We start from the raw sequence: 55382 nt of genomic DNA, 5'->3' as shown, positions 1-55382 counted from the left end.
ATCCGTGGTGCACACCTGGAAGCGGCCTTCGAGACCTTGCGCACCCGCGTACCGGAAGCCCGCGACGCCAGTGATCAGGTTCTCGCCGAAGCCATCCTCGCACTGTGAAATCACTAAGCGCCTGGCTGCTGGCCGGGGCTGTGTTGCTGCTTGGCAACACGGCTCAGGCCGGCCTGCAATTACGGCTCAAGACCGACGGCCTGAACCCCGCGCAACAGCAGGCCAGTCAGGCGCTGCTCGATGAAGCCATGCAGGCGTTGCCGCCACGCTTCATCGAGCAGCTGGACCGGCACATCGATGTCGGCTGGACCGACAACATGCCGAGCAATGCCTATGGCCAGGCATCACTGGTGTCCGAGCTCGACCTGAATCGCAAGCTGCTCGCCAGCCTCACAGACGGCAGCGCCGCGACCAAAAAAACCTATCGTCCCCACGGCACCGTGCGCCAGGAAATGCTCGCCACGGTGTTGCACGAGCTCACCCACATCTACGACCGCGCACGCCTGTGGCCGGACGCCGAGCGCACACTGATCCAGCGCTGCACACAACGTAACAGCAGCTCCGGGCTGATTGGCATCCCGGATCAGTGCCGCGGACAGAGCGACCGACGCTGGACCCTCAGCGACGACCCTCGCCTGCTCGATCTGGCCGGCTGGCCGCAATACGTCGGTCGGCGCGGTGAGCGCGAACAGCACAACCGGCAGATTGCCCGCAGCCCGGACATCTACGAGACAAGCAGCCCGAAGGAGTTCGTCGCGGTCAACATGGAGTACTTCCTCCTCGACCCAAGCTATGCCTGCCGTCGCCCTGCGCTGTATCGCTACTACAAAGAACACTTCGGCTGGGCGCCCGCCGCCAAAGACACGTGCGCCCAATCGTTCGCCTTCCTCAATGCGGGTAACGATTTCGCCAAACAACCCTTGGGCCAGGTCGATCCGGAACGGGTGTATGCCGTCGACTATCTGCTGGCAGAAGCCAACCAGAACTGGGTCAGCCGCTGGGGTCACAGCATGCTGCGACTGGTGATCTGCGCGCCCGGTCGGCCTCGCGGACCGGATTGCCGCCTCGATCTGGATCAACATCTGGTGCTGTCCTACCGCGCCTTCGTCGGTGACGTACAGTTGTCGAGTTGGGATGGGCTGGTGGGCAAATACCCATCGCGCCTGTTTGTATTGCCGCTGGCCCAGGTGATCGACGAATACACCAAGACCGAACTGCGCAGCCTGGCCTCGGTGCCGCTGAACCTGTCGCGCAGCGAGATCGCAGACGTGGTGGAACACGCCGCCGAGATGCACTGGAGTTACGACGGCAATTACTTCTTCCTGTCCAACAACTGCGCCGTGGAAAGCCTGAAACTGCTGCGCAGTGGCAGCAATAATGCCCAGCTGACAGGGCTCGACAGCATCATGCCCAACGGCTTGCTGGAAGTGCTCAAGGGCCGCGGACTGGCGGATACCAGCGTGCTCGACGACCCTCGCGAAGCGTTACGCCTGGGCTATCGCTTCGACTCCTTCCGCGAGCGTTATCAAGCGATGTTCGAAGTGCTGAAAAAGCATTTGCCGATCAAGCAGGAAAAGGTCGAAGACTGGCTGGCATTGAAAGCTGATGAGCGCCGCAAATGGATAGACCAGGCGGACCTGCGCACCAGCGCGGCATTGCTGTTGCTGGAGCAGGCGAGCTTCCGCCAACAATTAGTGTTGGCCCAGGACGAAGTCAAACAGCGCTACCTGGGCGCTCGGGAATTGAACAACAGCGGCATGGATAAAGCCAACGCGACCTTGCAGCAGATTCTCGCCAACAGCGGCTTCCTCAGCCGTCCGGCCGAACTGCTCGGCACCGGTGGCTATGGTTTGCCGCAGCCGAACGAGTGGACACGCCTGGAGTCGGAAAGCAACCTGCGTCAGAAGCAGCTTCAAGTGCTGACCGGGGACCTCGACAAGGAAGTGCGAGCGCTGCTCGAACCAAGCCGCGCTGCTGAAATGGCCGCCAACGAAGAGAACCTGAAACAGGTTGGCGAACATTTGAGGAAGTTGCACAAGGCTGCGGGCGGGTTGGAGTTGCCCTGAAAGCAAAAAGGGCTTCAGAACGTAGTCCTGAAGCCCTCGGTCTTGCTGTTTAGTCTGTGCCGCGAGGCGCTAATTCCTCTGTATCAGGAACTTTACCTTTAGCTGACCCGCGCTTTACGCACGCCGTCGGACAAGGCCGCACACAGGCTGAGTACGCCCTCTACAGCCTGATCCGGGGTTGAGGCATTGGCGATGTGATCGATCAGCGCCGACCCCACCACCACACCATCGGCCAGACGCGCGATGGACGCTGCCTGTTCCGGTGTACGAATACCGAAGCCGATGCTGATCGGCAGATCGGTATGGCGACGCAGACGGGTGACAGCTTCTTCGACATGTTCCAGAGTCGCCGCGCCCGCACCGGTCACACCCGCCACCGACACGTAGTAAACAAATCCGGAACTGCCGTTCAGAACAGTCGGCAAACGCCCGTCGTCAGTCGTCGGAGTGGTCAGACGGATAAAGTCCAGGCCCGCCGCCTGTGCCGGGTCGCACAATTCAGCGTTATGTTCCGGCGGCATGTCGACCACGATCAGGCCATCGACACCGGCTTCTTTGGCTTCGGCAATGAAACGTGGCACGCCGTACATGTGAATCGGGTTGAAGTAGCCCATCAGCACCAGCGGAGTCTCGCTGTTGCCTTCACGGAACTCGCGAACCATTTGCAGGGTTTTCGCCAGGTTCTGTTTGGCGCCCAAGGCACGGATGTTGGCCAACTGGATTGCCGGGCCGTCGGCCATCGGATCGGTGAAGGGCATGCCCAACTCGATCACGTCAGCGCCAGCACCGGGCAAGCCTTTGAGGATCGCCAGGGACGTGTCATAGCTTGGGTCGCCAGCGGTCACGAAGGTCACCAGGGCGGCGCGGTTCTGTTCCTTGAGTTCGGCAAAACGCGTTTGCAGGCGGCTCATCAGTGTTTCTCCTGCTTGGACTGCACTTGTTGAGAGTTTTCCATGTGGTGCATCACGGTTTGCATGTCTTTGTCGCCACGGCCGGACAGGTTGACCACCATCAGGTGATCTTTCGGCAGGGTCGGTGCGCGCTTGAACACTTCGGCCAGGGCATGGGCGCTTTCCAGTGCAGGAATAATCCCTTCCAGGCGGCAGCATTTATGGAATGCGTCGAGGGCTTCGTCGTCGGTCACCGAGGTGTACTGGACGCGGCCGATGTCATGCAACCAGGCGTGTTCCGGGCCGATGCCTGGATAGTCGAGACCGGCTGAAATCGAGTGCGCGTCAATGATCTGGCCATCATCATCCTGCAACAGGAACGTACGGTTGCCGTGCAGCACGCCTGGTACGCCGCCGTTCAGGCTGGCCGCGTGCTTGCCGGTTTCAATACCGTAACCGGCCGCTTCGACGCCGATGATCTCGACGCTCTTGTCATCGAGGAACGGATGGAACAGGCCCATCGCATTGGAACCACCGCCGATGCACGCCACCAGGCTGTCTGGCAGACGGCCTTCCTGGGCTTGCAACTGCTCACGGGTTTCCTTGCCGATAACGGCCTGGAAGTCGCGAACCATGGCCGGGTACGGGTGCGGACCGGCCACGGTGCCGATCAGGTAAAAGGTGCTGTCGACGTTGGTCACCCAGTCACGCAGGGCTTCGTTCATTGCGTCTTTAAGGGTGCCGGTGCCAGCGACCACCGGGATCACTTCGGCGCCCAGCAGCTTCATGCGAAACACGTTGGCCTGCTGGCGCTCGATGTCGGTGGTGCCCATGTAGATCACGCAATCGAGGCCGAAACGCGCGGCCACGGTGGCGGTCGCCACGCCGTGCATGCCGGCGCCGGTCTCGGCAATGATGCGTTTCTTGCCCATGCGCCGCGCCAGCAGGATCTGGCCGATGCAGTTGTTGATCTTGTGCGCGCCGGTGTGGTTCAGCTCTTCGCGCTTGAGGTAAATCTTCGCGCCGCCGCAGAACTCTGTCAGGCGCTCGGCGAAATACAGTGGGCTTGGACGTCCGACGTAATCACGCTGGAAGTAGGCCAATTCTTCTTTGAATGCCGGATCTTCCTTGGCCGCTTCGTATTCGCGGGCCAGATCGAGGATCAACGGCATCAGGGTTTCGGCGACGTAGCGGCCACCGAACGCGCCAAACAGGCCGTTGGCGTCGGGGCCGTTGCGCAGATTAGTCTGGGTCATGGGTCGCTCCAGTTGTATTCGAGAGGTGACGATGGGGTTCACTCTACCCCTGACATCCCACGCTGAAAACCGATAAGATCGCCGCAACCTGTCAGGAAAACTCACAGATCCCATGAGCCATGACCTCCCCCCGCTGAACGCGCTTCGCGCCTTCGAAGCCACTGCCCGCCTGAACAGCGTCAGTCAGGCTGCCGAACAGCTGCACGTCACCCATGGCGCGGTCAGCCGGCAACTCAAGGTGCTGGAAGAACACCTCGGCGTGAGCCTGTTCATCAAGGATGGACGCGGCCTTAAACTCACAGATGCCGGCGTTCGTTTGCGCGATGCCAGCGGCGAAGCCTTCGAGCGTTTGCGCAGCGTTTGCGCCGAGTTGACCCAAAGCACCGCCGATGCGCCATTCGTGCTCGGCTGCTCGGGCAGTCTTTTGGCGCGCTGGTTCATTCCGCGTTTGGGGCGGCTCAATGCAGACCTGCCGGATCTGCGCTTGCACCTGTCGGCTGGCGAAGGCGATCTCGATCCACGACGGCCCGGTCTGGATGCCCTGCTGGTGTTTGCCGAGCCGCCATGGCCGGCGGATATGCAGGTCTACGAATTGGCCAGCGAACGAATCGGTCCGGTCATGAGCCCGCGATTTGCCGGTTACGAAAGGCTACGAGACGCACCGGCAAGCACACTGTTGAGCGAACCCTTGCTGCACACCACCTCACGTCCGCAAGCCTGGCCGAGCTGGGCACAGCAAAGCGGCCTCGACGACAAGGCACTGAAATACGGCCAGGGCTTCGAGCATTTGTATTATTTGCTGGAAGCGGCAGTGGCCGGGCTGGGCGTGGCCATCGCGCCAGAGCCATTGGTGGCCGAAGACGTGAAGTCCGGTCGCCTGGTTGCGCCATGGGGTTTCCGTGAAACCCCGGCGCAACTGGCGTTGTGGCTCCCCAAGCGCGCCGCGGACGGGCGCGCTCGGCAGTTGGCACAGTGGCTTAAAAACGAACTGCGCCAGACACCTTAATGACCGCGCTTGAACAATAAGTAGGCCGCGAGCAAGCCCAATGCACCAACGGCAACACCGGCTGTAGTCCAAGGGTGCTCCTGGGCGTAGTCACGAGTCGCGATCCCGGTTTCACGGGTTTTGACCTTAACCTCTTCATAGGCATCGGCGAGCAGATGGCGTGAGTGTTTCAACGCGTTCTCGGCGTTGCTTTTCAGCGTCTTGAGGGTTCTACGCGACTCGTCCGAGGCGTCGTCCTTCAGGTTTTCCAACGATTTCAACAGACTCTCGATCTCGGCTTCCATGCTTTGCAATGAGGCGTTGCGTAACGACGTGTTGGCCATGATGGCTCTCCTGCATTGTTGATGAGTGACGTGTGTTGGTTGGGACTTCAGGGGTTCGAGAAAGTGCAGTAAATCTGAACGTCACTGCGGATTGGTCGACAGAAGAAATAAGAAAAATCACTGCTAGGCTGTATTTCACACCTCAAGGAGAACGCCATGACTGACCATCACACCTACAAGAAAGTCGAACTGGTCGGCTCGTCCACCAGCAGCATTGAAGACGCCATCAACAATGCCCTGGCCGAAGCCAACAAAAGCCTCAAGTACATGGAGTGGTTTGAAGTGACCGAAACCCGCGGGCATATCAAGGACGGCAAAGCTGCACACTTCCAGGTGACGCTCAAAGTCGGATTCCGGATTGCCAGCAGCTGAGTTTGAGCCAGTCTTCTGAACTTGCGCGCCGGCCGAATGCCATAGGAAACGGCAAAGCGCTACAGGGTGAGCGCATCCGGTCGGTGGCTGGATGCCCTCCCTCTATTGATCCGACCAGGGAGTGCAACCCATGAAGAAGTTTATTTTGGCGATAGGTTTGTTGAGCCTTGCGGGAACAGCCTTTGCCCAGGTCAAGTCATGCGAAGAGCTGAAAGCCGAAATCGCAGCGAAACTGGACGCCAAGGGTGTTTCCAATTACTCACTGGAGATTGTCGACAAAGGCACCGCTGCCGGTGGGAAAGTCGTCGGAAAATGTGAGAAGGGCTCCAAGGTAATCGTTTACAAGCAAGGCTGACCTCCCTTAAAAATGAAAAAGCCGACGCAATGGCGTCGGCTTTTTTGTGGGTGCCACTTGAGCGTCAGCCCTTCATGACCTGCGCCAGCAGTTCATAGGAGTGCACGCGATCGGCATGTTCGTACAGGTCACAGGTGAAAATCAGTTCATCCGCCTGGGTCTGTTCGATCAGCACCTCAAGCTTGGCGCGGATTTTCTGCGGGCTGCCGACCATGGCCAGCCCCAGGAAATCACCGACCGCTTCTTTCTCATGGGGCAGCCACAGGCCGTCCATGGTCTTCACGGGTGGACGTTGCACCAGGCTCTGGCCACGCATCAACGCGAGAATCCGCTGGTACACCGAAGTGGCCAGGTAATCGGCCTGCTCGTCGGTGTCTGCCGCCACCAGCGGCACACCGAGCATCACGTAAGGCTTATCCAACACCGCTGAAGGCTTGAAGTGGTTGCGATAGACGCGAATCGCTTCATGCATGAAGCGCGGTGCGAAATGTGAAGCGAAGGCGTAGGGCAGACCGCGCTCACCGGCCAGCTGCGCACTGAACAGGCTCGAACCCAGCAACCAGACCGGGACATTGGTGCCGGTACCCGGCATGGCAATGATCCGCTGATCCGGCGTGCGTGGGCCGAGGTAGCGCACCAGTTCGGCCACGTCTTCCGGGAAATCATCGGCGCTGCCGGAGCGCTCACGACGCAAGGCGCGGGCAGTCATTTGATCGGAGCCGGGCGCGCGCCCCAGGCCCAGGTCGATCCGCCCCGGATACAGACTTTCGAGGGTGCCGAACTGCTCGGCGATCACCAGTGGCGCGTGGTTGGGCAGCATCACGCCACCCGAACCGACACGAATGGTCGAAGTACCGCCGGCCAGATAGCCCAGCAGGACCGAGGTCGCCGAACTCGCAATCCCGTCCATATTGTGGTGTTCGGCGACCCAAAAGCGGTTGTAGCCGAATTTTTCGACATGCTGCGCCAGGTCCAGGGAATTGCGCAGAGACTGGGCCGCACTGCCGTTCTCGCGCACGGGCACCAGATCGAGGGTCGAAAACTTGATCTCAGACAGTCGTTTCATAAACCTGCTTCTCCAATGGGTAAGCAGGTTTTTTCATCAACGAAAACCTGCCGAGGCTATAAGCGTGTCCTATGCAATGAGGGCATATACCCGAGTTTCAATAGAAGAGACAAAATTCCTGTGCAATGAGAGGCCTGATCGGATGAGGTGAACTTTGCCTGACGGTCTATCCTCAGAACCCTGGTAACTGAAAACCACTAAGGCGTGACGGTTCGCGCCGGATCTTGAGGAGGCAGACATGGCTATCACAAAGAAAGCATCGGCTCATTGGGAAGGTGATCTGAAGACCGGTATCGGCTCGATTTCCACGGAAACCGGTGTACTCAGAGAAGCGCCCTACGGCTTCAAGGCCCGTTTCGAAGGCGGTAAGGGCACCAATCCAGAGGAGTTGATTGGCGCGGCCCACGCTGGCTGTTTCTCCATGGCGTTTTCAATGATTCTCGGTGAGGCCGGCCTCAAGGCCGACAGCATCGACACCAACGCCGAAGTCACCCTGGACCAGGTGGACGGCGGCTTTGCAATCACCGCGGTAAAACTGATCCTCAAGGCGAAAATCCCCGGGGCGACCCAGGCGCAATTCGAGGAACTGAGCAACAAGGCCAAAGAAGGCTGCCCGGTGTCCAAGGTGCTGAATGCGAAAATCAGCCTGGATGCGACGTTGGTCAGCTAAACCAGGGTTGACGCGATAAAAGATCGCAGGCTGCGCCAGCTCCTACAGGTCACTCGACTCATATAGGGGCTGGCGCAGCTTGCGATTTTTTTGCGTTGAAACAAAACCTGGCTGGCGTAATTGTGGTCGAATAAATGACAGCAGCTTTAGCGCATCACCGTGCGCGCTGCCTCAAGGGAGCTTCAACCATGAAACGTTTTGCCTTGGCGGTTATCTGTTGCACGCTGGCCACATCGGCCCTCGCTCAACAGAAACCCTGTGAGGAACTCAAGGCCGAGATCGAAGCCAAGATCCAGGCCAATAATGTCTCGTCCTACACCCTGGAAATCGTCACCAACGACGAAGTGCACGATCAGAACATGGTGGTCGGCACGTGCGAAAACGGCACGAAGAAAATCATCTACCAAAAAAATGACAGTTGATTCGCCTCACATGACGCAGTTGGTCAGCCGATCTTCGGCGACGATCTCCCGCTTGGCGTTATACAGCCGGGCGCTGGGGGTGAACCCCAGGGAGCGAGCTTCCAGCAGATAACGCTGGCCGGCTTCGAAATGGTCGTAATTGATGGTCAGGTAGCACAACCGCTCGAGCGGAGCGTTCATCAAGCCCAATCCTCCGCTAAATACTTCAAAATCGAAACGCACTCTCAGCTCATGGCTACCCGGGGTGACCTGGAAGTAACGACCATCGCGCAACCGCTGGTTGTCCAGCCGTTCAGCCATCAGTAGTTTCCCGCCGGGGCTCGGCGTAGCGAAGTCGACCCAGGCCATCTGCGGATCGACCGCCGGCAACGGACTCGTGCAGCCGACAAAGGCACCTGCGGCGAGCAACAGCAACAACCTGCGCATGATGAATATCCCAAGGACTGGTCATTCAGCATAGCGCCGATCAGGTGCGTTGGCAGCCCGCTGGCTTACCCTGCCCAATCACTTTTCGCTGCTGGTCATAGAGCTTTGCCCACGGCCGAAAGCCGATATTCCCCGCTTGCAGCTGATACCGCTGCCCGGCGTTGAAGTCCTTGAATTTCACATTCAACTGACAGTCGCGCCACAACGGCTCGGCGTCGGGGCCAATGTTGGTCGGCTGGACCGCGAACAAGTAGCGAACCTTCAGCTCATGGCTGCCGGGCTGCACCTGGAAGTAGCGCTTGTCGATGGAAGCCTTGTTATCGACTTCCAGCGCTTGCAACGCGGTGTCTTCCTGCCCTGAATCCAGATCGATCCAGGCCTGCGAAGGATCAGGAGTAGGCAATCCGGCACAACCGGCCAGCATCAGCAGGCCTCCCGTCAGCATCAATTTGCGCATAGCGGAGCTCCAATAGGCGGGATAGTCTTGCGGGCAGACTTTCCAGGGATTTTTTTATTTTGATCAGGCCGCGTCCAAGCCTTGGGTTACTTGATCGCGTTTTACGCATTTTGTTTCCGGGTGTGATTCTTTTGCTGCTCAACGGCTGCGCGAGCGTCAGCTATTACGGCCAATTGGCCAGTGGTCAGCTGCATCTGCTGTGGGCACGGGAGCCGGTTGCCAGCGTGATTGCCGACCCCGACCGCGATCGGCAATTGCGTGCGCACCTGGCCCAGTCACAAAAGGCCCGAACGTTCGCCAGCCAACACCTGCATCTGCCGGACAATCAGAGCTACCGCTTGTACGCCGACATCGGCCGACCGTTTGTAGTCTGGAATGTCTTCGCCACGCCGGAGTTTTCGCTGAAACCGCAGAACCATTGCTTCCCCGTCGCCGGCTGCGTCGCTTATCGCGGGTTTTACAGCCAGAGCGCTGCCCGCGGTGAGGCCGCGCTGCAGCGCTTGCAAGGTATGGACGTGTCGATCGGCGGCGTCGAGGCCTATTCGACGCTCGGTTGGTTCAACGATCCGATTATTAGCTCGATGATGGGTTGGGGCGACGAGCGGTTGGCCACACTGATTTTCCACGAACTGGCCCATCAACGTTTTTATGTGAAAGACGACACCGAGTTCAACGAGTCTTTCGCCACCTTCGTCGAGCAGGAAGGCACTCGCCAATGGCGCGCATTCAGAAGCCTGCCGCCGGATGATGGAGCGTTGGTGCGCCAACGCGACCAGTTCATCCAGTTGATTCTGGACACCCGAACCCGGCTTGAACGGCTTTACGCCCTGCCGCTGCCGGCCGACCAAATGCGTGAGCGAAAAGCGGCCGAGTTCGAACAACTGCGCCGTGAGTACAGGACCCTGCGCAGCAGCCAATGGGCTGGCAACAATCGCTACGATGCGTGGATCAACGCCCCGATGAACAACGCCCGATTACTGCCGTTTGGTTTGTATGACCAGTGGGTGCCGGCGTTTGCCGCACTGTTCAGGCAGGTCGATGGGGATTGGGTGAGGTTTTATGCAGCGGTGGAGAAGTTGGGCGAGTTGCCGGTTGGGGAGCGCAAGGCGGCGTTGAGCGCGTTGGCAGTATCAGCGAGTTCCGGTGGCTGAACAGGCCCCTTCGCGGGCAAGCCTCGCTCCTACAGAGGCGAGGTCAGGCTCTCGAGGCTTGCCCGCGAAGGCGTACTGATCAGCGCTGCAAAAACGCCTGATGCAACTCATCCAGCGTCTCGAAGTGATACGCCGGTGCTTCGGCGCTCAACTCTTCCCGGCTACCAAACCCATAACCCACCGCTGCCGCGTCCAGCCCATTGCTGCGAGCACCGATCAGGTCGTGCTTACGGTCGCCGATCATCAGCGTACTGGCCGGGTCGAGGCCTTCTTCGGCCATCAAGTGTGCAATCAGCTCGACCTTGTTGGTCCGCGTGCCATCCAGCTCACTGCCGTAAATCATCTTGAAATGCTTGGCGAAGTCGAAGTGCCGGGCAATTTCCCGGGCGAAAACCCATGGTTTGGAGGTCGCGATGTACAGTCGTCGCCCTTGCCCACCGAGGGTTTCCAGTAGCGGTGTAACCCCGTCGAACACGCGGTTTTCATACAGGCCGGTGACCTTGAAGCGTTCACGATAGAAATTCACTGCTTCCCAGGCCTTGGGCTCGTCGAAGTCATAGAACTGCATGAACGCCTGCAATAACGGCGGGCCGATGAAATGCTCGAGCCTGGTCAGGTCCGGTTCATCGATGCCCAGCTTGCTCAGGGCGAACTGGATGGAACGGGTGATGCCTTCGCGCGGGTCGGTCAGCGTGCCATCGAGGTCGAACAGTATGGTTTGGTAATGCATGGAAATTCCTGAGCAATAGCGAGACGCTTTCCGTTATCAAGAGGCTATCAAGAGGCTTAGAGCTGGTCGTAGCCTTCGGCCAGATGCAGGTCCTTGAGCTTCACGTAGTTCGCCGCGCTGTAGGTGAAAAAGGCTTTTTCCTTGTCCGTCAGCGGCCGGATCTGTTTCACCGGGCTCCCGACATAAAGGAAACCGCTTTCCAGACGCTTGCCCGGTGGCACCAGGCTGCCAGCACCGATGATCACATCGTCCTCGACCACCGCACCGTCCATGACGATGCTGCCCATGCCGATCAGAATCCGGTTGCCCACGGCGCAACCATGAAGCATGACTTTATGCGCGATGGTCACATCGTCGCCGATCAGCAGCGGAAAGCCATCGGGGTTGAATGGCCCGGCGTGAGTGATGTGCAACACGCAGCCGTCCTGCACGCTGGTGCGCGCACCGATCCGGATGCGGTGCATGTCGCCGCGAATCACTGTCAGCGGCCAGACGGAGCTGTCTTCGCCGATTTCAACGTCGCCGATCACCACCGCCGAGCCGTCGACAAAAGCGCCTTTGCCCAGCAGCGGCGTGTAGTTCTGATACTTGCGAAGGGTCACGATAGGGTTTCTCTCTGTTGCCGATAGCTGCGGTGAGCGTCGATTGTAATTAAGATGGGCGCATGTTTCTTCCCGCATGTTTTCCAGCCAAGGTGCCAACCGTGAGCGTGAACAACCCTCTTCTGCAGTCCTACGACCTGCCGCCGTTCTCGGCGATCCGTGCCGAACACGTGCAACCGGCCATTGAAAAAATCCTGGCTGACAACCGCACCGCCATCGTCGATATCCTCAAAACCCAGGGCAAACAACCGACCTGGGCCGGCCTGGTGCTGTCGATGGACGAACTCAACGATCGTCTGGGCGCCGCCTGGAGCCCGGTCAGCCACCTCAATGCCGTGTGCAACAGCGCTGAATTGCGCGAGGCTTACGAGTCCTGCCTGCCGGCCCTGAGCGCCTATGCCACCGAACTGGGCCAGAACCGTGAACTGTTTCAGGCCTATGAAGCGCTGGCGAACAGCCCTGAGGCCGCCGGTTTCGACGTGGCGCAAAAAACCATCCTGGAGCACGCCCTGCGTGACTTCCGTTTGTCGGGTATCGACCTGCCTGAAGCCGAACAAAAACGTTACGCCGACGTGCAGAGCAAACTGTCGGAGCTGGGCAGCCGCTTCTCCAACCAGTTGCTCGACGCCACCCAGGCCTGGACCAAGCACATCACCGACGAAGCCGCCCTTGCCGGCCTGACCGAGTCGGCCAAGGCGCAAATGGCCGCCGCCGCGCAAGCCAAGGACCTGGACGGCTGGCTGATCACCCTGGAATTCCCGAGTTACTACGCGGTGATGACCTACGCCCAGGACCGCGCCCTGCGCGAAGAAGTCTACGCCGCCTACTGCACCCGTGCGTCGGACCAAGGCCCGAATGCCGGTCAGAATGACAACAGCCCGGTCATGGAAGAAATCCTCGACCTGCGTCAGGAATTGGCAAAACTGTTGGGCTTCGCCAGCTTCTCGGAGCTGAGCCTGGCCACCAAAATGGCCGAGTCCAACGATCAGGTGCTGAGTTTCCTGCGCGACCTGGCCAAGCGCAGCAAACCGTTCGCCGTCCAGGATCTGCAACAGCTCAAGGCCTACGCCGCCGAACAGGGTTGCCCGGACCTGCAAAGCTGGGACAGCGGTTTCTACGGTGAAAAACTCCGCGAGCAGCGCTACAGCGTTGCCCAGGAAACCCTTCGCGCGTACTTCCCGATCGATAAGGTTTTGGGTGGGCTGTTCGCTATCGTCCAGCGCCTGTACGGCATCGAGATCGCCGAGCTGAAAGGCTTCGATACCTGGCACCCGGACGTTCGCCTGTTCGAAATCAAGGAAAACGGCCAGCACGTCGGCCGGTTCTTCTTCGACCTCTATGCCCGCGCCAACAAGCGTGGCGGTGCCTGGATGGATGGCGCCCGCGATCATCGCCGCACAATCAATGGCGTGCTGCAAAGCCCGGTGGCGAACCTGGTGTGCAACTTCACCCCGGCCGACAGCGGTAAACCAGCCCTGCTGACCCACGACGAAGTGACCACCCTGTTCCACGAGTTCGGTCACGGCCTGCACCACCTGCTGACCCGCGTCGAGCACGCTGGTGTGTCCGGCATCAACGGCGTGGCCTGGGATGCGGTCGAGCTGCCAAGCCAGTTCATGGAAAACTGGTGCTGGGAGCCGGAAGGTCTGGCACTGATTTCCGGTCACTACGAAACCGGCGAACCGCTGCCTCAGGATCTGCTGGAGAAAATGCTCGCGGCGAAGAACTTCCAGTCTGGCCTGATGATGGTCCGCCAACTGGAATTCTCGCTGTTCGACTTCGAGCTGCACGCCACTCACGGTGATGGCCGCAGCGTACTGCAAGTGCTGGAAGGCGTGCGTGATGAGGTTTCGGTCATGCGTCCGCCGGCCTACAACCGTTTCCCCAACAGCTTTGCCCACATCTTCGCCGGTGGTTACGCGGCGGGTTACTACAGCTACAAGTGGGCTGAAGTATTGTCGGCCGATGCCTTCTCGAAATTCGAAGAAGACGGCGTGCTCAATGCCGAGACCGGTCGTGCGTTCCGTGAAGCGATCCTGGCACGTGGTGGTTCTCAGGAGCCAATGGTGCTGTTCGTCGACTTCCGTGGCCGTGCGCCATCGATTGACGCACTCTTGCGCCATAGCGGCCTGACCGAGGACGCGGCAGCATGAGTGAGGGACCTGTGATTACCAAAAAACGCTTTATCGCCGGGGCGGTTTGCCCGGCTTGCAGCGAGCCGGACAAGTTGATGATGTGGAACGAAGATACCGTTCCACATCGCGAGTGTGTGGCCTGCGGTTATTCCGACACGCTGAATGAACAAGGTCTGTCGGTGCCCAAGGAATTGGGCACCCGGGTTAACACCTCGGCACTCAAGGTGCCGGACACCAAGGTTCAGGCCGTGCAGTTTTTCCCGAACCCGAAGCTGAAGAAAAAGCCTGACGAACAGCACTGAGGCTGCAAGCCACCTTCCACTGTGCAATACAGTGGAAGGTGTTACTTACTCGACATGAGCCGAGTTGAACCAACTCTTCATCGAACACATGGCAAACGGGCTTGTGCTGCAATCACCATTGGCCAGCGCCGTACGAAGTTTGTCGACATCGGCCTGCATCATGTAGCGAATGCCATCCTTGAAGTGGGTGCTGTCGCCAAAACCGCCCTGAGTCATTTCACTCAGCGCATCTTCCTTACTCCAGCCCTGCACCACCACCCGGTACATCGCCGCCATCAGGCCGGTGCGATCCGAGCCGTGTTTGCAGTGCATAAGCACAGGCCCTTTGGCCTCGGCGGTCTGAATCGTGCGAAGGGCCTTGAGCACATCACTGTCATCCACGTGATTGGTACGGTAGGGCAGCTGTATCTGGGTGATTCCGGGTTTGGACAACCAGTTTGAGTCCGGTTCAGGCAGGAAGTTGATGACGGTGGCGACCTTGAGTTTTTCCAGCAACGGCACCGCCCCCTTGTCCGGCAATGCACTTCGATAGAGGGTCGGGGACATCTGATAGAGGTTGTACTGAACCTCCACCGATTGAGCCCAGTCCGCAGGCCGAGGCAATGGCGCATCGTCGGCCCAAGCCAGTGAAAGAGTAAAAAACGCAACCAACGACAGACAAATCGCAGGGAAAAGGCGGAATTGGGACATGCTCAGGCGACCGTGTGGGAAGAGAGAGACAGCTGGATGACACCCAGATTGAGCCTTGAGCGGTCAAAGTCCCGTGAGCCACCTGTCAAAGAATCGTGAATATGCCGATCCGCGATAGGGAAGTAACGGATATCGTCTGGGTTCGACCAGGCGCCCAGTGGCACTAGTCATATGAGCGACACCCCTATACTGTATATAAAAACAGTATAGAGACGTTTTCATGTCTACCCCTCTGCCCCCGCGCGGTCGCGGCACCGCTACCAACCCGCACAACCGTTTCGCGCCGAACCGTTCGGTGGCCGAGGATGACGGCTGGTATCAGGAAGCGCCGATCACCCAAGGCACCGAGGTGCGCATCGAGACGGCGAAAACCATCATTACTCGCAACAACTCGCCGGATTTGCCCTTCGATCGTTCGATCAATCCCTATCGCGGCTGCGAGCATGGCTGCATCTATTGCTACGCACGGCCCAGTCACGCCTACTGGGATATGTCACCGGGGCTGGATTTCGAAACCAAACTGATCGCCAAGACCAACGCCGCCGATGTGCTGGAAGAGCAACTGTCCAGGCGCGGCTATCAATGCGCGCCGATCAACCTGGGCTCCAACACCGACCCTTATCAGCCGATCGAGCGTGAACACAGAATCACCCGCAAGACACTCGAGGTGCTGCTGCGCTACCGCCACCCGGTGACCATCATCACCAAGGGCTCGCTGATTCTGCGCGATCTGGACCTGCTGGCCGAACTCGCCGGGCAACGGCTGGTGGCGGTAATGATCAGCCTCACCACCCTGGACGATGAGCTCAAACGCATCCTCGAACCCCGTGCTGCTGCGCCCAAGGCGCGACTTCGGGCGATCCGGGTGATGCGCGAAGCCGCGATTCCGGTGGGCGTTTTGTGTTCACCGATGATTCCGATGATCAACGACAGCGAGCTCGAAAGCCTGCTGACCGAAGCTCATGCGGCCGGAGCGCAAAGTGCGGCCTACATGATGTTGCGATTGCCACTGGAAGTGGCACCCTTGTTCGAAGAGTGGCTGGCAGCCCACTATCCTCAGCGGGCCGCTCATGTCCTGAGCCTGATCCGCCAGAGCCGTGGTGGCGAGCTTTACGACAGTCGGTTTGGCGCCCGTATGCGCGGTGAAGGGCCGTTTGCCGACCTGTTGGCGCAACGCTTCGCCAAAACCATCAAGCGCCTGGAGCTCAATCGTCGGGAAGGTTTCGATCTGGACTGCAAAGCCTTTTGTCCGCCGGGTCGCCAGATGTCATTGATTTAAGGACAATTGGACCTATGGTGGAGTAGTGAAAAAGCACGTCGTGTTCAAGCTGGTCATATTTCTTAATGACCTGGAACGCACGTTCTAGAGCGTTTGATTCAGTTTGAGTTAAGCTTCGGCCGCTACCTTGCTCATCGAGTGACTGACGGGTCTGACTTCTTGACCTGGATGTTTTTAAACAGCCACTGGCTTCACATCGGACAAAACGGGAAAATTCCCTGACTCCGCCAAAGAGGATGAATCATGAGTGACAAGGATAAACAGCCGTTGGCTGCGTCGGCTTCAGCCCAACCCGAGGCGGAAACCGCCGATGCAGCGCTGCAGCATATCGTTGACGGCTTTTTGCACTTTCATCACGAGATCTTTCCGCAGCAGGAAGAACTCTTCAAAAAACTCGCCACGGCCCAACGGCCTCGGGCGATGTTCATCGCATGCGCCGACTCGCGCATTGTTCCCGAACTGATTACCCAAAGTGCCCCCGGCGACCTGTTCGTGACCCGTAATGTCGGCAACGTCGTGCCACCTTATGGGCAAATGAACGGTGGTGTTTCCACGGCCATCGAATACGCGGTGCTGGCCCTCGGGGTGCAGCACATCATCATCTGCGGCCACTCCGATTGTGGTGCGATGCGTGCGGTACTCAACCCGCAGAGCCTGGAAAAGATGCCGACGGTCAAAGCCTGGCTGCGCCATGCGGAAGTGGCGAAAACCATGGTTCAGGACAACTGCCATTGCTCGGATGAAAGCGAGAGCATGCACATCCTCACCGAAGAGAATGTGATCGCTCAGTTGCAGCATTTGCGCACGCACCCGTCGGTGGCCTCGCGCATGGCCAACGGTCAGTTGTTTATCCATGGTTGGGTCTACAACATCGAAACCAGCGAAATCCAGGCTTACGACGCGGATCAGGGTTGTTTCCTGCCGCTCGACGGCAGTCATCCGATTCCGGTGGCGACGCCCAAAGCGCGCTTCTAAATCCTCTTCGTAGCCTGTCTCACAACTTACGTTTGCGAGACGGGCCACCAGATCCCTATGTGGTTTAACCGAGGCTGCCGATCAGGCAGCCCGGCTTTGCCATGCCTGAAGAAAACATCGGGAGAGTCACCATGCGTGCCGCTCAATTAAAAGCTGTTCTGCCACGGGAGCTACTGGCTTCGGTGGTTGTGTTCCTGGTTGCCCTGCCTTTGTGCATGGGCATCGCCATCGCCTCAGGGCTGCCGCCGGCCAAAGGCCTGATCACCGGCATCATCGGTGGGCTGGTGGTAGGCTGGCTTGCCGGTTCACCGCTGCAAGTCAGCGGCCCGGCGGCGGGTCTGGCGGTATTGGTGTTCGAGCTGGTGCGCCAGCATGGTATCGCCATGCTCGGGCCGATCCTGTTGCTGGCGGGTTTTCTGCAATTGGTGGCCGGGCGTTTGAAACTGGGTTGCTGGTTTCGGGTCACGGCGCCGGCGGTGGTGTACGGCATGCTCGCCGGCATCGGTGTGTTGATCGTACTGTCACAGGTGCACGTAATGCTCGATGCCGTGCCCAAGCCCTCGGGGCTGGATAACCTGGCGGCTTTCCCCGCTGCGGTGATTCAGGCTTTGCCTTCGTTTGGCTGGCAAGCGGGTTTGCTCGGGCTGTCGACCATTGCCGTGATGTGGCTGTGGGAAAAATTCCGCCCGCACTCATTGCGTTTCGTTCCCGGTGCATTGCTCGGGGTCGGTCTGGCAACGATCGCCAGCCTGGCGCTCGCCTTGCAGGTCAAACGTGTGGAGGTCCCAGCTAACCTCGCGGAGGCCATCGATTGGCTACGCCCAGCGGATCTGCTCAACCTGGCTGACCCAACCCTGCTGATCGCCGCCTTCGCCGTGGCCTTTATCGCCAGCGCCGAAACCCTGCTCTCGGCCGCCGCCGTGGATCGTATGCACAGTGGTCAACGCTCGGACTTCGACCGCGAATTGTCAGCACAAGGTGTGGGCAACATGTTGTGTGGTCTGCTCGGCGCGCTGCCGATGACCGGGGTGATCGTACGCAGTTCGGCCAACGTTCAGGCTGGCGCCACTACCCGCCTGTCGACAGTGTTCCATGGCCTGTGGCTGCTGGCTTTCGTGCTGCTGCTATCGAGCGTGCTGCAAAGCATTCCGGTGGCGAGTCTGGCGGGCGTGCTGGTTTACACCGGTTTCAAACTGGTAGACCTCAAGGCCTTTCGCGGCTTGGGCCGTTATGGCCGGATGCCGATGTTCACCTATGCGGCGACCGCACTGGCAATCATCTTCACCGACCTGCTGACCGGCGTGCTGATCGGCTTCGGCCTGACGCTGGCCAAACTGGCCTGGAAGGCTTCGCGCCTGAAAATCAGCCTGATCGACTTGCCGGCGGACGGCGAGATGGAGCTGCGACTGGTGGGGGCGGCGACCTTCCTCAAGGTGCCGGCGTTGACCCAGGTGCTGGGGAGCATCCCGGCAGGCGCAACGGTGCATGTGCCGCTCAATAACCTGAGCTACATCGATCACTCGTGCCTTGAGTTGCTGGAGGAGTGGGGCCGGGCCAATGCGGCCAAGGGTTCGAAGCTGTTAATTGAAGCGCGGGGGTTGAAGCGCAGATTGGAAGGACGGTTGCGGACCACGACGGGCGTAGGTTCCGCCGGGATATAAAGCAAAAGATCGCAGCCTTCGGCAGCTTCTACGCCCGTTGGGCACCGCCGGAGGCTGCGATCTTTTAAGGGGTCCAGATCAAGCCGCCGGCTGATCCAGCTCCAGTTCCACGCCCAATTGGCGCGACAGGCACGGCCAGCGCTTCCACGCGGCGCCGGTGTCCGGGCTGTTGAGTTTCTCGCGGTAGGCCTCCACCGACTCCAGCGCGAAACTTTCATCGTCAAGCATCTCGTCCACGGCGTGATGCACCGCCTCATCCAGTTGGTTGGCAAATTCCTCGCCAATCAGTTGGTGGGCAATCAGGTTGGCAACAGTCATGTCCAAGGGGATCAATGGCTGGCCAAAATGCTTGATGTACAGGTCGTTGACCTCTTCGACCAAGCGGTGAGCCAGATAAGCTTCGTCCAGCAGGCTGTCCAGGCCGACGTGACCGGTCAGGATCGCCGGCGGCTGAAGGAAAAACTGCTCGGCGATTTTCAATACCGGCTTGATCTGCGACTCGATACCCGCTTCCCTGGCGACTTCATTGGCTGCATCCAGCAGGTCTGGCACTTGTTCTATATACGCGGCCACAAAACGCGTCATCACGCCGTTGGCGTCGACATCCGGCAGCTGGATGGCGGAGTGAAGGTGCGGCAGCTGGGTTTCCAGCTGACGAGTCAGTTGGCCGGTCTCGGCCTCATGTTGTTGGGCTTGTTGGATCTGCTCGCGCAATGCGGCGGTGTTCATGAAAACTCCAGGAAACAAAGGCAATGAAATAGGGAAGACATAACTTAGCTGGCTTAGGAAAAAGGCTAAGACGCATTTGTCATAATTATTTCATCCTTGAGACATCATAGTTATATCGATTTGCCACCACTCGTCTACATCCTTCTCCATTCGAGACCTGGAACGCAAGTCCAGGCTCTTTCAGTTGATTTACGCCGTCGCGTTGCGAGGTAGCAGTCGCTGTCTATACTCGGTTCTGAATGGAGTTAGCTGATGACACCCGACTGCATATGCAGCAAGGCTCGGCGATTCAAGTTCGTGGTCTGAAAAAGCCGCTCCCTTGCCGCAGGCGTTACGCCTACGGGATAACAAGAACGATAAGGGGAACCCGCAATGATGCGACATCCACATGTCTGGATGGGCCTCCTGTTGTGGTCGATTTTCAGTCAGGCGCAAGCGGCCTGGACTGTCAATATGGCGCCTGGAGCGACTGAAATCAGTCACGCAGTATTCGATCTGCACATGACCATTTTCTGGATCTGTGTGGTGATCGGCATCATCGTCTTCGGCGCCATGTTCTGGTCGATGATGATCCACCGCCGCTCGACCGGGCAGGTGGCCGCAAAATTTCATGAAAGCACCACCGTTGAAATCCTCTGGACCATCGTGCCCCTGCTTATCCTGGTGGCCATGGCGGTTCCCGCAACCGCCACACTGATCAAGATGTACGACAACACCGAGCCGGATATCGATATCCAGGTCACCGGATATCAGTGGAAGTGGCATTACAAATACCTGGGTCAGGACGTCGAATTTTTCAGCAACCTGACCACCCCCGCCGATCAGATCCACAACAAAGAAGCCAAGGGCGAACATTACCTGCTGGAGGTCGACAAGCCGCTGGTGCTGCCGATCGGTGCCAAGGTGCGCTTTCTGGTGACCTCCGCCGACGTCATCCACTCCTGGTGGGTGCCGGCCTTCGCGGTCAAGCGCGATGCGATTCCGGGCTTCGTCAATGAATCCTGGACCCGTGTCGACAAACCCGGCATCTATCGTGGTCAGTGCGCCGAGCTGTGCGGCAAGGACCACGGCTTCATGCCGATCGTGGTCGAGGTCAAGGAAAAGGCCGACTACGAAAAATGGCTGGGCGAGCGCAAGGCGGAAGCCGCGCAACTCAAAGAGCTGACCAGCAAGGAATGGACCCTCGACGAGCTCAAGGAGCGCGGCGACAAGATCTATCACACCACTTGCGTGGCCTGTCACCAGGCCGAAGGCCAGGGCCTGCCGCCGATGTTCCCGGCACTCAAGGGCTCGAAAATCGCCACCGGCCCGATCAAGGATCACCTGAGCCTCGTCTTCCACGGCAAGCCCGGTACCGCCATGGCGGCGTTCGGCAAGCAGCTCTCGGAAGTCGATATCGCAGCGGTCGTGACCTACGAACGTAACGCCTGGGGCAATAACAAAGGCGACATGGTCACCCCTAAAGAAGTGCTGGAGCTGAAACAGGCGGAAAGCAAATGACCCGGTCTATTGCGCACCCAGGAAATCGCTCGGGGCATCACGCCCCGGTTCGCCCAGCCCATCCGTTTGCAGGAGACAGGACATGACTGCTGTAATCGATGACCATGTTCATACCACCGGCACCGCACACGCCCACGGCCCCGCCAAAGGCCTGATGCGCTGGGTGCTGACCACCAACCACAAGGATATCGGCACGCTGTACCTGTGGTTTGCGTTCACCATGTTCCTGCTCGGCGGCTCGTTCGCCATGGTGATTCGTGCCGAGCTGTTCCAGCCGGGACTGCAAATCGTCCAGCCTGAGTTCTTCAACCAGATGACCACCATGCACGGCCTGGTGATGGTTTTCGGTGCGGTGATGCCGGCCTTCGTCGGCCTCGCCAACTGGATGATCCCGTTGATGATCGGCGCACCGGACATGGCCCTGCCGCGAATGAACAACTTCAGTTTCTGGCTGTTGCCGGCCGCGTTCCTGCTGCTGGTATCGACCCTGTTCACCCCTGGCGGCGGGCCGAATTTCGGCTGGACCTTCTATGCACCACTGTCGACCACCTACGCGCCGGAAAGCGTGACGTTCTTCATCTTCGCCATCCACTTGATGGGGATCAGTTCGATCATGGGGGCGATCAACGTGATCGCGACCATCCTCAACCTGCGCGCCCCCGGCATGACGTTGATGAAAATGCCGCTGTTCGTCTGGACCTGGCTGATCACCGCGTTCCTGCTGATCGCGGTGATGCCGGTGCTGGCCGGCTGCGTGACCATGATGCTGATGGACATCCACTTCGGTACCAGTTTCTTCAGTGCCGCCGGTGGCGGAGACCCGGTGCTGTTCCAGCACGTGTTCTGGTTCTTCGGTCACCCCGAGGTGTACATCATGATCCTGCCGGCCTTCGGTGCCGTCAGCTCGATCATTCCGGCGTTCTCGCGCAAGCCGCTGTTTGGCTACACCTCGATGGTCTATGCCACGGCCAGTATTGCGTTCCTGTCATTCATCGTCTGGGCGCACCACATGTTCGTGGTCGGCATTCCGCTGGTGGGCGAGTTGTTCTTCATGTACGCCACGCTGCTGATCGCGGTGCCGACCGGCGTGAAGGTGTTCAACTGGGCCAGCACCATGTGGCAAGGCTCGCTGACCTTCGAGACGCCGATGCTGTTCGCGGTGGCGTTCGTGATCCTGTTCTCCATTGGCGGGTTCTCCGGGTTGATGCTGGCCATCGCCCCGGCGGACTTCCAGTACCAGGACACCTACTTCGTGGTCGCGCACTTCCATTACGTGCTGGTGCCGGGGGCGATCTTCGGGATCTTCGCCTCGGCTTACTTCTGGCTGCCGAAATGGACCGGCCACATGTACGACGAAACCCTCGGCAAGCTGCACTTCTGGCTGTCTTTCATCGGCATGAACATGGCGTTCTTCCCGATGCACTTCGTGGGCCTGGCGGGCATGCCGAGGCGGATTCCGGACTACAACCTGCAATTCGCCGACTTCAATATGGTGTCGTCGATCGGCGCGTTCATGTTTGGTGCCACGCAGATCTTCTTCCTGTTCATCGTGATCAAGACCATTCGCGGCGGCGAGCCGGCACCGGCCAAGCCGTGGGATGGTGCCGAAGGCCTGGAATGGAGCATTCCGTCGCCCGCGCCGTATCACACCTTCACCACACCGCCGGAAGTGAAATGAACGCACTAGCCTTTGTGGGAGCGGTGGAGATTAGACGTCATGGCTGACTCGATCTCGATGAAGAAACTGGTCACCCGCCTGCTGTTCGTGGTGGCAGCGATGTTTGTCTTCGGCTTTGCCCTGGTGCCGATCTACGACGTGATGTGCAAGGCATTCGGCATCAATGGCAAAACCGCCGGGCAATATGAAGGCGAGCAAACGGTCGATGCCTCGCGGCAGGTTCGCGTGCAGTTTCTGTCGACCAATGCCGCTGACATGCCTTGGGACTTCTATCCCAAGACGGATGAGCTGACCGCGCACCCCGGGGCGGTGAACGAGATGATTTTTATCGCCCACAACCCCACCGACCGGCCGATGAGCGCCCAGGCGGTGCCGAGTATCGCGCCGAGTAATGCGGCCGCGTACTTCCACAAGACCGAATGTTTCTGCTTTACCCAGCAAGTGCTGCAGCCCGGTCAACGCATCGAGATGCCAGTACGGTTCATCGTTGACCGCGACATGCCCAAGGATGTGAAGCACCTGACGCTGTCCTACACGCTGTTCGATATCACCGCACGTCATCCGCCCGTGGCTGTTGCAGCAAGCACCGGTGGCTAGGCGTTAAAGCGTGCCCGATAAGGAGAACAATAAATGGCAACTCATGAGCATTATTACGTTCCAGCCCATAGCAAATGGCCGATCATCGCCACGGTCGGCATGCTGGTCACGGTGTTCGGCCTGGGCACCTGGTTCAATGACCTGAAGGCTGCGCGGCCGGAATCCCATGGCCCGCTGATCTTTTTCGTCGGCGGACTGCTGCTGGCCTACATGCTGTTCGGCTGGTTCGGGACGGTGGTCAAGGAGAGTCGCGCGGGGTTGTACAGCCCGCAACTCGACCGCTCGTTCCGCTGGGGCATGAGCTGGTTCATTTTCTCGGAGGTGATGTTCTTCCTCGCCTTTTTCGGTGCGCTGTTTTATGTGCGCAACATCGCGGGCCCGGCACTGGGTGGTGAAGGCACCAAAGGCATCGCCCACATGCTGTGGCCGACGTTCGAGTTCACCTGGCCGCTGCTGAACAACCCGGACTCGAAACTCTTTCCTCCACCCAAGGAAGTCATCAGCCCCTGGGGCCTGCCGCTGCTCAACACCGTGCTGCTGGTGAGTTCCAGCGTCACCGTGACCATCGCTCACCACGCCCTGAAGAATGGCCATCGCGGCGCACTGAAAATCTGGCTGCTGCTGACGGTGTTGCTCGGTAGCGGGTTCCTTGGCTTTCAAGCCAAAGAATACCTGCACGCCTACCACGAGCTGGGCCTGACCCTGGGTTCCGGCATCTACGGCGCAACGTTCTTCATGCTCACCGGTTTCCACGGTGCCCACGTGACCATCGGCACCATCATCCTGTTCGTCATGCTGATGCGCATCATGCGCGGGCACTTCAATGCCGACCACCATTTCGGCTTCGAGGCGGCGACCTGGTACTGGCACTTTGTGGATGTGGTGTGGATCGGGCTGTTCGTTTTCGTCTACGTGCTCTGAGCCCTGGCTCTCATCACTACCAAGGCACGTGGGACACCAGCTGGCCGCTGAAAAAACCCCAGGCGATCAAGCCGACAGTGGCAGCGGCCAGCGCAACACGAACACTCAAGGCGATGACCAGGCGATTCGAGCTGCTGTCGTCCTTGACCAGAAAAAACAGGCCGCTGAACAGGCTGACAACCGTGGCAATCAGCATCAGGACGATGGCTGCTTTGAGCATGGTGACACTCCGGGGGACAGGCGATGCATGTGAGTATAGCTATCGCGATGACCGACTTTCTGGCGACGCCATGAAGCGCTTCCGGCCGGGCCTCGTGCCGACTTTGGTGGTCGCGGTGCTGCTGCCCTCACTGGTGTCACTCGGCTTCTGGCAGTTGAGTCGGGGCGCGGAGAAAAGCGCGCTGCTGCAAAATTACGCCGAGCGCCGGGCGGCCGAACCGATGGCCAGCACCGAACTGCAACACACCGAAGATCCGGCCTTCCGCCGGGTTCGCCTGCACGGCCAGTTCGATGCCGAACACAGCCTGCTGCTGGATAACCGGCAGCGCGACGGCAAGGTCGGGGTCGAGCTGTTGCAACCGTTTCAGGATCAGGCCACCGGGCTCTGGCTGCTGGTCAATCGCGGCTGGCTGCCGTGGCCGGACCGGCGCACACCGCCGTCATTCACCACACCGACTGAGGCATTGAGCCTCGACGCCTGGGTCTATGTCTCCCCCGGCGCAACGTTCCAGTTGCACGCCGACCCCAACACCACGACCTGGCCACAACTGATCACCGCCGTTGAACCGGCCAGGCTGTGGACGGCGCTAGAGCGTGACGGTTTCGCCTACGAATTACGTGCGCAAAGCGGCCCCGCGACCTACCGGGCCGATTGGCCGGTGGTGGCCATGGGGCCGGAAAAGCATCTGGCTTACGCCGTGCAGTGGTTCGCCCTGGCGATCGCGCTGTTCGGCCTTTATCTCTATCTCGGATGGCACAACGCAAAGGAGAACAATAATGGGAGTGGCCATGAATCCACCCGGCATGTCTGAAGCGAAAACACCGGTGAATCGACGGCGCGGACGCTTGCAGTTGTTGCTGATTTTATTGGGGGTGATCGGTCCGATGATCCTCGCCACCGGCATGTACAAACTGCAGTTCTGGGTGCCCGAAGGCCGCAGTTATCACGGTGAACTGATCGGCAACGGCCAGACCCGCGCCGACATTGGTGTACAGGCGCAAGAAGAACGCTGGCAGTTGCTGGTGACGGCGCCCAAGGACTGTTCGGTGGACTGCCAGCAGCTGGTGTATCTGGCGCGGCAACTCCAGATCGGCCTTGGTCGCGACGCTGCCCGCGCCAGCCATGCGCTGGCCATCGCGCAGCCGCTGAACAGCGATTACGAGACTAAACTTCAACGCGAGTACCCGCAGCTGCAACGCTATTCATTGGACCTGCCGTCCTACACAAAAGGCGCTCAGAGCAATGACACGCCGCACCTGTGGATCATCGACCCTCACGGCAATCTGGTGCTGCGTTACGACCCGACGGTGAAGGGCAAGGACCTGCTCAACGACCTGCGCCACCTGCTGAAACTGTCGAACATCGGATAAGGGCATCGTCATGGCCAAACCTGGATTTCGCCTCGCGCTGTTTGCCACCTTGCTAGCACTGATTGTGGTGTTGCTCGGCGCTTACACACGCCTGACCCACGCCGGCCTCGGCTGCCCGGACTGGCCCGGCTGCTACGGTTTTATCAGCGTGCCGCAAAGCGAAGCCCAGCTGGCTCATGCCGAACTGCATTTTCCAGACACCCCGGTGGAAGCCCACAAGGGCTGGAACGAGATGGTCCACCGCTACTTCGCCGGCACGCTGGGGCTGCTGATCGCGGTGCTGGCGGGCCGCGCCTGGGTCCATCGTCATCATCCGGGGCAGCCGGTGAAGTTGCCGCTGTTCCTGCTGGCGTTGGTCATTGGCCAAGCGGCTTTCGGCATGTGGACGGTGACGCTCAAGCTTTGGCCGCAAGTGGTCACCGGGCATTTGCTCGGCGGTTTTGCGACCTTGAGCCTGTTATTTCTGCTGACCTTGCGCCTGTCCGGCGTGTTGCCGGCGCTGACCGTACCTCGGCGCTTGCAATACTGGGCAACCGCCGGCTTGCTGCTGGTGATCGGGCAGATCGCCCTTGGCGGCTGGGTCAGCTCCAATTACGCAGCGGTAGCCTGCATCGACTTTCCAACCTGTCACGGGCAATGGCTGCCACCGGCTGATTTCGCCAACGGCTTTCACCTGACCCAACACATCGGCCCGAATTATCTGGGCGGGCAACTGGACAGCGATGCCCGCACCGCGATTCACCTGACTCACCGCATCGGCGCGTTATTGGTCACCTTTGTTCTGCTTGGTCTGGCCTGGCAACTGAAGGTCGTCGGCATGACGCGCCTGGCCGCCATGGTGCTGATCGCCCTTGCCGCACAAATCACCCTGGGCATCAGCAACGTGGTGTTCCACTTGCCGTTGCCGGTGGCCGTCGCCCACAACGCCGGCGGTGCAGCGCTTTTGTTGACGATGGTGCTGGTCAATTATCACGCGCGAACCAGCCTGGTTCGGGTCAAGCATCAGCCCCCTCGGCGCTGGCGTCTACGCCTGCGTAAACACTCGGCCGGGCCCATAACAATAAAAGGAGAGATGCCATGGCGACTCTGATCGGCGAACGTCACAGTCAGGCCATCTGGCGAGACTACCTGGAACTGACCAAGCCGAAAGTGGTGGTGCTGATGCTCATCACCTCGCTGGTCGGCATGTTCCTCGCGACCCGCGCCGGGGTGCCATGGACGGTACTGGTGTTCGGCAATCTGGGGATCGCCCTGTGTGCCGGCGGGGCGGCGGCGGTCAACCATGTGGTGGATCGGCGCATCGACGCGGTCATGGCCCGGACCCACAAACGGCCCCTGGCCGAAGGCCGGGTGTCTCCAGCCGCTGCGCTGACCTTCGCCCTGGTGCTGGCGGTGCTCGGCCAAGCCTTGCTGCTGACCTTCACCAACCCGCTGACAGCGTGGCTGACCCTCGCCTCCTTACTCGGTTATGCCGTGGTCTACACCGGGTTTCTGAAACGCGCGACGCCGCAGAACATCGTCATCGGCGGCCTCGCCGGAGCCGCCCCGCCGCTGCTCGGCTGGACCGCCGCCACCGGTCATGTCGGCGCCGAACCGTTGCTGCTGGTGCTGATCATCTTCGCCTGGACCCCGCCGCACTTCTGGGCGCTGGCGATTCACCGCAAGGAGGAATACGCCAAGGCTGACATTCCGATGCTGCCGGTGACCCATGGCGAGCACTACACCAAAGTCCACATCCTGCTTTATACCTTTGCGTTGCTGGCCGTCAGCCTGATGCCCTACGTGATCCACATGAGCGGCGTGCTCTACCTGATCTGTGCCCTTTTACTGGGCGCAAGGTTTCTGCAATGGGCCGTGGTGCTGTACCGTGGCACTCGGCCGCACGCGGCGATCAACACGTTCAAGTACTCTATCTACTACTTGTTCCTGCTGTTTATCGCGCTGCTCGTAGACCACTACTTACTGTTGATCCTATGACTCGAACCCAGAAAACCGTCTTCATCCTCGTTGCCCTGATCGCGCTGATCCTGGGCCTGACCGTCAATAAAGTACTGACCGGGAAAAACCAGGGCGACCCGACGGCGCTGATCGATGCAGGGATCATCCTGCTGCCCCAAAGCCGTAACCTGCCGGACGTGAAGATGACCGACCAGGACGGCAAGCCAGTGGCGGTCAACGAACTGAAAGGCAAGTGGAGTCTGCTGTTCTTCGGCTACACCTTCTGCCCGGACATCTGCCCGACCACCCTCGCCCAGCTACGGCAGATCAAGAGTGAACTGCCGGCGGATGCGGTGGACAAGTTGCAGGTCATCCTGGTCAGCGTCGACCCGAACCGCGACACGCCCAAGCAACTCAAGCAGTACCTGGGCTACTTCGATCCGCAATTCATCGGGCTGACCGCGTCCTCGGTCGAAGACATTCAGAAAATGGCCAACGCGGTGAGCATTCCGTTCATTCCGGCGGACACCAGCAAGCCGAACTACACCGTCGATCACAGCGGCAACCTCGCGGTGATCGGGCCGGACGGGACTCAACGCGGGTTCATTCGTGCACCGCTGAATAACCAGAAACTGGTGGCGCAGCTGCCGGTGATGCTCAACCGCCAATAAACGACACCGAACTGTAGGAGCCAGGCTTGCCGGCGAAGGCGATCTCAAGGGCCCCTTCGCCGGCAAGCCTGGCTCCTACAGGATTGGTATTTCAGGCATAAAAAAACGGGGACGCATAATTGCGTCCCCGTTTTTTTTTGCGTCAGATCAGAACGCTGGCAATACCGCGCCTTTGTACTTCTCGGTGATGAATTTTTTGACTTCCGGGCTGTGCAGGGCAGCAACCAGTTTCTGCATTGCCGCGCTGTCCTTGTCGTCCGGACGGGCAACGAGGATGTTCACGTACGGCGAGTCGCTGCCTTCGATGACCAGCGCATCCTTGGACGGATCGAGTTTGGCTTCCAGCGCGTAGTTGGTGTTGATCAGCGCCAGGTCGACCTGAGTCAGCACGCGCGGGATGGTCGCGGCTTCCAGTTCACGGAATTTCAGGTCCTTGGTGTTCTCAGTGATGTCCTTCACGGTCGACAGGATGTTGTTCGAATCCTTCAACTTGATCAGACCAGCCTTCGCCAGCAGCAACAGCGCACGGCCGCCGTTGGTGGCGTCGTTCGGGATTACCACGTTGGCGCCGCCCGGCAGCTCTTCCAGTTTCTTGTACTTGCTGGAGTAAGCGCCCAGCGGCTCCAGGTGCACACCGGCAACGCTGACGAGGTTGGTGCCCTTGGCCTTGTTGAACTCATCCAGGTACGGTTGGTGCTGGAAGAAGTTGGCGTCCAGACGCTTCTCGGCTACCTGCACGTTCGGCTGGACGTAGTCGGTGAAGACTTTGACTTTCAGGTCCACGCCTTCTTTGGCCAGGGTCGGCTTAACGAATTCGAGGATTTCCGCGTGCGGCACCGGGGTGGCTGCGACGGTCAGGGTGTCTGCAGCGTGGGCGGAAAAGGCTGCAACGGCAGCGAACGCGACGAGTAGTTTTTTCATTCAGCTAACTCCTTGTGAGGCGCCAGTCTTCGGCACCTGCCAGCGAATGGCCGGCTCATGTCTTAAGTGACGAAACTGTTTATTTGCGGGAGAAATGAACCACCAGCTTGTCGCCGACGGTTTGCAACACTTGAACCAGCACCAGCAGCAACACCACGGTGACCACCATCACATCGGTCTGGAAACGCTGGTAACCGAAACGGATCGCCAGGTCGCCCAAGCCGCCAGCGCCGACCACACCGGCCATCGCTGTGTAGGACACCAGTGTAATCGCTGTCACCGTAATCGCCGCGAAGATGCCCGGGCGGGCCTCCGGCAGCAAGGCGTTGGTGATGATCTGACGCGTCGTCGCGCCCATGGACTGGGTCGCCTCGATGATGCCGCGATCCACTTCACGCAGGGCGGTTTCCACCAGTCGCGCGAAGAACGGCGTGGCGCCCACCACCAACGGTGGAATCGCACCGGCGACGCCGAGGGAAGTGCCGGTAATCAACACAGTGAACGGAATCATCACGATCAGCAGAATGATGAACGGCAGCGAACGCAGAATGTTCACCACCAGTGACAGCATCGCGTAGACGCCTTTGGCTTCCAGCAACTGGCGCGGGCTGCACAAAAACAACAGCACGCCCAACGGCAACCCCAGCAGCACGGTGAACAACAGCGAACCGCCAAGCATCAGCAGGGTGTCGCCGGCGGCCAGCCAGATTTCGTACCAGTCGATATTGGAAAAGAAACTCATCAGGACTTCCATCAGCGCAGCACCTCCATGTGGACATCAGCTGCGGTGAAGTGAGCAAACGCCGCTTCCATGTCGCCACCGGTGACGGCCAGGGTCAATTGGCCGTAGGGAACCTCTTTGATGCGATCGATACGACCGGCCAGGATGCTGTAGTCCACACCCGTTTCCCGGGCGACGGTACCCAGCAACGGTGCGTAGGTCGCTTCGCCCTGGAAGGTCAGGCGCACGATGCGGCCCGGTACATGAGCGAAGTCGTCGCGCTGTTCGTTCTCGTCAATCTGCTCGTCTTCCTGCACGAAGCGCTTGGTGGTCGGGTGCTTGGGATGCAAGAACACTTCGGCCACCGAACCTTGCTCGACGATCACACCGGCATCCATCACCGCCACCTGATCGCAGACTCGACGGATCACATCCATCTCGTGGGTGATCAGGACGATGGTCAGCTTCAGCTCGCGATTGATCTCGGCCAGCAGTTGCAGGACCGACGCCGTGGTCTGTGGGTCGAGGGCACTGGTGGCTTCGTCGCACAGCAAAATTTTCGGCTTGGTTGCCAGGGCGCGGGCGATGCCGACACGCTGCTTCTGACCACCGGACAGTTGTGCCGGGTATTTTTTCGCATGGTCGGCCAGGCCAACCCGCGCCAGCAACTGCGCCACACGCTGGTCAATTTCGCTGCGCGACAGCTCACCGGCGAGGGTCAGCGGCAGCGCGACGTTATCGGCCACGGTCTTGGACGCCAGCAGGTTGAAGTGCTGGAAAATCATCCCGACCTGCTGACGGAAACGCCGCAGGCCGTTGGCATCAAGCGCCGTGACTTCTTCACCATCGACGATGATCTTGCCGCCACTGGAGTTTTCCAGGCGGTTGATCAGGCGCAGCAGAGTACTTTTTCCCGCACCGGAATGGCCGATCAGGCCAAAGACCTGACCGTTCTCAATCGTCAGACTGGTCGGATGCAGGGCGGGAATATCCTTACCGGCGACGCGGTAAGTTTTGTGGACGTTTTGAAACTCGATCACGTAGCGAACCTTGTGGGGCGCGTTAGAAAAGGATCAGCGGTTAGCCGGGCGCGCATTTTAGCCTGTCCGTATAGAGGTTCTTAGCATTTATTTCGCCTTCAACCAGCGATTTGGCAATAAGGCGATCAAAGGTAGGAACCTGGGACCAAGGCAATTGCGGCCTGATGCATCTAGAAAAGCAAAAGATCGCAGCCTGCGGCAGCTCCTACACGGTCTGTAGGAGCTGCCGCAGGCTGCGATCTTTTCTTTATGGCTTGCGAGGGCTCAAAACCATCTGCGCCGGAATATTGCGCAGAATCTGCTTCTCCAGCTTCAGATCAAACCCCGAATCCAGCTTCTTCACCCGTTTGGTCAGCAACGTGGCCAGCCATGGGTAATCCTGGGTGCGCGGAGCCTGAATGCTCACATCGCATTGATAATTCACCACATCGGCGGCGATGGCATCCAGCTGGCGACGAAGCTTGCTCATATCGGTGAGGTTCAACGCCACCGTGGTGCTTTCAGCCGTCGGATCGATCACCTTGGCCTGCGGTTTGGCTTCAGCAGCCTTGAGGGCCGCTTCGGCTTTATCCAGTTCAGCCTTGCGTGCATAAACAATCGCATTGTTAACACCACCGGTCAGCGCCGGGGCCTTGGGCATCAACACCCGGGCACGGCTGAGGGCAGTGGCCGCGGCATTCACATCACCTTTTTGCAACACGATCTGGCTGCGCAGCAAATAGGCTTCGGCCAATTGCCGCTGGTATTGCTCAAGGGATTGATCGTTAGGCGACTCGGCCTGCAAGGCCGCTAATTGGTCCTCGGCGGTGGCCAGCTCGCTGCTGGCCAGGCTTTGTTCCAGTTGTGCAATAGCCGTGGCCCGCGCATCGGGGGCCTCGGTGGCCGCCGGTGGCGTGCTTTGGCAAGCACCCAGTAGCAGCGAAAATGCGACAAGGAGCAGATAACGGGAGGCGAACGGCTTCATTCCTGCGACTCTCTATTTGCGCAAAAAACGAGCAAGTCTACACCCCTCGACGGGGCAGGACAAAACTCAGCAGAAACAGCACAGCGGCCGCCACCACAATCGACGGACCGGCCGGGGTGTCCTTGAACCAGGACAACGCCAGCCCGCCACACACCGCGAGCATGCCCAGCAGGCTCGCGCCCAGTGCCATCTGCTCCGGCGAGCGGGCGTGACGCTGTGCCGCAGCCGCCGGAATAATCAGTAACGAAGTAATCAGCAACACGCCGACGATTTTCATCGCCACCGCGATCACCACGGCGATCAGCAACATCAGAACCAGGCGCAACGCCGCCACCGGCAAACCTTCAACCCTGGCCAGTTCTTCGTGCACGGTGATCGCCAGCAAGGGGCGCCACAGTGTGACAAGCAATGCCAGCACCGCCGCGCTACCGCCGAGGATCCAGGCCAGATCGGTCGGGCTGATCGCCAACAGGTCGCCGAACAGATAGGCCATCAGGTCGATCCGCACTTCATGCATGAAGCTTAGTACCACCAGGCCCAGAGAGAGCGTGCTCGGTGCGAGAATCCCCAACAGCGTATCGGAGGCCAATGGCTGCCGTTGTTGCAGCGTCACCAGCAACACCGCCAGCAACAGGCAGCCTACGGTGACAGCCACAGTCGGGCTGACATCCAGCAGAAAGCCCAGCGCCACGCCAAGCAATGCGGCGTGGGACAGGGTGTCGCCGAAATAAGCCATGCGCCGCCAGACCACGAACGAACCCAGCGGGCCCGCGACCAGCGCCAGGGCCAGACCTGCAAGCAGGGCGAAGAGCAGAAAATCAGCCATGCTTGCAGCTATCTCCATGAACGTGGGTATGGGCCGACGGGGTCGCGATGACCACCGAGCCATGCAGGTCGTGAGCGTGGTCGTGATGATGGTGATAAATCGCCAGGCTTTGTGCGTTCTTTCCGAACAGTTCGACGAACGCGGGATCGCCGCTGACCTGCTCGGGATGCCCGGAGCAGCAGACGTGGCGATTCAGGCACACCACCTGGTCGGTGGTGCTCATCACCAGATGCAAATCGTGAGAGACCATCAATACGCCGCAACCATGACGGTCGCGCAGACGTGTGATCAGGCTATAGAGCTCGGCTTGACCGGCCACGTCGACGCCTTGCACCGGCTCATCGAGCACCAGCAATTCCGGCTCGCGCAGCAATGCCCTCGCCAGCAGCACCCGCTGCATTTCGCCACCGGAAACACTTTGCACCGGGCTGTCGATCACCTGCTCGGCGCCGACTTCCTTGAGCGCTGCCAAGGCCCGGGCGCGGTCCACGCCAGGGACCAGACGCAAGAAACGCAGCACCGACAGCGGCAGGGTTGGATCGACATGGAGTTTTTGCGGCATGTAACCGACGCGCAACTTCGGCTTGCGCCAGACGCTGCCGCTGTCCGGCTTCAACAGACCGAGCACCGCGCGCACCAGCGTGGTTTTACCGGCGCCATTGGGGCCGATCAGGGTCACGATCTGCCCCGGCTCGACGCTCAGTTCGATGTTATCCAGCACGTTTTGCCCGGCAAAAGTGACGGCCACCTGCTCAAGACGAATCAGCGCATTGCTCATCAAGCCCCCTGGCAACCCGAGCAGAGACCGATGACTTCAACGGTCTGGGCCTCGACGATAAATCCGACGTCCTTGGCGCTGCCGATGATCGCCTCGCTGATGGACTTCTGTTCGAGCTCGATGGCGGCGTGGCATTGGCGGCAAATCAGGAACTGCCCTTGGTGAGCGTGTTCCGGGTGATTGCAGCCGACGAAGGCGTTCAGTGAGGAGATGCGGTGTACCAGGCCGTTTTCCAAGAGGAAATCCAGCGCGCGGTACACGGTCGGCGGCGCAGCGCGGCGGCCGTCCTGCTCGCTGAGCACCGCCAGAATGTCGTAGGCACCCAGCGGTTTGTGGCTTTGCCATACCAGTTCCAGCACCCGCCGGCGCAAAGCGGTCAGGCGTAGCCCCTGACGTGCGCACAAGGCATCGGCCTCAGACAATGCGCTATGGACGCAATGAGAGTGGTCGTGGGGACGGCTGGCAATCGGTGTTTTCGGCATGAGCGGCGACGAGTGTTGTGAGAGACGTTATTATGTTACCCGTTCTCGCCTCTTCGAGTGGTCATCGTGTCCCGACTTTTTTCTATCTTTGTCGCATTTGTCGCAAGTTTTCTGCTGATCGGTTCAGCCCAGGCCGAAGTCAAAGTCCTTACCAGCATCAAGCCGCTGCAGCTGATTGCTGCTGCGGTGCAAGAGGGTGTGGCGATTCCGGAGGTGTTGCTGCCACCCGGGGCTTCGCCGCATAACTATGCCTTGCGCCCATCCGACGTACGGAAGGTGCAGTCGGTGGACCTGGTTTACTGGATCGGCCCGGACATGGAGGGTTTCCTGCCTCGCGTACTGAAAGGTCGTACGCTGCCCAGCGTCGCGGTGCAGGATTTGCCTGGCCTGAAACTGCGACGTTTCGCCGAAGACAGCCACTCCCACGCCGAAGAAGCCGATGAGCATGACCACGATCATCGCCCCGGCAGCCTGGATGCGCACTTGTGGTTGTCACCGATCAACGCCCGAGTGATCGCCAGCAAAATGGCTGCCGATCTGAGTGCAGCTGATCCGGCTAACGCAGCGCGCTATCAGAGCAACCTCAAAGCCTTCGATGAGCGCCTGGATGCCTTGGACCTACGCCTGAAGGCTCGCCTGGCAGGGATCGCGAACAAGCCTTACTTCGTGTTCCACGAAGCGTTCGACTACTTCGAAGACGCCTACGGCCTCAAACACGCCGGCGTATTCAGTGTCGCAGCCGAAGTGCAGCCCGGTGCCCAGCACGTCGCGGCGATGCGTACGCGGTTGCAGGAAGTCGGCAAGACTTGCGTGTTCAGCGAACCTCCGCTGCGCCCACGCCTGGCAGAGACCCTGGTGGCCGGGCTGCCGGTAAAACTGGCGGAGCTGGATGCGCTGGGCGGGTACACGCCAGCGACCGCTCAGGGGTATGAGCAGATGCTGGAAAAGCTGGGGAATGATTTGGCCGGGTGTCTGGAGTCGTTGTAACTCCAACATCGGTGTCGCGCCCATCGCGGGCAAGTCGGATCGCCGCACCGCCGCTCCCACAAGGATCACCGCGAACCCTTTGGGAGCGGGCTTGCCCGCGATGCTTTTAGAGGGCGAAAGGCAACGGCGTGTCGACCTTCTGCCGCTGCGCCAACCGCAGCTGAAACTCCATCGGATCGTGAATCAACACGTCCTGCCCGGCGAAAGACTCCGCCGCAATCAACCGCGACAACCAGAACCGCACGCACGCCACGCGCAGCATGGTTGGCCACAGCTCCGCTTCGGCAGCGGTGAACGGTCGCAGCGCGGCATAAGCGCCCAGCAATGCCCGCGCCCGCACACCATCGATCTGCCCTTGCTCGTCCGAACACCAGTCGTTCAAGGCAATTGCCACGTCATAGAGCATCGGCCCTGAACAGGCGTTGTAGAAGTCGATCAACCCGGTCAGGTGCGTGCCTTCGAACATCGCGTTGTCGCGGAACAGATCCGCATGGATGTTGGCACGCGGCAGCGCCAGAATTTTCGTCTTTTGCCGGGTGATTTCTTCCAGGGCCCGTTGCAGCAAATCGCTTTGCTCGGCGTTCAGGTGCGAGAGGAACTGCGTGCCCTCTTCCAGCATCCAGTCCAGGCCGCGATCGGTTTTACGCTTGATCATGTTGGCCTGGGTCGCCAGGTGCAGGTGAGCCAGCAGCTCGCCGACCTGAGCGCAATGCTGCGCGTTGGCGTCCTTGATGTGCTTGCCCGCCAGACGTGGCTGCAACAGCGCAGGTTTACCGGCCAGTTCGCGCAACGCAACGCCGTCGGTGGTGCGCAGGGCATAAGGCACCGGCAGGTTGGCGTCGTGCAGCACGTCGAGCAGTTCGATGAAGAACGGCATCTCCTGCACCGGACCGCGCTCGACCAGGGTCAGGACAAACTCACCCTGCTCCAGACTGATAAAGAAATTGGTGTTTTCGCTACCGGCGGCGATCCCCTGGAAATCAAGCAGGCGGCCGAGCCCGTAAGGGGCGAGAAAGGTTTCCAGCTCGGGCCGAGCCAGGGGGGTGAACACAGACATGGTTAAAACTGCCAGTACGGGCGCCGCTGCACAGCAAGCGCCGATTAAAGTTAAGAACCGCTTACCACTTAAAGATTTCCCACGCAGGAATCAGCATATCCGGTTGATCCGAGCGAATGAAGTTACCGTCCGAGCCGTCAGCACGCACCAGAAAATATGGTTTGCCGACCTTTGGCGTCACCTTGATGGCGTACAAAAAGCCGTTCTGCCGATATTCCTGAATGGTTTTATCGCCTTCCGTGCGGATAGTGACTTGCGGTTCTGCTGATGGCGCATCATCCGCCGCCATCGCTGCCAATGGAGTGATTGCAAAGAAGCCAGCCAGCAACAAGCGATTTAGTGTGCGCATGATAACCTTGTCCCTTTGTCGTCAACGGTCCCGCTATTCTAGCGCCGGACCCGCCGAAAAGGTTGATCCTGCTCATGAGCCAAGCCCCCCTCGTCCTGGTGGACGGTTCTTCTTACCTGTACCGCGCTTTTCATGCGCTGCCACCGCTGACCACGTCCAAAGGCCTGCCGACCGGTGCGGTCAAGGGCGTATTGAACATGCTCAAGAGTCTGCGCAAGCAGTACCCGGACAGCCCGTTCGCCGTGGTGTTCGACGCCAAGGGCGGGACATTCCGCGACGAGATGTTCGCCGAATACAAGGCCAACCGTCCGAGCATGCCTGACGATATGCGGGTCCAGATCGAACCGCTGCACGCCAGCGTCAAGGCCTTGGGCTTTCCATTGCTGTGCGTGGACAACGTCGAAGCGGACGATGTCATCGGCACCCTGGCCCGCAGCAGCGCGGCCGCCGACCGCCCGGTGGTGATTTCCACCGGCGACAAGGACATGGCGCAACTGGTCGACGGGCACATTACCTTGGTCAATACGATGACCGGTAGCGCGCTGGACGTGGAAGGCGTGAAGGAGAAATTCGGCGTCGCTCCCGAGCAGATCATCGATTATCTGGCGTTGATGGGCGATTCGTCCGACAACATCCCGGGCGTTCCGGGTATTGGTCCGAAGACCGCTTCCGGCCTGCTGGTTGGCGTGAACGGCGGCCTGACCGAGCTTTATGCGCAGCTCGATATCGTCCCGACCCTGCCGATTCGCGGCGCCAAGACCCTGCCGGCCAAGCTCGAAGAGCATAAGGAAATGGCCTTTCTTTCTTATCGATTGGCAACCATCAAGATCGACGTGCCGCTGGACATCGGCCTCGACGATCTGCAGATGGGCCCACCGGATCACGACAAGCTTGCCGAGCTCTATTCCCTGCTGGAGTTCAAGAGCTGGTTCGAAGAGAACCAGCGCGACGCCAAGCGCTCGGGTCAGGACATTGTCGAGGTCGCCCAGGAGCAGCCGGGTGCCACCGAAGCGAAATACGAAACCATCCTCGACCAGAAGCGCTTCGAGGCCTGGCTGGACAAGCTCGACAAGGCGCCACTGATCGCCTTCGTCACCGAAAACAACGGCAGCGATGCCCAACACTCGCAACTGGTGGGCCTGTCGTTTTCTGTCGCGCCCAACGAAGCAGCCTACATTCCGCTGACCCATTCCTACATGGGCGTGCCAGAGCAACTGGATCGCGACACCGTGCTGCTGGCGTTGAAACCGCTGCTGGAAAACCCGAATAAACTGAAAGTCGGCCAGCACGCCAAGTTCGACACCAATATCCTCGCCAATTGCGCCATCGGTGGCGATCAGAGCAACGGGATTACTGTTCAGGGTGTTGCCTACGACACCATGCTCGAGTCTTACGTACTGGATTCGACGGCCACCCGCCACGACATGGACAGCCTGGCGCTCAAATACCTGGGCCAAAGCAAGACCGACATTCAGGAGATCGCGGGCAAAGGCGTCAAACAGCTGACCTTCGACCAGATTTCCCTTGAACTGGCAGGCCCCTATGCCGCCGAAGACGCCGACGTCACCTTCCGCCTGCATCTGGCCTTGCAGGAAAAACTGGCCGCGACGCCAAGCCTGGTCAAAGTGCTCAACGGGATTGAAATGCCGCTGATGCCGGTCCTGGCCCGTATCGAGCGCCAGGGCGCGCTCGTGGACGCCAACCTGCTGGGCATCCAGAGCGTCGAGCTGGGCGAGAAACTGGTCGCCCTTGAGCGTGAGGCCTTTGCCATTGCAGGTGAAGAATTCAACCTCGGCTCGCCGAAGCAACTGGGCGTGATCCTCTACGAAAAGCTCGGTTTGCCTGTACTCAGCAAAACCGCCAAGGGTCAGGCTTCGACTGCCGAAGCCGTGTTGGCCGAGCTGGCCGAACAGGACTACCCGCTACCCAAGGTGCTGATGCAGTACCGCTCGCTGAGCAAGCTCAAAAGCACCTACACCGACCGTTTGCCAGAGCAGATCAACGCTCGCACCGGGCGCATTCATACGTCTTACCAGCAAGCCGTCGCAGCCACCGGGCGTCTGTCGTCCATCGACCCGAACCTGCAGAACATTCCGATTCGCACCGCCGAAGGTCGCCGGATTCGTCAGGCGTTCGTCGCGCCGAAAGGCTACAAGCTGCTGGCCGCGGACTACTCGCAAATCGAACTGCGGATCATGGCGCACCTGGCCAAGGACGAAGGCTTGCTGCATGCCTTCCGCAACAACCTCGATGTCCACCGGGCCACGGCCGCAGAAGTGTTTGGCGTCGAGCTGGGCGCGGTTACCAACGATCAGCGTCGTAGCGCGAAAGCCATCAACTTCGGCCTGATCTACGGCATGAGTGCGTTTGGCCTGGCCAAGCAGATCGGCGTTGACCGCAAACAGTCCCAGGCCTACATCGACCGTTATTTCGCCCGTTATCCCGGCGTGCTGGAATACATGGAGCGCACGCGCGCCCAGGCCGCCGAGCAAGGCTTCGTCGAAACCATCTTCGGTCGTCGCCTGTACTTGCCGGAAATCAACGCGAAAAACCAGGCCCTGCGCAAAGCTGCCGAGCGCACGGCGATCAACGCCCCGATGCAAGGCACCGCGGCGGACATCATCAAGAAAGCCATGGTGGCGGTGGACAACTGGCTGACATCGTCTGGCCTGGACGCCAAAGTCATCCTGCAGGTGCACGATGAATTGGTGCTCGAGGTGCGTGAGGACCTGGTCGACCAGGTACGCGAGGAGATTCGCGTGCACATGAGCAACGCCGCACAACTGGACGTACCGCTTCTGGTCGAGGTGGGCGTAGGCAACAACTGGGATGAGGCGCACTGAGCCGCCTGAAAGGACGTTTGTGCTGCGGCCTGTTGCCGCAGCACATGACGAAGGGCTATAGAGCGGAAAATGACGACGATTATTTCCAATGGTTTTTGAAAATAGTCTGAACTAAATCCGCGAACCGCCACTCAGAGATACTGAATGGCTGGTGAAGCCCTTCGATGCTCCTATGTTGTGTTAAGTGTTGGCAGATATCTGGACCCCGCCCTAGCGGTCCGGAACTTGAACCCCGGAACTTCTCCCTCCCCATATGAAGTCCGGGGTTTTTTTTGCCTGCCGATTTGTCTCGAGAGCCTTACTCGGCAGCCTCGGCGCCTTTGTCCGCCAACTCCATCCAGTCCGCCAGTACGGTGTAGGCTTCTTCCAGCCCCATGCGTTTGGGGGCCGAAAACAGCTGGATAGTGATCGTATCGCCCCATCCCTTGCGAATTTCCGATTGAACCTTGAGCAGCGTGTTTTTCGCCGCGCCATAGGTCAGCTTGTCGGCCTTGGTCAGCAGAATATGCATCGGCATGCCGCTGGCAACGGCCCAATCGAGCATCAACAGGTCGAAGTCGGTCATTGGATGACGGATGTCCATCATCAGAATCAGACCTTTCAAACTCTCGCGACCACCCAGATAGGCTTCCAGGTGACGCTGCCAGTGCATCTTCAACGGGATCGGCACTTTTGCGTAACCGTAACCTGGCAGGTCGACCAGACGGCGTTCATCGTCTAGCTTGAAGAAGTTCAACAGCTGTGTGCGACCCGGTGTTTTCGAGGTCCGCGCCAGGCTGGCGTGCGTCAGAGTATTCAACGCGCTGGACTTGCCGGCGTTGGAACGCCCGGCGAAGGCCACTTCAAAGCCTTCGTCGTCGGGACATTGGTCGACTTTGGCAGCGCTGAGCATAAAGGTGGACTGTTGGCACAGGCCGAGGATGGGATTCTTGAGTTGCATGGGATTTCCGATGTGGGCGGCGCCGGGAATGGACGCGGCAAGCAGTGTCGTTTCCGTTTCAGTGACGCCAGTATATAATGCCGCAGATTTTGTGTGCGCTTTGTCCCAGCGTAGGATGAAGTTCACGAGAGCGACTGACATTGATTGCGCACTAGAACGCAGCACGCTCTCAACCCTGAAAAGGTCGTTTTATGACGAAATGGCTGCTAGCTGCCGGTGTCTTGATGCCGCTTTACAGCGCTCAGGCTACACAGGATCCGGAAGCTGTGTACAACCGTGTTTGTGGTGCCTGTCATTCCGGCCAACTACCCATGGCGCCCCGCAAGGGCGATCAGGAAGCTTGGACGCCGAGGTTGGCGAAAGGTATGGAGACGCTGGTGCAACACGTGACCCAGGGTTTCAAGGCGATGCCGCCGCGTGGTTTGTGCATGGACTGCAGTGCCGAGGATTACCGAGCCATCATCCAGTGGATGAGTGAGTAAACCCGGTCCATAACTCTTTAACCCTTAGCCGTAGTTGGATTAGCTGATGAACAAATTGATCGTGAGTCTGCTGTTGACCGTGGGGATCTCCGGTATTGCCCATGCTGCAGGTGATGCGACTGCTGGTCAGGCGAAAGCCGCAGTATGTGGCGCCTGTCATGGCCCGGATGGCAATAGCATGGCGCCTAACTTTCCGAAACTGGCAGGCCAGGGCGAGCGTTATCTGAACAAGCAGCTGCACGACATCAAGTCCGGCAAACGCACGGTACTGGAAATGACCGGCCTGCTGACCAACCTGAGCGATCAGGACCTGGCTGATATCTCTGCCTACTTTGCCAGCCAGAAAGGCAGCGTCGGTGCCGCCGACCCGAAAATCGTGGCTCGCGGTGAAGCGCTGTTCCGTGGTGGCGACCTGGCCAAAGGGCTGCCAGCCTGCACCGGCTGCCACTCGCCTAATGGCGCAGGCAACGCAGCCGCCGGCTTCCCGCACTTGGGCGGCCAGCATGCCCAGTACGTCGGCAAGCAACTGACCGAATTCAGGAAAGAAGAAGGCGGCCGGACCAACGACGGCGATACCAAACCGATGCAAAGCATCGCTAAAAAGCTGAGCGACGAAGATATCGCCGCCGTCTCCAGCTATATTCAAGGCTTGCACTAAGGCCTGTGATCGAGCGTTGTGAGAGATGTACATCTCTTGCAACGTTAACACTCGATTAATCCGTCGATGCAAACATAAAAAGGGTAGCTTTGGCTGCCCTTTTTTGTGGCCGCTGCCGTTACACTACAGAACTCAAGCCCGCCGGAATCTGTCTTAAGACAGGTCGCGCGAGGCGCCCCAATTGTCCAGGAGTAAAGCATGCGTAATCTGATCATCAGCGCCGCACTCGTCGCTGCCAGCCTGTTCGGCATGACTGCCCAAGCCGCCGAAAAACCTGAAGCGCCCTATGTCGAACTGAGCAACCCGGTCCCGGTGGCCGAGCCTGGCAAGATCGAAGTCGTGGAGCTGTTCTGGTACGGCTGCCCGCACTGCTATGCCTTCGAACCCGTCATTAACCCATGGGTTGAAAAGCTCCCTTCCGACGTGAATTTCGTGCGTATCCCGGCCATGTTTGGCGGCCCTTGGGATGCACACGGCCAGATGTTCCTGACGCTTGAGGCCATGGGTGTCGAGAGCAAGGTTCACGCTGCGGTGTTCAACGCAATCCAGAAAGAACACAAGAAGCTGACTGACAAAGAAGACATGGCGGACTTCCTGGCGACCCAAGGTGTAGACAAGGACAAATTCCTGGCCACCTTCGACTCCTTCGCCATCAAGGGCCAGATCAACAAAGCCAAAGAGCTTGCCAAGAAATATGAAATCTCCGGCGTGCCTACCATGATCGTCAATGGCAAGTATCGCTTTGACATCGGCTCTGCCGGTGGTGCCGAACAAGCGCTGAAACTGGCCGACCAACTGGTCGCCAAAGAGCGAGCGGCAACCAAGGCCGTTGCCAACTAAGCGCGGCACCCGCCATGCGCCGCTGGGGAACTGAACGCATCGTTGGCCTGCACGACCCGCGGGTCAACGAGCATCACCTGGAGTCGACGGGGTTGCCCGTGGACAGCCGTCTGCGTTTGCTCAGTTTCAATATCCAGGTCGGCATCAGTACCGAGCGTTATCGGCACTATCTGACCCGCGGTTGGCAGCATCTGTTGCCCCATACCGGGCGTGCCGACAACCTGCAAAAAATCGGCAATCTGCTGGGCGACTTCGATCTGGTCGCCTTGCAGGAAGCCGATGGCGGCAGCCTGCGATCGGGCTACGTCAATCAGGTCGAACACCTGGCGCAGCTCGGCGCCTTCCCTTATTGGTATCAACAACTCAATCGCAATCTCGGTCATCTCGGCCAGCACAGCAATGGCGTGCTCAGCCGCCTGCGCCCATGGGCGATCGAGGATCATCCGCTGCCGGGGCCCAAGGGCCGCGGGGCTATTCTGGTGCGCTTCGGTGAAGGTCCGGAGGCGCTCGTGGTGGTGATGATGCACCTGGCGCTGGGCGCTCGCGCCCGTAGCATGCAACTGGCTTACATCCGCGAGTTGATCGGTGGTTATAAGCACCAGGTGCTGATGGGCGATATGAATACCCATGCCGGTGACTTGCTGCAACATTCCCCGCTGCGTGATTTAGGCCTGCTCGCGCCGCAGATGGAAGCGACCTTTCCCAGCTGGCGCCCACAGCGCTGCCTGGACCACATTCTGCTCAGCCCCACCCTGACGCTTGAAAAGGTCGAGGTGCTGGCACAACCCATTTCCGATCACCTGCCGGTCGCGGTAGAGATTCGTCTGCCGGGCTCGCTCACGGCCGATGCATTCCCCGCGTTGAGTCCTGCCTGAATGAGCGACGAAACACAGCGCTGGAAAGAGAAATACCTCAAAAGCATCGAACAACAGGAAAAGCTCGAACGTCGATGGGACGCCCGGCTCGACCTGCTGCGTCGCGGGCTGGTGCGCAGCACCCTGGCTGCCGAAGGCACCGATCGTGCCGTTGACCAATGCATGAAGGAAATGCGCGAAGTCGTACGTACCGACGACATGGACGCCGGCCTGGCAGCCTTGCTGCCGCGCCTGGAAAAAGCCGTGCTCGACTCCGAGCAGCGCCGGGAAACCCGGGTCGATCAAGTCAGCGCCGCACTGACGGCGCTGGTCTCTCAGCTGCAAGCATTGCCGCTGCCACGGGAAGTGAGCCGGCCACTGAAGAGTTTCGCCAAACAGCTGGACGGCCGCGTCGGCCAGGCTCGCGAAATCCCGTTGCTGCTCAGTGAACTGAGCGGCTTGCAAGGCAAAGCCTTGAGTCTGCTGGAGAACCCTGTAGAACCGGGTCGCCCGGGTTTGCTGCAGCGCCTGTTTGGTAGCCGGGATGCCGACGAGGCTGCGCCACAGATCGCCGCCCCTGAGTTGCACATGCCTGTCCCGCAATCTGTCGAACCGGTCGCCGCACCACTGACCGAGCCCCCACACGCGACGGTCAATCTCGCGCCAGCCGCCAACAAACCGCAAGGGGTAATACCAACCGTAGAAGCCGCCCTGCCCGCCGCTGCGCGCCCTGAACCAGTGGACACTCCGGCGCCGACAGCAACAACGGCCCCCATAGCTGAAGTCGTGGCGTTCGTCCCGCCCGTCCTGGAGCCAGAGGCCACGAGCAGCCAGGCCCCAGAGCCACAAACCCAGCCGAACCTCGAACAACTGCAAGAGCCGGTTCCATCGAGCGCCGTACCGGCCACCCAGGCTCCGCCGGCAATCAACCCGGATGAACTGATCCCGGAGGCCAGCGATCCGCAAACGCCAGAGCACGACATTCTGTATGCCCTGCCAGACTCGCCGGAACCGTCCTACAGCTCTGTGGCCAAGCACATCGAAGACACCTTGCTGGGCCTTCTCGACGACCTGACGCTGCCCGAGCGCCATCGACCGCAAGCCGAAGCGATGCGTAATCGTCTTCAAAACGGCTTGAACTGGTACGAACTGCTGCCAATCCTCGATGACCTGGCAACATTGATGCTGGCCATTACCGACAGCGGCCAACACGAGTTCGAAGCCTATCTGCAGCGACTCAACGAACGCCTCGAGTCATTTCAGAGCAACCTGCAAGCGGCCAGCGAAGGCCACGCCGACAACCGCTCTGCCGCGCGGGAGATGGACACGCAGATTCGCGAGCAAGTCGACGGTCTGCAAAGCAGCATGCATGAGGCGGCGGACCTCGACGACCTCAAGCACGTGCTGGAAAACCATCTCGAAGGCCTGCTCGGCACCATGGACCAGCACCAGAAGCAACGCGACGAGCGTGAGCAGGAAGTCGCGGCTCGCCTGCAAAGCCTGGCTGAAAGGGTGGCCCACATGGAGCAGGAAGCGCTGGGCTACCGCGAGCATCTCGAAGAGCAGCGCCAGAAGGCGCTGATCGATCCGTTGACCGGTTTGCCGAATCGAGCGGCCTGGAGCGAACGGCTGGACCACGAAATCAGTCAATGGCAACAACACGGCAACACCCTGTTGCTGGCGATGCTCGACCTCGACCATTTCAAACGCATCAACGACAACTACGGCCATCTGGCGGGCGACAAGGTGCTGAAAATCATCGCCAGTGTGCTGCGCAAGCGTCTACGCGGGACGGACTTCATTGCCAGGTTTGGCGGTGAGGAGTTTGTGCTGTTGATGCCTGCCACGGCGCCGATGGTCGGCGCGAAACTACTGGAAACCTTGCGCGCATCGATCGAAGCTTGCCCGTTCCACTTCAAGGGCGAGCGAGTCACTATCACCATTTCCATGGGACTGACCGCCTTCAGACCGGGCGAGCATAGCGACCTGGTGCTTAAAAGAGCCGATCAGGCGCTATATCGCGCGAAAAATACCGGCCGCAATCGGATAGAACTGGGCTGACAGTTAATTGTTCCATTTTGTTTAAAGGCGCGCTTTTGCGGTCGGCGCGCAAGGCAATACGTTACACTGTTGCATTATTGTCTCGCGTGTAATGCCTCCACCATGAAATTTCTTGCTCTTATTGCTTCGCTGCTTGTATTAGCCGGTTGCGCCAGCGGTCCCCGGATTGACACCAGCCACCCGTCGGTCAATCACGACAGCCGTATTCAGTTCGTGGTGATGCATTACACCTCCGCATCCCTGGAGGACTCGCTGCAATTGCTGACCCATGGCGAGGTCAGCAGCCATTACCTGATCGGCGACGACGAGCACGCCACCATCTATAAGCTGATGGATGAAAATCTTCGGGCCTGGCACGCCGGCGAAAGCCAATGGCAAGGCCGGACCTGGCTGAATTCCAGTTCCATTGGCATTGAAATCGTCAATCCGGGCTTCCAGGACACCCCGACCGGGCGCCTTTGGTATCCCTACAGCGAAGCCCAGATTCAATCGATGATCTTTCTGCTCAAGGACATCAGCAAGCGTCAGGGCATCAGCCCTCGCCATATCATCGGCCATAGCGACATCGCCCCTATGCGCAAGCTCGACCCCGGCCCGCTGTTCCCCTGGAAACGCCTGGCGGCCGAAGGTCTGGGAATCTGGCCGAACGAGCAGGCCGTGGCGCGTCAGCAAGCGCAGTTCGCCGTGCAGCTGCCAAGCATCAGCTGGTTTCAGGCACAACTTGCCCGCCTGGGCTACGCCACGCCACAAACCGGCGAACTGGATGTAGCGACACGCAATGTGCTGGCGGCTTTTCAGCTGCATTTTCGTCCGTCCCGTTTCGACGGCACGCCGGACGCGCAAACCGCGGCGCTTCTCCAGGTGTTGAATCAGACAAAATAATGACGCCCGCCCGACGGTCAGGGCCTTTTCCCAATCAGCAGCTATAACTCATTGGTAATCCTTCGGATATTCCATGATGACGGCTGCTCGAGAGAGGCTGCGTAGCTGGTTCTATCGCCCTTGGTTTCTGGCGACGCTGGCGGCTGCCTTGAGTGCAACGCTGCTGATGACCGGCAGTCTGTTCATTGCGATGCATCAGGTCGAGGACAACGAAAGCCAGGAGATGAACGCCCAGGGGGAGCGCTTTCTGGTCCGTCTGGAGCAGCTGTTCGGGCAACTGCGCGAAAGCCTCGACGACCTGGAAGCCCAACCGCTGCGGGGCTGCGATGATGAAATGATCGCCACATTGCAGCAGGTCAGCTTCAATTACCGCTTCGTTTACGAAGCTGCTTACATGGATGCTTCAGGAATCTGCTCCAACCGCCCCCGCCAGGAAGGGCTGTCGGTGATCCGGCCACCGGACATCAAGGGCCCCACCTACAGCTATTGGTTGAACACCACCACCGAACCCGATGAGAACCGCGCCGCTCTGATGCTGGGGCGTGGCAATTTCCGGGTGGCTACATCCCGTGGGCATTTGACCGACATGGTTGATCTGTCTCCGGGGAGCAGCCTGCTGGTGGTGCTCGACCATGACACCCGCGCGATTCCCGTGCTCGGTGCCGAGCAGGAGTGGCCCCCGACGCAACCCTGGCCCCCGAAAAGCCACGATGCACTGCAAGTCACCCCTACCCACCTGATTTACCGAATGCCGACCAACACTCCCGAGTACCAACTGGTGCTGATCACACCGCGTACCGGGATGCATGTGCCGGCCGTTTGGTGGTGGCTGCTTCCGGCCAGCCTCGCGCTAAGTGCCTGCGTAGGCATTCTGGTGTTTCTGCTGGTGCGCCAGCGTCAATCACTGGATGCCGAACTGCACGGTGCGATACAGCGAGGCGAATTGCAGGTGTTGTATCAACCGATCTTCGACCTCGACAGTCGCAACTGTGTCGGGGCCGAAGCCCTGCTGCGCTGGCGAAGGCCGGACGGCACCCTGACCAGCCCCGATCTGTTCATACCGATGGCAGAGAACACCGGCCAGATCCGCCAGATGACTGACTTCGTATTGCAGCGCCTGCTGGAACAGCTCGGGCAACTGTTGCGCGCCAATCCGCAGCTGTACATCTCGGTCAACCTGGCCGCCTGCGACGTCATGGTGCCGCGTATCGGTCAGGTGATGGCGCGCCTGCTGGCCTTGCACCGGGTAGCCGCCAGACAGATTGCCTTTGAGGTGACCGAGCGCGGACTGGTGGATGTCGTGGTGGCCAGAGAAAACCTGCAAGCCTTGCGCGATGTCGGGCATCAGGTGCTGATCGATGACTTCGGTACCGGCTATTGCAGCCTCGCCTACCTGCAAACCCTGCCGGTGGACTGCCTGAAAATCGACAAGGCATTTATCGACGCGCTGGGCCATGACGCCGCCAGCAGCGGCGTGGCACCGCACATCATTCGCATGGCCCAGGCCCTGCAACTCAAGGTGATTGCAGAAGGTATCGAACATGAAGCCCAAGCGGTGTTTCTGAGCGGCGAAGGGGTGAAGTTCGGTCAGGGTTGGCTGTTCGCCCACGCATTAAGCGCTGTGCAATTCATCGAATTGATTACCCGTGGCCGCCGACAGTCAACGCGGCGTCTGGATGACGAAGCCTGAGAGGGTTCAGGCTTATACCGTCAGCGCCATGTAGAACTGCGAACCCTGCCCTGGCCGTGAATACACGCCCATCCGCCCACCGTGCAACTGCACGATTTCCTTGCACAGCGCCAGACCGAGCCCAGCGCCGCCCTTCTTGCGGCCGACCTGAACAAAGGGCTCGAATATCCTCCCCTGCTGGCTGTAGGCAATGCCTTCGCCATTGTCTTCGACACTGATAATCACCCGCTCCCCATGACGTCGGGCCTGCAAACGTATCAACCCGTCGCGGAAGGTATGGCGCAAGGCGTTGTCGATCAGGTTATCGAGCACCCGCTCCAGTTGCGCCTGATCGGCTTGCAGCCGCGGCAACTCGCCCTGCACTTCCACCAACAGCTCAATGCCCCTCTCCTGTGCCGGGCCGGCAAAGCGCGCCTGGGCCTGCTCCAGCAAATCCTCGATGGAGCACGGCGCCAGGGTGAGTTTTTGCAGGCCGTTCTGATAGCGAGAGAAATTCAGCAGGTCGTTGATCAACTGCATCAAGCGCTGCATTTCTTCATTCACGGTGTTCAGCAAGTCGGCCTCACGGGAGTCCTCGGCAAAATGCGCCCGCTCGCGGAACAGGCCGAATGCCATGTGCATCCCGGTGACCGGCGTGCGCAACTCATGGGAAGCACGCAAGACGAACTCGCTGCGCACCCGTTCGAAGGCACGTTGTTCGGTGACGTCATGCAACACCATCACGGCGCCGAGAATATGACCTTGGGTATGGCTGACCGGGGTCAGGCTATACGTCAGCAATCGCGACTCCCCGTCGACCTCGATGCTCAGGTCGTCTGGCACTCGCTCCAGAGTGCCGCCGCGCAGCACCAGATGCAGCTGTTCATCCAGTTCGGGACGCTCAAGTGCCGTGCCCAGCCCTTGGCCGAGACGCTCGGTGTCCCAGCCTAGCTGGCGCTGAGCCACCGGGTTGAGGTGCTCGAGATGACCTTGACGATCAATGATCAGCAAACCGTCGTCGATGCTATCGAGCACCGCTTGCAAACGCTGCTGTCCGGCGAGCAGCTCGTCGATATTAGTGGCTTGGTGCTGTCGCAGGGCCTCGGCCATGAGTCCGAAGCGTCGGGTCAGCTGGTTCATTTCCACCGCGGAGGAAATCGGCAGAGTCACTTCGAAATTGCCTTGGCCGATGTTGTCAGCGGCCGCCGCCAGGGCCTCGATCGGAGCCCCGAAACGCTGGGCGATCGCATGGGCGGTAATGAACCCGATGAACAGCACCCCCACCCCGACCAACCCGAGCAGGCCGGCAATCAGCAACGCCCGCTCCCGGGCCTGGCGTTCGGTCTCGTTGACGTTATCCAGCGCGCGCTTCTGTTCGGTGATCAAGCCGTTGCGCAGCGTGTTGAATTTTTCCGTGAGATCCCCGCCCCCAGTGAGCACCTGTGCCGTATCGCGGGAAAGATCGTAGGCCTGCAGAAAGCTCTGGTAATCAGCCTTGGCCTTTTTGAACCCGTACTGGGCGCCCTCGCTGGACGGCTCGTGAGCAATGCCTTCATCGAGCAATTCGAGGTAATGCTGTCTGGATGCCTCGAACGCCGCGGGATCAGGCTTCTCGCCGAGCATGATGATCAGTTGATCACCCAGGGTCTGGCGCAGCTTCAATCCCAGATCCAGCCTGACGAAGTTGTCACGGATCAGGGCCTCCTGTGTACCGGCCATCTGCATCACGCTGACCAGCCCGAGCAACAGCCCGAGCAGCGCCACTGTGATCAGAGCTGAAATACTCAGGAACAGCCGGGTGCGCAACGTCATCGCCAGTTTCATCGGGTGCGGCTCACAAGTTGTACTGCTTGCGCTTGCGGTACAAGGTCGAGGCGTCGATACCCAGGGTCTTCGCTGCCTGATCCAGGGTGTCGGCGGTGGCAAGGACCGCGCCGATGTGGGCTTTCTCCAACTCATCCAGGCTCAACGCGGCGCCAATGCGTGGCGTATTGTTGGTCGGAGCTTCGGCCATGCCCAAGTGGCTGATCTCGACCCGCTCCTGTGGACAAATGATGCTCGCCCGTTCCACCACGTTGCGCAGCTCGCGGATATTGCCGGGCCAGCGGTAGCTGAGCAGCGCCTCGCGGGCCTCGTCGCTGAAACACCGGGCCGGACGCGAGTACTCCTTGACGAAGCGCGCCAGGAAACGGTCTGCCAGGTTCAGAATGTCTTCCCTGCGTTCGCGAAGGGGCGGCAGGTGCAAAGTGATGACGTTCAGCCGATAGAGCAAGTCTTCACGAAAACGGCCGTCGCGAACCATGTCCTCAAGGTTGAGGTTGGTGGCCGCGAGGATTCGCACGTCGGCGCGACGGGTCACCGGGTCGCCCACTCGCTCGTATTCCTTATCCTGGATGAAACGCAACAACTTTGGCTGCAAGGTCAGGGGAAAATCGCCGATCTCGTCGAGAAACAACGTTCCGCCATCAGCTTGATTGACACGCCCCAAGGTGCTTTCGCTGGCACCGGTGAACGCGCCACGGCTGTGGCCGAAGAGTTCACTGTCCATTAATTCCGCCGTCAGGGACGGGCAGTTGATGGTGACGCAGGATTTCTTCTGGCGTTTGCTCCAGCCATGAATGGCCTGTGCCAGCTCACCTTTACCGGTACCGGACTCTCCGAGGATCAGAATGTTGGCGTCCGTACTGGCAACCTGGCGTGCGGTTTCAAGCACCACTTTCATCGCCGGGCTGTGGGAGTCCAGCCCCTCCTTGGGTTTACGCACTTCACCTTCGAGGGCTTCCAGGCGTGCCGAGAGTTGCCGCACTTCCAGCTGTTTGGCGGTGGCCAGACGTAACTGATCGGGGCTGCAAGGTTTGACCAGATAGTCGGCGGCACCGGCCTGAATCGCATCCACGGCAGTGTCCACGGCCGAGTGAGCGGTGACGATCACTACACGCATCCAGGGCGCCTGAATCCGCATCTGGGCCAGCACATCAAGGCCATTGTCTTCACCCAGGCGCAAATCGAGGAAGCACAGATCGAAAACCTGACGCTGCAACAGGGCTTCGGCCTGAGCAGCGCTGGTCGCAGTGGCCACGCTGTAGCCTTCGTCTTCGAGGCAATAGCGAAAGGTTCGAAGGATGGCGGACTCATCGTCCACCAGCAGAATGCGGCCTTGATGCTCAGTGGCTGATTCCATGTTCCTACGCTCCTTTAATAGTGTTCTTGGTTAGTCCCGGAAAAATCGGGCAAGTTGCATGATTGATTCTGGTCGATTCCAGCCACAACAGGCGATCTATCTACTCAAAGTGCAGTTAATACGCTGATTTATTTGAATTTTTATTAACAGACCATTCTTTCAGTGATTGCCTGCATCCCTTTCTGACATCTGCGCCCTCCCCGCAATTCCAAAAATATTGGAAGGGCCTGCGAACTCATCGTGCATTACGCACGACCGCAAACGGATCATCGTGCAGGATGCGTCCAAAACGATTTCTACAAAGACAATAACTTATTGATTTTTATCTATTTTATTCTTTATCAAAGCTGGCATGCAGGCTGCAATGGTCTAGGTAATCAGGGCATTTAATGAACCGGCGCCCGCCAAAGATCACTACCCGTATGGGAGGAACTTCAGGATGAATCGCCAAAGTGCCGCCCAATTGCGTCTCTCGCCACTGCATGTCCAGCAAGGCTTGTTTGCCCTACTGGCATTGTTGATCACCTTGATTGGCGGCCAGCAGTACATGCGTTGGGAGCAGAGCCAGCAGCCAGAGGTGCCACACCTGTCGATAGCACACACACCCCAAACCCACTTCAGCGCCGTCAGCAGCAACCTGGCTGATGCTGACAACGCCTCAATGCGAATGATGGGCGTCGACCAGGCCCGGCCAGTGGATGAGATGCCCTATCAGGAACGTTGGGTGTTTTAAGCAAACGAACTTGGCGCGCTCAACGCGCCGGGAAAGGCACCACAAGCAACATCCTTAAATAGAAGCGTAAGGAGAATCACCATGTTGAGCTGGGCAATCACATTCCTGATCATTGCCATCATCGCTGCAGTATTGGGCTTCGGTGGTATCGCGGGCACCGCCACGGGTATCGCCAAGATTCTCTTTGTCGTATTCCTGGTGATGTTCATTGCTTCGTTCTTCTTTGGCCGTCGCGGTCGAGGTTGATGGCGCGACTGAAGAAAGATCATGCGGGTATTGAGTTTGAAACACGAAAGAGGCTTGGCGCTTCTTTCCACTGCGCTACCCGAGGACGGTAGACGCATGACCAAGGGGTCGGGACGTTCTGACTACTTCAGGGTCGGAGTGACCTACGGGTACAGGGAGTACCCGCGCAAGGGCCGGGTCAGGTAAAGCTGCGACGCAAGTTCGTCAGCCCAGAGTGGCTCGACGGACTTGCGGAGAGCTTCAACGTGCAAAACGTTGATCTAGAGCATTCTGCTCATCTGTTCTTGCTGCATATTCCCCGCAAAACCGTTTCGCGGTATTTCTTCGTGACCGTATATCGAGAAAGCCCCGACTTTCTCGAGAAGAAAATTCGCGATCAGACGTAGGCATTTTCCCAAATTCTCACCGTTTCAAAAAACATCAACCTGCGCTGAAATGGCCGGTTCACGGCACTTATGCCCGCCGAAATGTCGTATTCGAACCGGCTGGGACGCGGGTTTCAGTTGAAAAATCTCATGCCGATTCGGCATAGGGTAGGCGTTTACGGCATTAGACGGCGCTTCCCCGCATCGGAATAGTTGCGCCTTTTTCGCTGCCTGAGAGCCGTAAATGCTCGCTCGCAGGGACCTTATACGGGGGACGATGCAAAACTTCTTCGCCATTGAGCGTTGCAGTTCATGCATCGGCCTGAGTCAAACGCAAGTAAGGGTAAAGATATGAAGAAGGCAAAGCTTAGCCTCGCCTGGCAGATCCTCATCGGTCTGGTTCTGGGGATAGCAATAGGTGCACTGCTCAACCACTTCAGTGCCGAAAAGGCCTGGTGGATCAGCAACGTCCTGCAACCGGCAGGCGATATCTTTATCCGTCTGATCAAGATGATCGTGATCCCGATCGTGATTTCCTCGCTGATCGTCGGCATCGCTGGCGTTGGGGACGCGAAAAAGCTCGGGCGTATCGGTCTGAAGACCATCATTTACTTCGAGATCGTCACCACCATCGCCATTCTGGTCGGTCTGGTGCTGGCCAACGTGGTCCATCCGGGCAGCGGCATCGACATGAGCACCCTGGGTACCGTGGATATTTCCAAGTACCAGGCCACCGCCGCCGAGGTTCAGCATGAACACGCGTTCGTTCAGACCATCCTCAACCTGATCCCGTCGAACATCTTTGCTGCCATGACCCGCGGCGAGATGCTGCCGATCATCTTCTTCTCCGTGTTGTTCGGCCTCGGTCTGTCGAGCCTGCAATCGGACCTGCGCGAACCGCTGGTGAAGATGTTCCAGGGCGTGTCGGAAAGCATGTTCAAAGTCACCCACATGATCATGAACTACGCCCCGATCGGCGTGTTCGCACTGATCGCGGTGACCGTAGCCAACTTCGGCTTCGCCTCCCTGCTGCCGCTGGCCAAGCTGGTCGTCCTGGTTTACTTCGCCGTTGCCTTCTTCGCCTTCGTGGTGTTGGGCCTGATCGCTCGCCTGTTCGGCTTCTCGGTGATAAAGCTGATGCGCATCTTCAAGGATGAGCTGGTTCTGGCCTACTCCACCGCCAGTTCCGAAACCGTGCTGCCGCGCGTGATCGAGAAGATGGAAGCCTACGGCGCGCCGAAAGCCATTTGCAGCTTCGTGGTACCGACCGGCTACTCGTTCAACCTCGACGGCTCGACCCTGTACCAGAGCATCGCGGCGATCTTCATTGCCCAGCTGTACGGCATCGACCTGTCGATCAGCCAGCAACTGCTGCTGGTGCTGACCCTGATGGTCACCTCCAAAGGCATCGCCGGCGTACCGGGCGTGTCCTTCGTGGTGCTGCTGGCCACCCTGGGCAGCGTCGGTATTCCGCTGGAAGGCCTGGCGTTCATCGCCGGTGTCGACCGCATCATGGACATGGCCCGTACCGCGCTGAACGTGATCGGCAACGCCCTCGCCGTGCTGGTCATCGCGCGTTGGGAAGGCATGTACGACGACGCCAAGGGCCAGCGCTACTGGAACTCCCTGCCGCACTGGCGCAGCAAGGAAAAGCTGCCGGTTGGTGAAACTTCCAGCAACTAACACCCGCTCCCACAAGAGCCCCAAACAAACCCCGGAGAAATCCGGGGTTTGTCGTTTCTGCCCACCCCGCTATCATTCGCCGCATCTTCCGGGGGATTTGACTGATGCTTAATGGCCTGTGGCTTGGCTTCTTCATCGTGGCAGCCGTATCGGCGCTGGCGCAGTGGCTGATCGGCGGTAACGCCGGGATCTTTGCGGCAATGGTGGAAAGTATTTTCGCCATGGCCAAATTGTCGGTCGAGGTCATGGTCCTGTTGTTCGGCACCCTCACCCTCTGGCTGGGTTTTCTGCGAATTGCCGAGAAGGCCGGGATCGTCGAGTGGCTGGCCAAGGCGCTGGGCCCGTTGTTCCTGCGCCTGATGCCGGAAGTGCCGGCCGGTCATCCCGCCATCGGCCTGATCACCCTGAACTTCGCCGCCAACGGCCTGGGCCTGGACAACGCCGCCACACCGATCGGCCTCAAAGCCATGAAGGCGCTGCAAGAGCTCAACCCCAGTGCGACGATCGCCAGCAACGCGCAGATCCTCTTCCTGGTGCTCAACGCTTCCTCCCTGACCCTGCTGCCAGTGACGATCTTCATGTACCGCGCCCAGCAAGGTGCGCCCGATCCGACGCTGGTATTCCTGCCGATCCTGCTCGCCACCAGTTGCTCGACCATCGTCGGCTTCCTGACCGTAGCGTTCATGCAACGCCTGCGCATCTGGGACCCGGTGGTGCTGGCCTACCTGATTCCCGGCGCCCTCGCCCTCGGCGGCTTCATGGCACTGCTGGCGACGCTCTCGGCGACCGCGCTGGCGAGCCTGTCATCGGTCCTCGGCAACGTGACGCTGTTCGGCTTGATCATGTTGTTTCTGATCATCGGCGCGTTACGCAAGGTGAAGGTCTACGAAGCGTTCGTCGAAGGTGCAAAAGAAGGCTTCGACGTCGCCAAGAACCTGCTGCCATATCTGGTGGCGATGCTCTGCGCCGTGGGTGTGCTGCGAGCGTCCGGAGCGCTGGACTTCGGTCTGGACGGGATTCGTCACCTGGTGGAATGGGCCGGTTGGGACACGCGCTTTGTCGATGCCTTGCCGACCGCATTGGTCAAACCCTTTTCCGGCAGTGCCGCCCGGGCAATGCTGATCGAAACCATGAAGACCGAGGGGGTAGACAGCTTCCCGGCGCTGGTGGCGGCGACGATCCAGGGCAGTACCGAAACGACCTTCTATGTCTTGGCGGTATATTTCGGCGCGGTGGGCATCCAGCGCGCACGGCATGCGGTGGGCTGCGCACTGCTGGCGGAGCTTGGCGGGGTGCTGGGGGCCATCGGGGTTTGTTACTGGTTCTTCGGTTGAATCAAAGGATCGCAGCCTTCGGCAGCTC

The 55382-nt window shown here is 59.6% G+C and carries 58 protein-coding genes (1 of these 58 running past the window's edge); 35 read left to right on the top strand and 23 right to left on the bottom strand.

All coding sequences use genetic code 11. The annotated features are described in order from the left end of the window. On the top strand, positions 1-108 hold the end of the coding sequence (locus PMI21_RS05720) for a DUF2388 domain-containing protein (protein ID WP_007940753.1). The gene continues 213 nt to the left of window position 1, outside the view; only the last 108 of its 321 coding nucleotides appear in the window; its start codon lies beyond the left edge, outside the window; it ends in the stop codon at positions 106-108. Beyond that, positions 105-2066, top strand: coding sequence for a DUF7844 domain-containing protein (locus PMI21_RS05725; RefSeq protein WP_007940752.1), 1962 nt, complete (start codon positions 105-107; stop codon positions 2064-2066). The genes PMI21_RS05720 and PMI21_RS05725 overlap by 4 nt, the downstream gene beginning before the upstream one ends. A 98-nt stretch (positions 2067-2164) precedes the next feature. On the opposite strand, the gene trpA is transcribed toward PMI21_RS05725, so the two are convergent. After that, positions 2165-2977, bottom strand: coding sequence for a tryptophan synthase subunit alpha (trpA, locus tag PMI21_RS05730; RefSeq protein WP_007940751.1), 813 nt, complete (start codon positions 2975-2977; stop codon positions 2165-2167). Continuing rightward, complete coding sequence (gene trpB, locus PMI21_RS05735) at positions 2977-4212, bottom strand: tryptophan synthase subunit beta (protein ID WP_007940749.1); 1236 nt, start codon at positions 4210-4212, stop codon at positions 2977-2979. Before trpB ends, trpA begins: the two co-directional genes overlap by 1 nt. Before the next feature lie 112 nt (positions 4213-4324). Between trpB and PMI21_RS05740 the strand changes: the two genes are divergently transcribed. Continuing rightward, positions 4325-5218, top strand: coding sequence for a LysR family transcriptional regulator (locus PMI21_RS05740; RefSeq protein WP_007940748.1), 894 nt, complete (start codon positions 4325-4327; stop codon positions 5216-5218). On the opposite strand, the gene PMI21_RS05745 is transcribed toward PMI21_RS05740, so the two are convergent. Beyond that, positions 5215-5541, bottom strand: coding sequence for a DUF883 family protein (locus PMI21_RS05745; protein WP_007940747.1), 327 nt, complete (start codon positions 5539-5541; stop codon positions 5215-5217). The genes PMI21_RS05740 and PMI21_RS05745 overlap by 4 nt on opposite strands. A 156-nt stretch (positions 5542-5697) precedes the next feature. On the opposite strand from PMI21_RS05745, the gene PMI21_RS05750 reads away from it, so the two are divergent. Continuing rightward, complete coding sequence (locus PMI21_RS05750) at positions 5698-5913, top strand: dodecin (protein ID WP_007940746.1); 216 nt, start codon at positions 5698-5700, stop codon at positions 5911-5913. 130 nt (positions 5914-6043) lie between these two features. Next, positions 6044-6268, top strand: a complete 225-nt coding sequence (locus PMI21_RS05755; RefSeq protein ID WP_007940745.1) for a DUF1161 domain-containing protein — start codon at positions 6044-6046, stop codon at positions 6266-6268. A gap of 64 nt (positions 6269-6332) precedes the next feature. Here the strand turns inward: PMI21_RS05755 and PMI21_RS05760 are convergent, their stop codons facing one another. Then, the gene (locus PMI21_RS05760) at positions 6333-7334 is read right to left on the bottom strand and encodes an LLM class flavin-dependent oxidoreductase (protein WP_007940743.1); all 1002 of its coding nucleotides are present in this window, start codon (positions 7332-7334) and stop codon (positions 6333-6335) included. A 238-nt stretch (positions 7335-7572) separates the two neighbouring features. Between PMI21_RS05760 and PMI21_RS05765 the strand changes: the two genes are divergently transcribed. Beyond that, positions 7573-8004, top strand: coding sequence for an OsmC family protein (locus PMI21_RS05765; RefSeq protein WP_007940742.1), 432 nt, complete (start codon positions 7573-7575; stop codon positions 8002-8004). Between the two features lie 188 nt (positions 8005-8192). Continuing rightward, the gene (locus tag PMI21_RS05770; RefSeq protein WP_007940741.1) at positions 8193-8426 is read left to right on the top strand and encodes a DUF1161 domain-containing protein; all 234 of its coding nucleotides are present in this window, start codon (positions 8193-8195) and stop codon (positions 8424-8426) included. Positions 8427-8432: 6 nt separating this feature from the next. On the opposite strand, the gene PMI21_RS05775 is transcribed toward PMI21_RS05770, so the two are convergent. Together PMI21_RS05775 and PMI21_RS05780 are read right to left on the bottom strand one after the other, a co-directional pair. Continuing rightward, positions 8433-8852, bottom strand: a complete 420-nt coding sequence (locus tag PMI21_RS05775) for a PA0061/PA0062 family lipoprotein (RefSeq protein ID WP_007940740.1) — start codon at positions 8850-8852, stop codon at positions 8433-8435. Positions 8853-8892: 40 nt separating this feature from the next. After that, the gene (locus PMI21_RS05780) at positions 8893-9309 is read right to left on the bottom strand and encodes a PA0061/PA0062 family lipoprotein (RefSeq protein WP_007940739.1); all 417 of its coding nucleotides are present in this window, start codon (positions 9307-9309) and stop codon (positions 8893-8895) included. 59 nt (positions 9310-9368) lie between these two features. On the opposite strand from PMI21_RS05780, the gene PMI21_RS05785 reads away from it, so the two are divergent. After that, a complete protein-coding gene (locus PMI21_RS05785; RefSeq protein WP_007940738.1) occupies positions 9369-10460 on the top strand; it encodes an aminopeptidase in 1092 nt (363 codons plus the stop codon). A gap of 79 nt (positions 10461-10539) precedes the next feature. On the opposite strand, the gene PMI21_RS05790 is transcribed toward PMI21_RS05785, so the two are convergent. Both PMI21_RS05790 and PMI21_RS05795 read right to left on the bottom strand, forming a co-directional pair. Continuing rightward, positions 10540-11190 carry an HAD family hydrolase gene (locus tag PMI21_RS05790; RefSeq protein ID WP_007940737.1) on the bottom strand — a complete coding sequence of 217 codons (651 nt, stop codon included), beginning with the start codon at positions 11188-11190 and terminating at the stop codon, positions 10540-10542. Positions 11191-11246: 56 nt separating this feature from the next. Continuing rightward, entirely contained in the window at positions 11247-11792 is a 546-nt protein-coding gene (locus PMI21_RS05795) for a gamma carbonic anhydrase family protein (RefSeq protein WP_007940736.1), read from the bottom strand. A gap of 62 nt (positions 11793-11854) precedes the next feature. Between PMI21_RS05795 and prlC the strand changes: the two genes are divergently transcribed. Beyond that, positions 11855-13945, top strand: a complete 2091-nt coding sequence (prlC, locus tag PMI21_RS05800) for an oligopeptidase A (RefSeq protein WP_177318305.1) — start codon at positions 11855-11857, stop codon at positions 13943-13945. Then, a complete protein-coding gene (locus tag PMI21_RS05805) occupies positions 13942-14229 on the top strand; it encodes a YheV family putative zinc ribbon protein (protein WP_007940734.1) in 288 nt (95 codons plus the stop codon). Before prlC ends, PMI21_RS05805 begins: the two co-directional genes overlap by 4 nt. 45 nt (positions 14230-14274) lie before the next feature. Here the strand turns inward: PMI21_RS05805 and PMI21_RS05810 are convergent, their stop codons facing one another. After that, positions 14275-14919, bottom strand: a complete 645-nt coding sequence (locus PMI21_RS05810; protein WP_007940733.1) for a dual specificity protein phosphatase family protein — start codon at positions 14917-14919, stop codon at positions 14275-14277. A gap of 220 nt (positions 14920-15139) precedes the next feature. Here PMI21_RS05810 and PMI21_RS05815 point away from each other — a divergent pair, with 220 nt between their 5' ends. The 3 genes from PMI21_RS05815 to PMI21_RS05825 all read left to right on the top strand — a co-directional run bounded on the left by PMI21_RS05815 (position 15140) and on the right by PMI21_RS05825 (position 18834). After that, the gene (locus PMI21_RS05815) at positions 15140-16198 is read left to right on the top strand and encodes a PA0069 family radical SAM protein (RefSeq protein WP_007940732.1); all 1059 of its coding nucleotides are present in this window, start codon (positions 15140-15142) and stop codon (positions 16196-16198) included. Between the two features lie 243 nt (positions 16199-16441). After that, positions 16442-17173 (top strand): carbonic anhydrase, encoded by a 732-nt coding sequence (locus PMI21_RS05820; RefSeq protein WP_007940731.1) that lies wholly within the window; start codon positions 16442-16444, stop codon positions 17171-17173. Between the two features lie 131 nt (positions 17174-17304). Continuing rightward, a complete protein-coding gene (locus tag PMI21_RS05825) occupies positions 17305-18834 on the top strand; it encodes a SulP family inorganic anion transporter (RefSeq protein ID WP_007940730.1) in 1530 nt (509 codons plus the stop codon). Between the two features lie 78 nt (positions 18835-18912). On the opposite strand, the gene PMI21_RS05830 is transcribed toward PMI21_RS05825, so the two are convergent. Continuing rightward, positions 18913-19563 carry a hypothetical protein gene (locus tag PMI21_RS05830; protein WP_007940729.1) on the bottom strand — a complete coding sequence of 217 codons (651 nt, stop codon included), beginning with the start codon at positions 19561-19563 and terminating at the stop codon, positions 18913-18915. A 372-nt stretch (positions 19564-19935) separates the two neighbouring features. Between PMI21_RS05830 and coxB the strand changes: the two genes are divergently transcribed. The 4 genes from coxB (at position 19936) to PMI21_RS05850 (ending at position 24259) form a co-directional block, all read left to right on the top strand. Next, the gene (coxB, locus tag PMI21_RS05835; RefSeq protein WP_007940728.1) at positions 19936-21063 is read left to right on the top strand and encodes a cytochrome c oxidase subunit II; all 1128 of its coding nucleotides are present in this window, start codon (positions 19936-19938) and stop codon (positions 21061-21063) included. A gap of 82 nt (positions 21064-21145) precedes the next feature. Further along, positions 21146-22741: a cytochrome c oxidase subunit I gene (gene ctaD / locus PMI21_RS05840; protein ID WP_007940727.1), complete on the top strand. Its 1596-nt coding sequence runs from the start codon at positions 21146-21148 to the stop codon at positions 22739-22741. A 39-nt stretch (positions 22742-22780) separates the two neighbouring features. Further along, entirely contained in the window at positions 22781-23338 is a 558-nt protein-coding gene (locus tag PMI21_RS05845) for a cytochrome c oxidase assembly protein (protein ID WP_007940726.1), read from the top strand. A 33-nt stretch (positions 23339-23371) separates the two neighbouring features. Continuing rightward, positions 23372-24259, top strand: coding sequence for a cytochrome c oxidase subunit 3 (locus PMI21_RS05850; protein WP_007940725.1), 888 nt, complete (start codon positions 23372-23374; stop codon positions 24257-24259). Between the two features lie 16 nt (positions 24260-24275). Here the strand turns inward: PMI21_RS05850 and PMI21_RS05855 are convergent, their stop codons facing one another. Next, positions 24276-24479, bottom strand: a complete 204-nt coding sequence (locus PMI21_RS05855) for a twin transmembrane helix small protein (RefSeq protein WP_007940724.1) — start codon at positions 24477-24479, stop codon at positions 24276-24278. Positions 24480-24549: 70 nt separating this feature from the next. Between PMI21_RS05855 and PMI21_RS05860 the strand changes: the two genes are divergently transcribed. From PMI21_RS05860 to PMI21_RS05880, 5 genes are read left to right on the top strand one after another with little or no spacing between them, the layout of a single operon-like run. Next, positions 24550-25290 carry an SURF1 family protein gene (locus PMI21_RS05860; RefSeq protein ID WP_007940723.1) on the top strand — a complete coding sequence of 247 codons (741 nt, stop codon included), beginning with the start codon at positions 24550-24552 and terminating at the stop codon, positions 25288-25290. Beyond that, on the top strand, positions 25256-25849 hold the full coding sequence (locus PMI21_RS05865; protein ID WP_007940722.1) for a hypothetical protein: 594 nt from the start codon (positions 25256-25258) through the stop codon (positions 25847-25849). The genes PMI21_RS05860 and PMI21_RS05865 overlap by 35 nt, the downstream gene beginning before the upstream one ends. A 10-nt stretch (positions 25850-25859) precedes the next feature. After that, on the top strand, positions 25860-26939 hold the full coding sequence (locus PMI21_RS05870) for a COX15/CtaA family protein (RefSeq protein ID WP_007940721.1): 1080 nt from the start codon (positions 25860-25862) through the stop codon (positions 26937-26939). Further along, the gene (cyoE, locus tag PMI21_RS05875) at positions 26927-27826 is read left to right on the top strand and encodes a heme o synthase (protein ID WP_007940720.1); all 900 of its coding nucleotides are present in this window, start codon (positions 26927-26929) and stop codon (positions 27824-27826) included. Before PMI21_RS05870 ends, cyoE begins: the two co-directional genes overlap by 13 nt. Next, positions 27823-28458: an SCO family protein gene (locus tag PMI21_RS05880; RefSeq protein WP_007940719.1), complete on the top strand. Its 636-nt coding sequence runs from the start codon at positions 27823-27825 to the stop codon at positions 28456-28458. Before cyoE ends, PMI21_RS05880 begins: the two co-directional genes overlap by 4 nt. A gap of 147 nt (positions 28459-28605) precedes the next feature. Here the strand turns inward: PMI21_RS05880 and PMI21_RS05885 are convergent, their stop codons facing one another. The 7 genes from PMI21_RS05885 to zur form a co-directional block, all read right to left on the bottom strand. Next, positions 28606-29379, bottom strand: a complete 774-nt coding sequence (locus PMI21_RS05885) for a MetQ/NlpA family ABC transporter substrate-binding protein (protein WP_007940718.1) — start codon at positions 29377-29379, stop codon at positions 28606-28608. A 79-nt stretch (positions 29380-29458) separates the two neighbouring features. Next, positions 29459-30133, bottom strand: coding sequence for a methionine ABC transporter permease (locus PMI21_RS05890; protein ID WP_007940717.1), 675 nt, complete (start codon positions 30131-30133; stop codon positions 29459-29461). After that, a complete protein-coding gene (locus PMI21_RS05895) occupies positions 30133-31140 on the bottom strand; it encodes a methionine ABC transporter ATP-binding protein (protein WP_007940716.1) in 1008 nt (335 codons plus the stop codon). The genes PMI21_RS05890 and PMI21_RS05895 overlap by 1 nt, the downstream gene beginning before the upstream one ends. Positions 31141-31387: 247 nt before the next feature. Then, positions 31388-32104: a PA5502 family lipoprotein gene (locus PMI21_RS05900; protein ID WP_007940715.1), complete on the bottom strand. Its 717-nt coding sequence runs from the start codon at positions 32102-32104 to the stop codon at positions 31388-31390. A 37-nt stretch (positions 32105-32141) separates the two neighbouring features. After that, entirely contained in the window at positions 32142-32930 is a 789-nt protein-coding gene (gene znuB / locus PMI21_RS05905; protein WP_007940714.1) for a zinc ABC transporter permease subunit ZnuB, read from the bottom strand. Beyond that, entirely contained in the window at positions 32923-33708 is a 786-nt protein-coding gene (gene znuC / locus PMI21_RS05910) for a zinc ABC transporter ATP-binding protein ZnuC (RefSeq protein WP_007940713.1), read from the bottom strand. The genes znuB and znuC overlap by 8 nt, the downstream gene beginning before the upstream one ends. Continuing rightward, positions 33708-34190, bottom strand: coding sequence for a zinc uptake transcriptional repressor Zur (gene zur / locus PMI21_RS05915; protein WP_007940712.1), 483 nt, complete (start codon positions 34188-34190; stop codon positions 33708-33710). The genes znuC and zur overlap by 1 nt, the downstream gene beginning before the upstream one ends. 66 nt (positions 34191-34256) lie before the next feature. Between zur and PMI21_RS05920 the strand changes: the two genes are divergently transcribed. Beyond that, positions 34257-35177 (top strand): zinc ABC transporter substrate-binding protein ZnuA, encoded by a 921-nt coding sequence (locus tag PMI21_RS05920; RefSeq protein WP_007940711.1) that lies wholly within the window; start codon positions 34257-34259, stop codon positions 35175-35177. 106 nt (positions 35178-35283) lie between these two features. Here the strand turns inward: PMI21_RS05920 and PMI21_RS05925 are convergent, their stop codons facing one another. Both PMI21_RS05925 and PMI21_RS05930 read right to left on the bottom strand, forming a co-directional pair. Continuing rightward, the gene (locus PMI21_RS05925) at positions 35284-36234 is read right to left on the bottom strand and encodes a homoserine kinase (RefSeq protein WP_007940710.1); all 951 of its coding nucleotides are present in this window, start codon (positions 36232-36234) and stop codon (positions 35284-35286) included. Positions 36235-36295: 61 nt separating this feature from the next. Continuing rightward, positions 36296-36583: a DUF2782 domain-containing protein gene (locus PMI21_RS05930; RefSeq protein WP_007940709.1), complete on the bottom strand. Its 288-nt coding sequence runs from the start codon at positions 36581-36583 to the stop codon at positions 36296-36298. A 74-nt stretch (positions 36584-36657) separates the two neighbouring features. Between PMI21_RS05930 and polA the strand changes: the two genes are divergently transcribed. Next, positions 36658-39426 carry a DNA polymerase I gene (gene polA / locus PMI21_RS05935; protein ID WP_007940708.1) on the top strand — a complete coding sequence of 923 codons (2769 nt, stop codon included), beginning with the start codon at positions 36658-36660 and terminating at the stop codon, positions 39424-39426. A gap of 298 nt (positions 39427-39724) precedes the next feature. Here the strand turns inward: polA and yihA are convergent, their stop codons facing one another. After that, the gene (yihA, locus tag PMI21_RS05940) at positions 39725-40366 is read right to left on the bottom strand and encodes a ribosome biogenesis GTP-binding protein YihA/YsxC (RefSeq protein ID WP_007940707.1); all 642 of its coding nucleotides are present in this window, start codon (positions 40364-40366) and stop codon (positions 39725-39727) included. Positions 40367-40557: 191 nt separating this feature from the next. On the opposite strand from yihA, the gene PMI21_RS05945 reads away from it, so the two are divergent. The 7 genes from PMI21_RS05945 to PMI21_RS05975 all read left to right on the top strand — a co-directional run bounded on the left by PMI21_RS05945 (position 40558) and on the right by PMI21_RS05975 (position 47833). Next, a complete protein-coding gene (locus tag PMI21_RS05945) occupies positions 40558-40848 on the top strand; it encodes a c-type cytochrome (RefSeq protein WP_003196231.1) in 291 nt (96 codons plus the stop codon). Between the two features lie 46 nt (positions 40849-40894). Next, positions 40895-41506 (top strand): c-type cytochrome, encoded by a 612-nt coding sequence (locus tag PMI21_RS05950; protein WP_007940706.1) that lies wholly within the window; start codon positions 40895-40897, stop codon positions 41504-41506. A 198-nt stretch (positions 41507-41704) separates the two neighbouring features. Continuing rightward, on the top strand, positions 41705-42346 hold the full coding sequence (locus PMI21_RS05955) for a thiol:disulfide interchange protein DsbA/DsbL (RefSeq protein WP_007940705.1): 642 nt from the start codon (positions 41705-41707) through the stop codon (positions 42344-42346). Positions 42347-42360: 14 nt separating this feature from the next. Next, a complete protein-coding gene (locus tag PMI21_RS05960; RefSeq protein ID WP_007940704.1) occupies positions 42361-43221 on the top strand; it encodes an endonuclease/exonuclease/phosphatase family protein in 861 nt (286 codons plus the stop codon). Next, entirely contained in the window at positions 43222-45261 is a 2040-nt protein-coding gene (locus PMI21_RS05965) for a GGDEF domain-containing protein (RefSeq protein ID WP_007940703.1), read from the top strand. It abuts the gene before it with no gap. A gap of 102 nt (positions 45262-45363) precedes the next feature. Continuing rightward, on the top strand, positions 45364-46143 hold the full coding sequence (locus PMI21_RS05970) for an N-acetylmuramoyl-L-alanine amidase (protein WP_007940702.1): 780 nt from the start codon (positions 45364-45366) through the stop codon (positions 46141-46143). Positions 46144-46216: 73 nt separating this feature from the next. Next, complete coding sequence (locus tag PMI21_RS05975) at positions 46217-47833, top strand: EAL domain-containing protein (protein WP_007940701.1); 1617 nt, start codon at positions 46217-46219, stop codon at positions 47831-47833. Between the two features lie 12 nt (positions 47834-47845). Here the strand turns inward: PMI21_RS05975 and PMI21_RS05980 are convergent, their stop codons facing one another. Continuing rightward, positions 47846-49636 carry a KinB sensor domain-containing domain gene (locus tag PMI21_RS05980; protein ID WP_007940700.1) on the bottom strand — a complete coding sequence of 597 codons (1791 nt, stop codon included), beginning with the start codon at positions 49634-49636 and terminating at the stop codon, positions 47846-47848. A 10-nt stretch (positions 49637-49646) separates the two neighbouring features. Further along, complete coding sequence (algB, locus tag PMI21_RS05985; RefSeq protein ID WP_007940699.1) at positions 49647-50993, bottom strand: sigma-54-dependent response regulator transcription factor AlgB; 1347 nt, start codon at positions 50991-50993, stop codon at positions 49647-49649. Between the two features lie 439 nt (positions 50994-51432). Between algB and PMI21_RS05990 the strand changes: the two genes are divergently transcribed. The 4 genes from PMI21_RS05990 to PMI21_RS06005 all read left to right on the top strand — a co-directional run bounded on the left by PMI21_RS05990 (position 51433) and on the right by PMI21_RS06005 (position 55354). Next, positions 51433-51726, top strand: coding sequence for a hypothetical protein (locus tag PMI21_RS05990; protein WP_007940698.1), 294 nt, complete (start codon positions 51433-51435; stop codon positions 51724-51726). A gap of 81 nt (positions 51727-51807) precedes the next feature. Then, positions 51808-51972 (top strand): DUF1328 domain-containing protein, encoded by a 165-nt coding sequence (locus tag PMI21_RS29165; RefSeq protein WP_003177151.1) that lies wholly within the window; start codon positions 51808-51810, stop codon positions 51970-51972. 716 nt (positions 51973-52688) lie between these two features. Further along, complete coding sequence (gene gltP, locus PMI21_RS06000; RefSeq protein WP_007940697.1) at positions 52689-54020, top strand: glutamate/aspartate:proton symporter GltP; 1332 nt, start codon at positions 52689-52691, stop codon at positions 54018-54020. A 104-nt stretch (positions 54021-54124) separates the two neighbouring features. Beyond that, positions 54125-55354: a nucleoside recognition domain-containing protein gene (locus PMI21_RS06005; protein WP_007940696.1), complete on the top strand. Its 1230-nt coding sequence runs from the start codon at positions 54125-54127 to the stop codon at positions 55352-55354. Positions 55355-55382 lie beyond the last annotated feature (28 nt).

The organism is Pseudomonas sp. GM18 (assembly GCF_000282195.1).
Lineage (GTDB): Bacteria > Pseudomonadota > Gammaproteobacteria > Pseudomonadales > Pseudomonadaceae > Aquipseudomonas.
This window is presented reverse-complemented; position numbering and strand designations above follow the sequence as displayed.

Bases quoted from the DNA above. Each gene is read 5' to 3' on its own strand.
- PMI21_RS05965 (WP_007940703.1), top strand. From the start codon at position 43,222: ATGAGCGACGAAACACAGCGCTGGAAAGAGAAATACCTCAAAAGCATC.
- PMI21_RS05970 (WP_007940702.1), top strand. From the start codon at position 45,364: ATGAAATTTCTTGCTCTTATTGCTTCGCTGCTTGTATTAGCCGGTTGC.
- PMI21_RS05890 (WP_007940717.1), bottom strand. From the start codon at position 30,133: ATGGAAGTCCTGATGAGTTTCTTTTCCAATATCGACTGGTACGAAATC.
- PMI21_RS29165 (WP_003177151.1), top strand. From the start codon at position 51,808: ATGTTGAGCTGGGCAATCACATTCCTGATCATTGCCATCATCGCTGCA.
- zur (WP_007940712.1), bottom strand. From the start codon at position 34,190: ATGCCGAAAACACCGATTGCCAGCCGTCCCCACGACCACTCTCATTGC.
- PMI21_RS05820 (WP_007940731.1), top strand. From the start codon at position 16,442: ATGAGTGACAAGGATAAACAGCCGTTGGCTGCGTCGGCTTCAGCCCAA.
- PMI21_RS05880 (WP_007940719.1), top strand. From the start codon at position 27,823: ATGACTCGAACCCAGAAAACCGTCTTCATCCTCGTTGCCCTGATCGCG.
- PMI21_RS05770 (WP_007940741.1), top strand. From the start codon at position 8,193: ATGAAACGTTTTGCCTTGGCGGTTATCTGTTGCACGCTGGCCACATCG.
- PMI21_RS05845 (WP_007940726.1), top strand. From the start codon at position 22,781: ATGGCTGACTCGATCTCGATGAAGAAACTGGTCACCCGCCTGCTGTTC.
- PMI21_RS05990 (WP_007940698.1), top strand. From the start codon at position 51,433: ATGAATCGCCAAAGTGCCGCCCAATTGCGTCTCTCGCCACTGCATGTC.
- PMI21_RS05870 (WP_007940721.1), top strand. From the start codon at position 25,860: ATGGCCAAACCTGGATTTCGCCTCGCGCTGTTTGCCACCTTGCTAGCA.
- PMI21_RS05830 (WP_007940729.1), bottom strand. From the start codon at position 19,563: ATGAACACCGCCGCATTGCGCGAGCAGATCCAACAAGCCCAACAACAT.
- PMI21_RS05975 (WP_007940701.1), top strand. From the start codon at position 46,217: ATGATGACGGCTGCTCGAGAGAGGCTGCGTAGCTGGTTCTATCGCCCT.
- PMI21_RS05805 (WP_007940734.1), top strand. From the start codon at position 13,942: ATGAGTGAGGGACCTGTGATTACCAAAAAACGCTTTATCGCCGGGGCG.
- PMI21_RS05745 (WP_007940747.1), bottom strand. From the start codon at position 5,541: ATGGCCAACACGTCGTTACGCAACGCCTCATTGCAAAGCATGGAAGCC.
- PMI21_RS05815 (WP_007940732.1), top strand. From the start codon at position 15,140: ATGTCTACCCCTCTGCCCCCGCGCGGTCGCGGCACCGCTACCAACCCG.
- ctaD (WP_007940727.1), top strand. From the start codon at position 21,146: ATGACTGCTGTAATCGATGACCATGTTCATACCACCGGCACCGCACAC.
- prlC (WP_177318305.1), top strand. From the start codon at position 11,855: ATGTTTCTTCCCGCATGTTTTCCAGCCAAGGTGCCAACCGTGAGCGTG.
- PMI21_RS05885 (WP_007940718.1), bottom strand. From the start codon at position 29,379: ATGAAAAAACTACTCGTCGCGTTCGCTGCCGTTGCAGCCTTTTCCGCC.
- PMI21_RS05855 (WP_007940724.1), bottom strand. From the start codon at position 24,479: ATGCTCAAAGCAGCCATCGTCCTGATGCTGATTGCCACGGTTGTCAGC.
- polA (WP_007940708.1), top strand. From the start codon at position 36,658: ATGAGCCAAGCCCCCCTCGTCCTGGTGGACGGTTCTTCTTACCTGTAC.
- PMI21_RS05740 (WP_007940748.1), top strand. From the start codon at position 4,325: ATGAGCCATGACCTCCCCCCGCTGAACGCGCTTCGCGCCTTCGAAGCC.
- PMI21_RS05810 (WP_007940733.1), bottom strand. From the start codon at position 14,919: ATGTCCCAATTCCGCCTTTTCCCTGCGATTTGTCTGTCGTTGGTTGCG.
- znuC (WP_007940713.1), bottom strand. From the start codon at position 33,708: ATGAGCAATGCGCTGATTCGTCTTGAGCAGGTGGCCGTCACTTTTGCC.
- PMI21_RS05780 (WP_007940739.1), bottom strand. From the start codon at position 9,309: ATGCGCAAATTGATGCTGACGGGAGGCCTGCTGATGCTGGCCGGTTGT.
- PMI21_RS06005 (WP_007940696.1), top strand. From the start codon at position 54,125: ATGCTTAATGGCCTGTGGCTTGGCTTCTTCATCGTGGCAGCCGTATCG.
- PMI21_RS05930 (WP_007940709.1), bottom strand. From the start codon at position 36,583: ATGCGCACACTAAATCGCTTGTTGCTGGCTGGCTTCTTTGCAATCACT.
- PMI21_RS05760 (WP_007940743.1), bottom strand. From the start codon at position 7,334: ATGAAACGACTGTCTGAGATCAAGTTTTCGACCCTCGATCTGGTGCCC.
- cyoE (WP_007940720.1), top strand. From the start codon at position 26,927: ATGGCGACTCTGATCGGCGAACGTCACAGTCAGGCCATCTGGCGAGAC.
- yihA (WP_007940707.1), bottom strand. From the start codon at position 40,366: ATGCAACTCAAGAATCCCATCCTCGGCCTGTGCCAACAGTCCACCTTT.
- PMI21_RS05755 (WP_007940745.1), top strand. From the start codon at position 6,044: ATGAAGAAGTTTATTTTGGCGATAGGTTTGTTGAGCCTTGCGGGAACA.
- PMI21_RS05750 (WP_007940746.1), top strand. From the start codon at position 5,698: ATGACTGACCATCACACCTACAAGAAAGTCGAACTGGTCGGCTCGTCC.
- PMI21_RS05825 (WP_007940730.1), top strand. From the start codon at position 17,305: ATGCGTGCCGCTCAATTAAAAGCTGTTCTGCCACGGGAGCTACTGGCT.
- PMI21_RS05960 (WP_007940704.1), top strand. From the start codon at position 42,361: ATGCGCCGCTGGGGAACTGAACGCATCGTTGGCCTGCACGACCCGCGG.
- PMI21_RS05955 (WP_007940705.1), top strand. From the start codon at position 41,705: ATGCGTAATCTGATCATCAGCGCCGCACTCGTCGCTGCCAGCCTGTTC.
- trpA (WP_007940751.1), bottom strand. From the start codon at position 2,977: ATGAGCCGCCTGCAAACGCGTTTTGCCGAACTCAAGGAACAGAACCGC.
- PMI21_RS05980 (WP_007940700.1), bottom strand. From the start codon at position 49,636: ATGAAACTGGCGATGACGTTGCGCACCCGGCTGTTCCTGAGTATTTCA.
- PMI21_RS05790 (WP_007940737.1), bottom strand. From the start codon at position 11,190: ATGCATTACCAAACCATACTGTTCGACCTCGATGGCACGCTGACCGAC.
- PMI21_RS05765 (WP_007940742.1), top strand. From the start codon at position 7,573: ATGGCTATCACAAAGAAAGCATCGGCTCATTGGGAAGGTGATCTGAAG.
- gltP (WP_007940697.1), top strand. From the start codon at position 52,689: ATGAAGAAGGCAAAGCTTAGCCTCGCCTGGCAGATCCTCATCGGTCTG.
- PMI21_RS05925 (WP_007940710.1), bottom strand. From the start codon at position 36,234: ATGTCTGTGTTCACCCCCCTGGCTCGGCCCGAGCTGGAAACCTTTCTC.
- algB (WP_007940699.1), bottom strand. From the start codon at position 50,993: ATGGAATCAGCCACTGAGCATCAAGGCCGCATTCTGCTGGTGGACGAT.
- PMI21_RS05945 (WP_003196231.1), top strand. From the start codon at position 40,558: ATGACGAAATGGCTGCTAGCTGCCGGTGTCTTGATGCCGCTTTACAGC.
- PMI21_RS05775 (WP_007940740.1), bottom strand. From the start codon at position 8,852: ATGCGCAGGTTGTTGCTGTTGCTCGCCGCAGGTGCCTTTGTCGGCTGC.
- PMI21_RS05865 (WP_007940722.1), top strand. From the start codon at position 25,256: ATGGGAGTGGCCATGAATCCACCCGGCATGTCTGAAGCGAAAACACCG.
- znuB (WP_007940714.1), bottom strand. From the start codon at position 32,930: ATGGCTGATTTTCTGCTCTTCGCCCTGCTTGCAGGTCTGGCCCTGGCG.
- PMI21_RS05900 (WP_007940715.1), bottom strand. From the start codon at position 32,104: ATGAAGCCGTTCGCCTCCCGTTATCTGCTCCTTGTCGCATTTTCGCTG.
- PMI21_RS05860 (WP_007940723.1), top strand. From the start codon at position 24,550: ATGAAGCGCTTCCGGCCGGGCCTCGTGCCGACTTTGGTGGTCGCGGTG.
- PMI21_RS05950 (WP_007940706.1), top strand. From the start codon at position 40,895: ATGAACAAATTGATCGTGAGTCTGCTGTTGACCGTGGGGATCTCCGGT.
- coxB (WP_007940728.1), top strand. From the start codon at position 19,936: ATGATGCGACATCCACATGTCTGGATGGGCCTCCTGTTGTGGTCGATT.
- PMI21_RS05850 (WP_007940725.1), top strand. From the start codon at position 23,372: ATGGCAACTCATGAGCATTATTACGTTCCAGCCCATAGCAAATGGCCG.
- trpB (WP_007940749.1), bottom strand. From the start codon at position 4,212: ATGACCCAGACTAATCTGCGCAACGGCCCCGACGCCAACGGCCTGTTT.